At 39.8% G+C, this 47,213-nt stretch carries 46 protein-coding genes, 3 tRNA genes, 1 rRNA gene and 2 other RNA genes; 14 read left to right on the top strand and 38 right to left on the bottom strand.

Features of this window, described 5'->3' with window-relative positions:
• The 6 genes from G3KMM_RS00755 to ftsA all read right to left on the bottom strand — a co-directional run.
• Positions 1–378, bottom strand: a 378-nt coding sequence (locus G3KMM_RS00755) for a class I tRNA ligase family protein (protein ID WP_164998457.1), incomplete at its 3' end; no start/stop codon positions are given.
• A complete protein-coding gene (locus tag G3KMM_RS00750) occupies positions 375–1,118 on the bottom strand; it encodes an HD domain-containing protein (protein WP_129604129.1) in 744 nt (247 codons plus the stop codon). The genes G3KMM_RS00755 and G3KMM_RS00750, both read right to left, overlap by 4 nt.
• A gap of 22 nt (positions 1,119–1,140) precedes the next feature.
• Positions 1,141–1,407 (bottom strand): hypothetical protein, encoded by a 267-nt coding sequence (locus G3KMM_RS00745; protein ID WP_129604127.1) that lies wholly within the window; start codon positions 1,405–1,407, stop codon positions 1,141–1,143.
• Positions 1,408–1,860 (bottom strand): ATP cone domain-containing protein, encoded by a 453-nt coding sequence (locus G3KMM_RS00740; protein ID WP_129604124.1) that lies wholly within the window; start codon positions 1,858–1,860, stop codon positions 1,408–1,410.
• Positions 1,861–1,966: 106 nt separating this feature from the next.
• Positions 1,967–3,172 (bottom strand): cell division protein FtsZ, encoded by a 1,206-nt coding sequence (gene ftsZ / locus G3KMM_RS00735; RefSeq protein ID WP_129604122.1) that lies wholly within the window; start codon positions 3,170–3,172, stop codon positions 1,967–1,969.
• 83 nt (positions 3,173–3,255) lie between these two features.
• Complete coding sequence (gene ftsA, locus G3KMM_RS00730) at positions 3,256–4,473, bottom strand: cell division protein FtsA (RefSeq protein WP_129604119.1); 1,218 nt, start codon at positions 4,471–4,473, stop codon at positions 3,256–3,258.
• A 57-nt stretch (positions 4,474–4,530) separates the two neighbouring features.
• On the opposite strand from ftsA, the gene map reads away from it, so the two are divergent.
• Positions 4,531–5,289, top strand: coding sequence for a type I methionyl aminopeptidase (gene map / locus G3KMM_RS00725; RefSeq protein ID WP_129604117.1), 759 nt, complete (start codon positions 4,531–4,533; stop codon positions 5,287–5,289).
• Between the two features lie 55 nt (positions 5,290–5,344).
• On the opposite strand, the gene G3KMM_RS00720 is transcribed toward map, so the two are convergent.
• The 5 genes from G3KMM_RS00720 to G3KMM_RS02895 are packed head-to-tail and all read right to left on the bottom strand — an operon-like array spanning position 5,345 to position 8,659.
• Positions 5,345–5,872 carry a nucleoside monophosphate kinase gene (locus tag G3KMM_RS00720; RefSeq protein WP_129604107.1) on the bottom strand — a complete coding sequence of 176 codons (528 nt, stop codon included), beginning with the start codon at positions 5,870–5,872 and terminating at the stop codon, positions 5,345–5,347.
• A gap of 27 nt (positions 5,873–5,899) precedes the next feature.
• Positions 5,900–6,448: an adenylate kinase family protein gene (locus G3KMM_RS00715; RefSeq protein WP_129604105.1), complete on the bottom strand. Its 549-nt coding sequence runs from the start codon at positions 6,446–6,448 to the stop codon at positions 5,900–5,902.
• A gap of 48 nt (positions 6,449–6,496) precedes the next feature.
• On the bottom strand, positions 6,497–6,715 hold the full coding sequence (locus tag G3KMM_RS00710) for a 30S ribosomal protein S21 (protein WP_129604103.1): 219 nt from the start codon (positions 6,713–6,715) through the stop codon (positions 6,497–6,499).
• A gap of 23 nt (positions 6,716–6,738) precedes the next feature.
• Positions 6,739–8,349 carry a single-stranded-DNA-specific exonuclease RecJ gene (gene recJ / locus G3KMM_RS00705; RefSeq protein WP_129604100.1) on the bottom strand — a complete coding sequence of 537 codons (1,611 nt, stop codon included), beginning with the start codon at positions 8,347–8,349 and terminating at the stop codon, positions 6,739–6,741.
• A 55-nt stretch (positions 8,350–8,404) separates the two neighbouring features.
• The gene (locus G3KMM_RS02895; RefSeq protein WP_206660625.1) at positions 8,405–8,659 is read right to left on the bottom strand and encodes a helix-turn-helix domain-containing protein; all 255 of its coding nucleotides are present in this window, start codon (positions 8,657–8,659) and stop codon (positions 8,405–8,407) included.
• A gap of 166 nt (positions 8,660–8,825) precedes the next feature.
• Between G3KMM_RS02895 and priA the strand changes: the two genes are divergently transcribed.
• From priA to G3KMM_RS00685, 3 genes are all read left to right on the top strand, one after another.
• Entirely contained in the window at positions 8,826–10,787 is a 1,962-nt protein-coding gene (priA, locus tag G3KMM_RS00695) for a replication restart helicase PriA (protein ID WP_129604094.1), read from the top strand.
• A 363-nt stretch (positions 10,788–11,150) separates the two neighbouring features.
• The gene (def, locus tag G3KMM_RS00690; protein WP_129604091.1) at positions 11,151–11,723 is read left to right on the top strand and encodes a peptide deformylase; all 573 of its coding nucleotides are present in this window, start codon (positions 11,151–11,153) and stop codon (positions 11,721–11,723) included.
• Positions 11,716–12,516, top strand: coding sequence for a methionyl-tRNA formyltransferase (locus G3KMM_RS00685; RefSeq protein WP_129604088.1), 801 nt, complete (start codon positions 11,716–11,718; stop codon positions 12,514–12,516). The genes def and G3KMM_RS00685 overlap by 8 nt, the downstream gene beginning before the upstream one ends.
• Positions 12,517–12,544: 28 nt before the next feature.
• Here G3KMM_RS00685 and G3KMM_RS00680 read toward each other — a convergent pair whose 3' ends face one another.
• The 5 genes from G3KMM_RS00680 to sufC form a co-directional block, all read right to left on the bottom strand.
• Positions 12,545–13,117: a DUF5663 domain-containing protein gene (locus tag G3KMM_RS00680; protein ID WP_129604085.1), complete on the bottom strand. Its 573-nt coding sequence runs from the start codon at positions 13,115–13,117 to the stop codon at positions 12,545–12,547.
• Positions 13,118–13,178: 61 nt separating this feature from the next.
• Positions 13,179–13,586, bottom strand: coding sequence for a Fe-S cluster assembly sulfur transfer protein SufU (gene sufU / locus G3KMM_RS00675; protein ID WP_129604082.1), 408 nt, complete (start codon positions 13,584–13,586; stop codon positions 13,179–13,181).
• A gap of 5 nt (positions 13,587–13,591) precedes the next feature.
• Positions 13,592–14,779 (bottom strand): aminotransferase class V-fold PLP-dependent enzyme, encoded by a 1,188-nt coding sequence (locus tag G3KMM_RS00670; protein WP_129604079.1) that lies wholly within the window; start codon positions 14,777–14,779, stop codon positions 13,592–13,594.
• A 48-nt stretch (positions 14,780–14,827) separates the two neighbouring features.
• Entirely contained in the window at positions 14,828–16,210 is a 1,383-nt protein-coding gene (gene sufB / locus G3KMM_RS00665; RefSeq protein ID WP_129604076.1) for a Fe-S cluster assembly protein SufB, read from the bottom strand.
• A gap of 3 nt (positions 16,211–16,213) precedes the next feature.
• Positions 16,214–16,960 carry a Fe-S cluster assembly ATPase SufC gene (gene sufC, locus G3KMM_RS00660; protein WP_206660624.1) on the bottom strand — a complete coding sequence of 249 codons (747 nt, stop codon included), beginning with the start codon at positions 16,958–16,960 and terminating at the stop codon, positions 16,214–16,216.
• A 65-nt stretch (positions 16,961–17,025) separates the two neighbouring features.
• Here sufC and G3KMM_RS00655 point away from each other — a divergent pair.
• Positions 17,026–17,100, top strand: a tRNA-Asn gene (locus G3KMM_RS00655).
• Between the two features lie 157 nt (positions 17,101–17,257).
• On the opposite strand, the gene G3KMM_RS00650 is transcribed toward G3KMM_RS00655, so the two are convergent.
• Positions 17,258–18,022, bottom strand: a complete 765-nt coding sequence (locus G3KMM_RS00650) for a hypothetical protein (protein ID WP_129604070.1) — start codon at positions 18,020–18,022, stop codon at positions 17,258–17,260.
• A gap of 31 nt (positions 18,023–18,053) precedes the next feature.
• Entirely contained in the window at positions 18,054–18,764 is a 711-nt protein-coding gene (locus tag G3KMM_RS00645; protein WP_206660623.1) for a DUF1287 domain-containing protein, read from the bottom strand.
• A gap of 159 nt (positions 18,765–18,923) precedes the next feature.
• Here G3KMM_RS00645 and G3KMM_RS00640 point away from each other — a divergent pair, with 159 nt between their 5' ends.
• On the top strand, positions 18,924–19,601 hold the full coding sequence (locus G3KMM_RS00640; RefSeq protein WP_129604065.1) for a peroxiredoxin: 678 nt from the start codon (positions 18,924–18,926) through the stop codon (positions 19,599–19,601).
• 60 nt (positions 19,602–19,661) lie between these two features.
• On the opposite strand, the gene G3KMM_RS00635 is transcribed toward G3KMM_RS00640, so the two are convergent.
• Entirely contained in the window at positions 19,662–20,729 is a 1,068-nt protein-coding gene (locus tag G3KMM_RS00635; RefSeq protein ID WP_129604062.1) for a 30S ribosomal protein S1, read from the bottom strand.
• 186 nt (positions 20,730–20,915) lie between these two features.
• Here G3KMM_RS00635 and G3KMM_RS00630 point away from each other — a divergent pair, with 186 nt between their 5' ends.
• A complete protein-coding gene (locus G3KMM_RS00630; RefSeq protein WP_129604059.1) occupies positions 20,916–21,413 on the top strand; it encodes an autoantigen p27 domain-containing protein in 498 nt (165 codons plus the stop codon).
• On the opposite strand, the gene G3KMM_RS00625 is transcribed toward G3KMM_RS00630, so the two are convergent.
• Together G3KMM_RS00625 and G3KMM_RS00620 are read right to left on the bottom strand one after the other, a co-directional pair.
• Entirely contained in the window at positions 21,410–21,793 is a 384-nt protein-coding gene (locus tag G3KMM_RS00625) for a nucleoside triphosphate pyrophosphohydrolase family protein (RefSeq protein ID WP_206660622.1), read from the bottom strand. The genes G3KMM_RS00630 and G3KMM_RS00625 overlap by 4 nt on opposite strands.
• Before the next feature lie 139 nt (positions 21,794–21,932).
• A complete protein-coding gene (locus G3KMM_RS00620; protein ID WP_129604055.1) occupies positions 21,933–22,139 on the bottom strand; it encodes a con-10 family general stress protein in 207 nt (68 codons plus the stop codon).
• 219 nt (positions 22,140–22,358) lie between these two features.
• Between G3KMM_RS00620 and G3KMM_RS00615 the strand changes: the two genes are divergently transcribed.
• Positions 22,359–22,435: transfer RNA gene (locus G3KMM_RS00615), tRNA-Ala, on the top strand.
• A 217-nt stretch (positions 22,436–22,652) separates the two neighbouring features.
• Here the strand turns inward: G3KMM_RS00615 and G3KMM_RS00610 are convergent.
• A tRNA-Ile gene (locus G3KMM_RS00610) sits at positions 22,653–22,729 on the bottom strand.
• 82 nt (positions 22,730–22,811) lie between these two features.
• Between G3KMM_RS00610 and G3KMM_RS00605 the strand changes: the two genes are divergently transcribed.
• Positions 22,812–23,045, top strand: coding sequence for a hypothetical protein (locus G3KMM_RS00605; protein WP_129604053.1), 234 nt, complete (start codon positions 22,812–22,814; stop codon positions 23,043–23,045).
• A 51-nt stretch (positions 23,046–23,096) separates the two neighbouring features.
• Here the strand turns inward: G3KMM_RS00605 and G3KMM_RS00600 are convergent, their stop codons facing one another.
• From G3KMM_RS00600 to ssrA, 11 genes are all read right to left on the bottom strand, one after another.
• A complete protein-coding gene (locus tag G3KMM_RS00600) occupies positions 23,097–23,648 on the bottom strand; it encodes a TrmH family RNA methyltransferase (RefSeq protein WP_129604048.1) in 552 nt (183 codons plus the stop codon).
• 3 nt (positions 23,649–23,651) lie between these two features.
• Complete coding sequence (locus G3KMM_RS00595) at positions 23,652–24,623, bottom strand: calcium/sodium antiporter (protein WP_129604042.1); 972 nt, start codon at positions 24,621–24,623, stop codon at positions 23,652–23,654.
• Positions 24,624–24,677: 54 nt separating this feature from the next.
• A complete protein-coding gene (locus G3KMM_RS00590) occupies positions 24,678–25,358 on the bottom strand; it encodes a hypothetical protein (protein ID WP_129604036.1) in 681 nt (226 codons plus the stop codon).
• A 214-nt stretch (positions 25,359–25,572) separates the two neighbouring features.
• Positions 25,573–27,099: ribosomal RNA gene (locus tag G3KMM_RS00585) — 16S ribosomal RNA — on the bottom strand.
• 291 nt (positions 27,100–27,390) lie between these two features.
• Positions 27,391–27,843 carry a divergent PAP2 family protein gene (locus G3KMM_RS00580; RefSeq protein ID WP_129604031.1) on the bottom strand — a complete coding sequence of 151 codons (453 nt, stop codon included), beginning with the start codon at positions 27,841–27,843 and terminating at the stop codon, positions 27,391–27,393.
• A 197-nt stretch (positions 27,844–28,040) separates the two neighbouring features.
• Positions 28,041–29,591 (bottom strand): hypothetical protein, encoded by a 1,551-nt coding sequence (locus G3KMM_RS00575; RefSeq protein ID WP_129604027.1) that lies wholly within the window; start codon positions 29,589–29,591, stop codon positions 28,041–28,043.
• 247 nt (positions 29,592–29,838) lie between these two features.
• Positions 29,839–32,529 carry a DNA gyrase subunit A gene (gene gyrA, locus G3KMM_RS00570; RefSeq protein ID WP_241569014.1) on the bottom strand — a complete coding sequence of 897 codons (2,691 nt, stop codon included), beginning with the start codon at positions 32,527–32,529 and terminating at the stop codon, positions 29,839–29,841.
• 14 nt (positions 32,530–32,543) lie between these two features.
• Positions 32,544–34,532, bottom strand: coding sequence for a DNA gyrase/topoisomerase IV subunit B (locus G3KMM_RS00565; RefSeq protein WP_129604022.1), 1,989 nt, complete (start codon positions 34,530–34,532; stop codon positions 32,544–32,546).
• Between the two features lie 333 nt (positions 34,533–34,865).
• Positions 34,866–37,931, bottom strand: coding sequence for a type IV secretory system conjugative DNA transfer family protein (locus tag G3KMM_RS00560; RefSeq protein WP_129604017.1), 3,066 nt, complete (start codon positions 37,929–37,931; stop codon positions 34,866–34,868).
• Positions 37,932–37,939: 8 nt separating this feature from the next.
• Positions 37,940–38,446, bottom strand: coding sequence for a hypothetical protein (locus G3KMM_RS00555; protein ID WP_129604011.1), 507 nt, complete (start codon positions 38,444–38,446; stop codon positions 37,940–37,942).
• A 1,899-nt stretch (positions 38,447–40,345) separates the two neighbouring features.
• Positions 40,346–40,698, bottom strand: a transfer-messenger RNA (tmRNA) gene (gene ssrA, locus G3KMM_RS00550).
• A gap of 175 nt (positions 40,699–40,873) precedes the next feature.
• Between ssrA and G3KMM_RS00545 the strand changes: the two genes are divergently transcribed.
• The 5 genes from G3KMM_RS00545 to rpmB all read left to right on the top strand — a co-directional run bounded on the left by G3KMM_RS00545 (position 40,874) and on the right by rpmB (position 43,843).
• Complete coding sequence (locus tag G3KMM_RS00545) at positions 40,874–42,409, top strand: YifB family Mg chelatase-like AAA ATPase (RefSeq protein ID WP_129604006.1); 1,536 nt, start codon at positions 40,874–40,876, stop codon at positions 42,407–42,409.
• A gap of 87 nt (positions 42,410–42,496) precedes the next feature.
• Positions 42,497–43,018: a translation initiation factor IF-3 gene (gene infC / locus G3KMM_RS00540; protein ID WP_306760260.1), complete on the top strand. Its 522-nt coding sequence runs from the start codon at positions 42,497–42,499 to the stop codon at positions 43,016–43,018.
• 83 nt (positions 43,019–43,101) lie between these two features.
• Positions 43,102–43,296: a 50S ribosomal protein L35 gene (rpmI, locus tag G3KMM_RS00535; protein ID WP_129603999.1), complete on the top strand. Its 195-nt coding sequence runs from the start codon at positions 43,102–43,104 to the stop codon at positions 43,294–43,296.
• A gap of 2 nt (positions 43,297–43,298) precedes the next feature.
• Positions 43,299–43,652 carry a 50S ribosomal protein L20 gene (gene rplT, locus G3KMM_RS00530; protein ID WP_320410496.1) on the top strand — a complete coding sequence of 118 codons (354 nt, stop codon included), beginning with the start codon at positions 43,299–43,301 and terminating at the stop codon, positions 43,650–43,652.
• A complete protein-coding gene (rpmB, locus tag G3KMM_RS00525; RefSeq protein ID WP_129603995.1) occupies positions 43,652–43,843 on the top strand; it encodes a 50S ribosomal protein L28 in 192 nt (63 codons plus the stop codon). Before rplT ends, rpmB begins: the two co-directional genes overlap by 1 nt.
• A 36-nt stretch (positions 43,844–43,879) precedes the next feature.
• Here rpmB and rnpB read toward each other — a convergent pair.
• The 5 genes from rnpB to G3KMM_RS02780 all read right to left on the bottom strand — a co-directional run.
• Positions 43,880–44,292, bottom strand: an RNA gene (rnpB, locus tag G3KMM_RS00520) — RNase P RNA component class A.
• Positions 44,293–44,323: 31 nt separating this feature from the next.
• The gene (locus G3KMM_RS00515; RefSeq protein WP_206660620.1) at positions 44,324–45,199 is read right to left on the bottom strand and encodes a reverse transcriptase-like protein; all 876 of its coding nucleotides are present in this window, start codon (positions 45,197–45,199) and stop codon (positions 44,324–44,326) included.
• Positions 45,200–45,380: 181 nt separating this feature from the next.
• Complete coding sequence (locus G3KMM_RS00510) at positions 45,381–46,025, bottom strand: site-2 protease family protein (RefSeq protein WP_129603992.1); 645 nt, start codon at positions 46,023–46,025, stop codon at positions 45,381–45,383.
• Positions 46,026–46,271: 246 nt separating this feature from the next.
• Positions 46,272–46,724, bottom strand: a complete 453-nt coding sequence (locus G3KMM_RS00505) for an MBL fold metallo-hydrolase (RefSeq protein WP_129603990.1) — start codon at positions 46,722–46,724, stop codon at positions 46,272–46,274.
• A gap of 31 nt (positions 46,725–46,755) precedes the next feature.
• Positions 46,756–47,213 (bottom strand): hypothetical protein (locus tag G3KMM_RS02780; RefSeq protein ID WP_164998455.1); only part of this gene is annotated, 458 nt, incomplete at its 5' end.

Raw genomic sequence — 47,213 nt, 5'->3', positions numbered from 1 at the left:
AACCATCGACTCACGTGCCTTCGTAATATAGGTTGAAAGTGGCCACTTAGTACCAATCTCACGCCTATCAGTAATACCTAGTTGTTTCTCCACGAAGTTCTCTGCCGGTAAGCCATGACAATCCCATCCCCATCTTCGCTCAATCCTCTTACCACGCATTGTCCAAAAACGAGGCACAGCATCTTTTACGATTGAAGATAGTAAGGTGCCATGATGTGGCAAACCGGTGATGAATGGAGGCCCGTCATAAAACACATATCCATTATTAATATCTCGTTGCTCGATTGACTTTTCAAAAACTCGGTTCTTTTTCCAAAAGTCGACAATTGCCTTCTCGTATTCAATCGCTCTTCTTCTTGTGTTTGCTTGGTATTTCATAAACTCTCCTCCGTTTCATCTGTTACATTTTGTTTTTCTCTCATCATCCCGTTCGGTTCCATCATTGTCGTTCTAATAATTTCATCCCTGAACAGCTCATATATATTTATTCCAGCCTTTTTGTCAAAATACTGTTTTATTCTAAACAATTCTCTGAGATGATCACCTGCAGACCGAATTCCATGTCGAATTAATACGTCAGAAAAACGATCCGATATCGTCATCACCCCCATTGGATGTCCCATATTATCAGCTAGTTGAACCAAAAGATCTAAATCAGAAATCTCAGCCCCCTTCATATAGTCCTGCGTAAATTCTAAACTTTTTGAGTCCAGTTCTTCCCAAAACTCAGCCCGTTCTATCTGTTTGTATCCGTAATACGTATGAGTCATCGAGACCTGTGCTAGCTCCACCAGCCCCTCGTTCGTCAATAGGTTATATCCCAAAATTGGATGACGTAAGCCAACCTTTACTTCCACACATCGGCCAATATCATGCAGTAGTCCTGCGGAAAAAGCCATATCCGTCATTTCTTCACCACTCAGTTCCCTGCCTGTTTCCGGCCCTTCTCCTGTGACTTTCGTGAACCTCAATTTTGCTCCATTCTCCATCACTACTCTCGTAATTGATTCCGCTACTTTAGCTACGTTTAAAGAATGTTTTTCCCATGACAAAGAATACCCAGGCATCTCTTTTGCTTGCGCAAAAATTCTTAAGGCTTTCTCCCTGATTTCACTCATCCCCCTTATTATACAATATATTTTACACGCTGCGTAGCATATAAGACACTTGGTCAAACTGCGGTAGTGGTGAGCCACTCCATTTTTTTACGATTTCGCCACTCCCGCCCAGAATCAATAAACTCGGATATTGCATAATATCTCGAGTTGATGCAAAAATCTCCCCCTCAATTGTCTCCGGATCAATCAGTTCAACTTCCCGTCCAGTCTCACGCTGATATTCCACGCCCCACTCTTCAGCCTCTCTGAAATATTCTGAATGTGTTTTTACTACAATTACAATTCGCATTTAATCCTCACGTTTCTCTCTTTGTTCTCTAATAATTCTTTCAAATTCATCTAATGATTTAAATTGTAAAAATACACTAGCAAATCGAACGTAAGCTACTTCATTAATTTTAGCCAACACATCCAAGATCGCCTGTCCTATCTCTTTCGAATAGACCACATCACGCCCAAGAGAATACACCCTCTCCACCACCTTATTCACCACATCTTCAATTTCAAGTTCTGAGTTAAAAAATTTACCCACACTGCGATTTACTGCCTTATGCAGTTTATCACGATCAAAAGGCTCCCTATTCCCACTACGTTTCATCACCGCAAGTGGTGGCATTTCTATGCGCTCATAAGTTGTAAAGCGGTAGCCATCTGCCGTCACACGGCGACGACGAATCATTGAACCGTCAGGAGTCTCACGACTTTCAAGCACCTTACTATCACCAATCTTCACACCTATCATTTGCATTTTTACCTCCACCTTTTATCTAGATAATTCTTTCAATTACCCCTTAAGGAGCTCTGGTCCTCAAGATTATATATGGTCAGATTTCTCCGACCATATTTCACTATTTCTTACCGCGTAGTTTTGCTCTTAGAGAAGGCGGGACTTCTAAATCCTCTTCTTCATCCTGACGGCCAATTTTATCCCAAATATTTTCTTTTGGTGTTGCCGTAAATTCCTCTGCACTACTCTGCTCATTAGCTTCTGGTGCAAAACTTGGAGTAGACTCAATAATTTGCTGTTGGTTTCTTAGACTCTCTACTCTATTTAAAGCCTCATCCGTACGCTTCTTTTCTTCTTCTTCTGCGCGCTTACGACGATAAACATCTGAATCAAATCCAGTTGCTACTACTGTAATTACGATCTCATCCTGTAATTCTGGACGAATAGATGCACCGAAGATGATATTAGCATCTGGTGAAACAGCACCGGTAATTTCCTCTGCTGCTTCCTGGATTTCTGACATCGACATATCATATCCACCAGCTACTGAAAATAGTACGCCACGAGCACCATCGATTTTTACCTCAATTAGTGGTGATTCAATTGCCTGTTGAGCAGCTAACTTTGCCCTGTTCTCACCTGAAGCCCGACCGATACCCATTAATGCAGAACCAGCGTCTTTCATAATTGCCTTTACGTCAGCAAAGTCTAAGTTAATTAATGCATGTTCTGTAATTAATTCTGAAATCCCCTGAACACCTTGACGTAATACATCATCGGCAATCTTAAAAGTCTCGAGTAGTGGTGTTCTCGGATCAATTGTTTGCAATAAGCGATCATTTGGAATTGTAATCAGTGCATCTACCGCATCAGTCATCTCATTAATTGCCTTATCAGCATTACGCTTTCTCTGGGCGCCCTCGAAAGTAAATGGACGAGTCACCACACCAACGGTTAAAATACCCTGGTCTTTTGCTTCTTTAGCTACAATTGGACCAGCACCAGAGCCAGTACCACCACCAGCACCAAGGGTAATAAATACCATATCGGCGCCCTTCAAAGACTCTTTGATATTTTCACGGCTCTCCTCTGCAGCGGTTTGGCCTTTTTCAGGATCACCACCAGCACCCAAGCCTTTACCAATATGTACCTTCGTATCGGCATTTGAATAATGTAGTGCCTGAGCATCAGTATTGATTGCGATAAATTCTACACCAGAAAGTCCAACTTCTTTCATTCGATTAACTGCAGAACCACCGGCACCACCAACCCCCACGACTTTAATGCTTGCTTTTGTTTCCACCTCTGTTGGTTTAATTTCAGGCATCTTTTTTCCTCACTATCTAACAAATAACTACTTCTAGTTTATCACATTTTTCTCCCTAGTTAAGTAGTAATTTCTTAAATAATTTATTTTTTCTTGAAAATATTCAAAAACGAGAACAAACCACCTTCTTGAGTTTCATTGCTCACTTCACCAACCGTCAATTCATCATCATACATCATCAGAGCTAGTCCTAAAGCCGTCGTATATTTTGGATTCTCAACAAGATCAAATACCCCACCAAGTTTTTCCGTTGGTCTTCCTATCCTCACAGCCATACCAAGTAAATCTTTTACAAACTTATCTAAGTTTCGCATCATTGCACCACCGCCAACAATCACCAACCCCTCTGGTAATTTCTGCGCATAACCTGCCTGTTTCAAAATCTTTTCTACATGCTCAAAAATATCAATCAAACGTTCTCTTACAATCTGGTTCACCTCATCTTTTGTGAAGCTTACTGTTTCGTCGCCCACCTTTGTTACGATTGTTTTATCACTCTCTGGAAAATCAGCTGAAACATAGCGCAATTTAATTTCCTCTGCCACGCCTGGATTAATTGCAAGCCCAATAGCAAGATCATTCGTAATATTATTTGCACCTGCATTCAGAACCGCATAATGCTGCAAAAAACCATCCATAAAAACTGCTACACTTGTCGTAGAAGCCCCAAGATCCACTACCGCAACACCATTATCCTTTTGCTGTTCAGTTAGAACAACTCTTGCCGAAGCAACGGCTGTTGGCACAAGTTCTAGCGACTCAATCGAAACATTCTCAGTCAATTTTCGTAGATTTAAACAAGACGGCACTAGTGCTGAAACAACACTCGCTTGCATTTCTAACTTCATTGCATTCATTCCCAAAGGATCCCGAATGCCAGACTGACCATCCACAATATAATTCGTAGGAATCACTTTTAAGACTTCTCGATTATTTGGAATCACTCCCGCAAGTGACATCTCTTGAATTCGCTTCAAATCATTCGGCGAAATAGCCTCCCCACCCATAATTGAAATCATGCCTTGAGTTTGCACCGCGCCAACCTGTGAACCATTAATTGAGGTATAGGCAGACTTTAAAGATTTTCCGCTCGTCTGATCAATCATTACAATTGCTCTATTTAATGACTCAACCGGGCCAGCCAAATTTGTAATCACCCCCTTACTCATTCCACCATTATTTTTTACCTCAGAGTTAGCTATCACGGATATTTCACCTTGGTACTCAGAAAGCGCCACCGCACGAATGTACTGTGTTCCAACATCGATTCCTAACATAAAACGAGGTAACTGGTCATTCATATCCTTGGTATTATACCATAAACATTTTAAAAAATATATCGGTGTTATAATTTATCCATGGATATTCAAAAAATTACCGCCATGCGCGAGGGTGGCAAAATTTTAGGTACAATTCTCGCCGAGCTCCGAGATTATGTTGACGTTGGTATGACTAAACGTCAACTTGATACTTGGGTTCGTAAAAAAATCACAGAAGCCGGAGCCATAGTTTCCTATGATCAACTTCCCCAAAAATTCCCAGGCGCCATCTGTATCTCTGTTAACGATGAACTAGTTCATGGCGCCCCCAACAGCGATTACGCCCTCCAAGACGGCGACAAAGTTTCTTTTGACCTCGTAATTGGTTATAAAGGCTATCATACAGATGCAGCTTTTACTACCACAGTTGGCAAAGCCAGTCCTGCCGTCAAGCAAATGATTAAAACTACCGAAAAAAGCCTCTGGGCTGGCATTGCTACGGTTGCTCCAGGTACACATCTTGGCGATATTGGCTATGCCGTAGAAACCGTTTTACGTCGCGGACATCTAGGCGTTATCGAAAACTATGTTGGCCACTTTATTGGTAAATCCATGCATATGGAACCAGAAGTTCCAAACTTTGGTAAACGTGGTCGCGGTTACATACTCCAGCCGGGAGATACTCTATGTATCGAACCAATGTCGTCTCTTGGTAAACCATACAATCACGTTAGCCCAGAAAACGGCTGGGATGTCGTTCTTTCTGATGGCTCTATTGGCTGTCACTGTGAACATACTATTCTTGTTACCGAGACTGGCTTCGAGGTACTGACTTTACCAAACTGCCCTGAGGAATAAATATTTTCTCTACCAACAAAAAATCGGAAACATTTTTCCGATTTTTTTAATTAAATTAATTTTTCTGAACTAATTCCATAATACGCTGATTTACTTCTTTAATTGACCCCACGCCATCTACTTCATAAATCTGCACCCCCCGCGACTTCATCTCTGTTAAAAATGAATAACTTTTTTGTTCAAAGTAGGATATTTTCTGCTTCCAGACTTCGACATTATCATCCTCTCTTCCTCGCTCAGCCAACCTTATTAAGAGTTCTTCTTCTGGTACCTTTAGTAGCACCGCAAATTCTGTATGCGTAAAAACTCCTTTTTCCTCCAACATACCCACTTGTTCAACTGAACCTGGCTGACCATCAAAAATTACCTCACCCCCATCTTTGAATACAGCATTCATGTTCTCCCACAGAAGATCCACTAAGATATTTTCTGGAATCATCGTACCCTTACTCGTGTATTCATCGAATCGATGCGAATCACGAATTAACTGTCCCGCTGAAAGCCAGGTGCGACCCATCTTTTCCGCCAACATCCTCCCCTGTGTCGATTTCCCCGATCCGGCTGGTCCATAAATTAAAATCATAGTTCTCCTTTCTGAAAAAACGCCCCCTTAGGCGTTTCCCTTATTATTTAATTCACTAATTTCATTTCGTATCAAAGTAACGGTACGCTTATAAACTTCATCAACTTCACCTAGCCCATCAACAGTTAACAACTTTACTCCATTGCCTAACAAATACGCTACGATTTCATTACGGCTACGTTCGTAATCAGCTTGTCTTTCCTCAATAATTTCTGGTACATCCTGACTGCGTCCTCGCATCGATAGTCTACGCATCACCTCTTCAAACGGCACCGTCAACTCTACTATATAGTCAATCTTTAGGCCTCGTTCAATTATAATTTCTGCCTGACGTAATGTCCTTGGATACCCATCAATAATCGCATTTTCCGTCTCAGTTAACCTAGAGAATACTAATTCCGACACCATCTCATCATCAAATAATTGCGCAGTTTTTAGCCGGTCAATCACCCACTGTTCCTTGCTCTCTCGAAGAATTGCCCCGGACGAAATCCAAGGCCAATTTAAATCATTTGCTAATCTATTCCCAACTGTACTTTTGCCAGTTCCAGGACCCCCTAAAAATAATAGTTTCATACAAAAATAGTATAGCACAAAAAAGACCCCATTAAAGGGGCCTTCTCATTACTTTAAACCAAGTTTAATTCGTTCTGTTTTTTCAGCCTTACGAATCTCGCGTAGAATTGCTTTACGGCGACGTTCGCGTTTAGAAATTGGCTTTGAAAAACGAAGCTGTGATTTCGCAAGTGGCATAATTCCACTCTGTAACACCTTACGATTAAAGCGACGAATGATGTTTTCGTTTGCCTCTCCCTGGTCTTTTCTAGTTACTTTGATTGCCATATATCGGCATTATATCAGATACGCTACATTTTTTCAACAGAGCTTTCTTTAATCTGCAAAATTCTTCCTTCGACGCTTCTGTAATTCTGCCATTCATTCTCCACCAGATTAACCCACACATTTCGATTCTCCCCTTCCATAATTTCCATCCACTCCTCCGGAGCGTTAAAAGCCACTAGTTTTATCTCTTTCCCTAAGCCATCTTTCAAGGTCATTCTCATATGCTGCCCTTCAGCTCCCATTTTATTGATCCTCTCTACCTTCATATTTTTTAACAAAAATATCGGCTCCGGATTTCCCATCCCAAATGGCTCTAAGGCTCTAAGCTTTTCCATTAACGACAAATTTAATCCCCCCAATTCCTCAATTTCCAAATCTTCTTTCGCCTCTAAATATTTCTCTTGATCCTGCAACTTTAATCCTAGGTAGTAATTATTTACCAACTCGATAAACTTATCCAAACCATCTTTCGAAACTTTTAATCCACACGCCGCCGCATGACCACCACCACTGATAATCTGTTCCTTGCAGGCTTTTAGTGCCTCTGCCAGATTAAAATCACCAAACGAACGGCCTGAGCCCTTCAACACTCCTTCTTCCGTTTCCGCCAATACGAACGCCGGTTTGTGATATTTTTCCACCAATCTACCTGCAATAATCCCTAGCACTCCCTCATGCCATTTGCCAGTTACTACAATCACCGGATCCTTCACCTCTGGAATCTCCTCCATTGCCTGCCTTTGACTATTCCTACGATCCTGATTTAGTTGATTTAGCTTCATGGCTAACTCAAAGGCCTCTCGGTGGTTTTTAGACATTAAAAGTCTCAACGAAATCTCTGCCGATTCCATTCGACCTCCCGCATTTAACCTTGGGCCAATTTGAAATCCTATCGTTTCAGAACTAATTCTCTCCGCTCTCGCCACCTTTAAAAGCTCGATCAATCCTGGTCGTTTCGTCTTTTTCAGCACTTTCATACCAAAATAACTTAACATCCGATTTATCGGGTTAAGTGTCATTGAATCACAAAGTGTTCCCACTAACACTAGATCCAAAAACCATTTCTCTCTTCCTGCCTCAATATATCCAAGAGAAACCATTTTCTGCATCACTAAAAAAGCCACCCCGCAACCACAGAGCTCTCTTAATTCCGATTTCTCATTCCTCTTAGGATTAACCACCGCCACTGCCGACTTAGGTACCTCTTTCATAATTTCATGATGGTCCGTCACAATCACGTCCACCCCCATTGCAGACAGTTCTTCTATTACCTCCGAATTATTACTTCCACAATCCACCGTCACGATAAGACTCGCCCCCAGTTCTTTAGCCTTTTCCTTCACTCTTCCACCCATACCGTAACCATCAATAAAACGATCTGGCAACATCACCTCCACCCTTTCGACACCACTCATTTTAAGACAGTCAAACATTAAAGCACTTGCCGTTACTCCATCCACATCGTAGTCACCGTAGATTAATACTGTCTCTTTATTATTCACTGCTTGAATAATTCGCTCACTTGTCTTTTTAATATCTGGCAACTCATCCGCAAGTCCCAGCAAATATTTTGGATACAAAAAGTCTTCTGTAATACCCCGCTTTTTTATTAGCTGATCAAAAATATCATCCATGATATATCTTACCTATTCTTTTTTCACCCAAAATTGAATCTTTATTAAAATTATTCTACTGAATAGTTTTACTCTGCTTTGAGCTAGGAGCCATTTGTTTACTTTTTATCACGATTCCTTGCAATTCTTTTAAAATTGGAAATTGCTTATTTGTTTGGTAAATTGTTGTATTCCCCTTTTTTGTCACAATCAAGAAATTCCCTTTTTCAAGTCTTTTCAACTCTCTCTGAATATTTCCCGGATCTTCATGTATTAACTTCGACAACGCGCGCACATGCGTCTTAAAGTCTGGATACTTCGCAAAAACCACCAATATCTTTCGTCGGACCCGAGATGTAATGAATATATCCAACATATTTACCTCACTTTTGCTTCTTCTCCTTAGTATACCAAACAACAGTATTTCTCACAACAGCTGAAATATTCTCCCCTATCTCCCCGTCCCGCATACACTCCACTATGCTAAAATAACATCAATGTATTACCAGGTTATTCCTACCAAAATCTTTCGTCAGGATCTTCATGCTCTTGAGAGTTTATTGACATATTCTTTTCCCGAAGAGCTCAAACCTGGTCAAATCGTTCTTATCCCCTTAGGAAAGTCAATTATTCCCGGCATTATTCATCATTCTACCAATCCTCCTAAGGATCCGTCCTTCCAAATCAAACCAATTAGCTCAGTTCTACCCCTCCCCCCTCTCCCAAACCACCTCCTTCAAGCAGCAACTTGGCTCAGTCAATACTATCTCACTCCTCTACCTATCATTGCTAATCTACTTATTCCAAAAGGTATCACTAAGGACCGCCGTAAAAAATCTACTCGCCTAGCCCTAGAGAATAAAACAATATCAAAAACGATCCCACTAAATTCTTCACAAAAAACCGCGCTCACTGCCTTAAATAATCTAAAATCACATACCAAGCTCCTGCATGGCATTACTGGCTCTGGTAAAACCAATCTCTACCTCACGCTTGCGATGAATCAGTTTCAAAAACAGCAATCTAGTATTATTCTTGTCCCAGAAATTTCTCTCACCTCGCAGTTAGTTCAGCAATTTCAATTTTATTTTCCCAACTCAGTTATCACCATCCACTCTAAGCAAACTGAAGCGACTAGGCATCAAATTTGGCAATATATCGCAAAAAGTACCGATCCATTAATCATCATTGGTCCCCGCTCCGCTCTTTTTTCCCCAGTGAGTAATCTAGGCCTTATCATTATTGATGAAGCACACGATCCTGCTTATTATCAAGATAACCCCCCACGTTATTCGACCTTACGGCTCGCTAGCTTCATAGCGAACACTAAAAATATTGATTGCATCTACGGTACCGCCACTCCCCTTATTGAAGATTTTTATCTTGCACAAAAAAATCACGCCTACGTTTCACTCTTGCAGAAAGCCAAAGAGACCGCTATTACTCCTGATCTACACCTTATCGACCTGAGAGATTCCTCCTTCTTCTCTAAGAATCGATATTTTTCCGATCCCCTGATTAAAAATATTACTCAGAACCTTGAACAACATCAGCAAACTTTAATTTTTCATAATCGTCGTGGTTCCGCTCCGCTTACAATTTGTGATCAGTGCGGCTGGCAGGCGCTCTGTCCCAACTGCCTTTTGCCGCTCACTCTTCATAGCGATAAGTTTAAACTCACCTGTCACACTTGTGGATATGAAGAAGTCGTACCTAAGTCTTGTCCAGTCTGTCAACATTCCTCAATTATTCATAAAGGATTTGGCACCAAGCTTCTTGAGTCTGAACTTAAAAAACTCTTTAAGACCGCCCGTATCGCTCGTTTTGACGCCGACAATACCACAGGTAGCTCCTTAAATCATCTCTACACTGACATCAAATCCGGCGCCGTCGACATCCTAATTGGAACTCAGCTTCTCGCTAAGGGCCTTGATCTTCCAAAACTTGCTACCGTTGGTATCGTGCAAGCTGATGGCGGCCTTAGTCTTCCTGACTACTCTTCAGAGGAGCGTAGTTTTCATCTACTTACCCAAGTCATTGGACGTGTCGGCCGTGGACACCTTAGTGAAGCTTCTGTTTTTATCCAAACCTTCCAGCCAGACCACCCTATCATTCATTTCTCCATGCAAAATGATTATATCGGGGCCTATCAATATTTAATTAAAAAACGTCAACAAGCCCATTTCCCCCCTTATTACTATCTTGCCAAACTTTATATTACACAAAAAACCGAGCAAACCACCATCCGTAAAATCCGTGAATTATACTCCCTTCTTCGTCCCCTGAAAGGCATTTATCTATCTGCTCCTACTCCAGCCTTCCATGAATTCTCACCAAGTGGTCATACTTGGCAAATCATTCTAAAATCCCCTTCCCGTCAAAATATCCTCTCCGCCATTAAAACCGTACATACCTTCCCCAATTTAAAATACACACTCGATCCCCCTTCCCTCCTCTAAGAATAACTAAAGAATCATCAAAAAACTCTTCTTTCTACTAAGATAAAACCTAAGATGTGGAGGCGATTCAGAAACTATGATTTATTTTTTTAGGAGCTAAAACTACCTTGGTAGTTTTAAATTGAGAGATATTCCATTTCCTTCTTTAGAAAGAGTTAAAAACTTTTTCTAAAACTCCCCTCCACATCTCAGGTTAAGTCATTAGAAAACATTCTAGTGACTTCTCGTCTCGTATCTCTAATTTCTAGTCTCTCTACCTAGAGTGTAAAACTATTTTTTATTTTTACAACCATAGCCACTTTATTTTCTTTTCTATCTCTTCTTATGCTTTATAAAACCCTTAAAAAATATTATAATATCCCTATGAAAATTATTACTGTCCCTGATCCACGCTTAAGACAACCCTCTACAAAAGTTAATCGCATTACTGATGAAACAAAAGAAATTGTTGATCAAATGATTAAAGCTAGCCTTGAATGGGAAAAACAACATCCCCACGAGCTTTCTGCCGCCATGGCTGCTCCTCAGCTTGGCATCAATAAACGTATCATTATTATTCGCGACGACCTTGATGATAAAAATAACGCCAGCTTCACTGCCCTTATCGACCCTGAAGTTATTAAGGCAAGTGGTAAAATTACTAGCGACTACGAAGGCTGTCTCTCTGTACCTTTTATCTATGGACTTGTCCCTCGCGCTTCAAAACTTCGTATTAAAGCTAAGCTCATTGATGGTACCGAAGTACGCATTAAAGCTGACGACAATCTTGCTCGCACCCTTGCCCACGAAATCGACCATCTCGATGGCGTTCTCTTTATCGATCACATTAAAGACGAAGAGAAAGCCTTCTTTGAACTAGACAAAGACGGCGACCTTAAGCCACTTGATTACGATAAGCGTATCAAAAATAACCCTGAGTTATTCCCCGATGACTAAAATTATCTTTTTTGGCAACGGCCCTCTTGCCGATATCGCCAAATCACTTATTGAGCAACATCCCGATTTCCAAATTATTTTTCATGCCAAGACTAAACAGGACCTCGAGAAAGTAAAAACCCTAAAAGCCTCTGATCCCGCCATCTTTGGCATTCTTGCTAGCTTTGGCGTTTTGATTAAAGCTGACGTACTTGATCTCTTTGAACCTTATGGCATCCTCAATATCCACCCTTCCCTTCTTCCAGCTTATCGTGGCGCCTCCCCCATTGAGTCAGCCATCTTGAATGGCGATCAGGATTTTTCAGTTTCAATCATGAAATTAGTCAAAGCCATGGACGCTGGCCCAATTTACTATCAAGAGACTCTTACCTCTGATCAATTCTCTCCACAGCCTTCAAAGTCCGAAATTTATACCAAATTATCCACTCATGCCACAAATTGGTTGCTTAGTCACCTAAATAACCTTCCGACTCCAGTCCCACAAGATGATCAAAGTGCCACCTATACCACCAAGTTTGACACCTCTATGTCTACTCTTGACCCTCAGAAACCCGCCAGCAACTTGCTTAATCAAATACGCGCGTTTCAAGGTTTTCCTAAAAGTAAATTAATGCTTGGTAATCAAGAATGCATTATTCTCGAAGCACACCTCGACACAAATTCCCCCGAAGACCAACATGCTAAAATCAAAGTGGCCTGTAAGGACCAAAATCTTATTATCGATCGCCTGCAGCCTGCTGGGCGTAAACCAATGGACGCCACATCCTTCTATAATGGCTATCTAAAAAAATAAAGTCTATCTTCTAGACTTTATTTTTCTTCTATCCCCAATTCTGCGCTGGTTGCTGAATATTAGACATTGGCTGCTGCATCGTTGGTTGTGCGACTGGTTGCATTGGTGCTGATGGCTGTATTGGCGCTGAATTTTGTGGATTATATCGCGCCACGACCTCTTCTTCTGTCCCAGACGTCTGTCGTACCATCTCCATTATTTCATCATGCGCCTTAATGATTTCTTGTTTAAATTCAGACTCAATATCCTGTGCTACTCTTGCATAATCTGGACGATTCAATTGAATCCATTTTACGCTTAAATACTCACCTAAAATCTCCAGCGTACCCTCAGTTGTGTTATATTTTTGCAATAATTTTTTATATATATCATCCTGCCTATAATCGCCGAGCTTTGTTAAAAACTTAATCATCGTATTGCGATCTTTCTGCATAATACCGTCAAACTCCTCAAGCTGCTCGGGAGTCATCCCCTCACTCATCTTTTCGCCCACTCGATTCTCAAGTTCACCCTGGATTTCAGTTATAAATGCAGTTCTCTGTGGTTCGGGTAAATTCTGCAAACCCACTTCCGCCAGGAACCTATCATCCACCTTTATCATTTATTCCTCCTAAACTATTTTCCATTATAATTCGCAATGGGTTTAAACACAAGCGTTTAATTTATTTATTTAAAAATACCTGCCACGCGAGCTCCGCGCACTTTGCTCTTGCCGGCATTCGACCAACAATCTTTAAAGCAATCGCATCCCCCATCTGTTTTTCTCCCCCACAAGACTCAAATTCTTCCTCATCTAAAATCATCGTCCTAAATAATCGACTCATTTTCTTTGCCTCCTCAAGCGTCTTCCCCTTCACTGATTCAATCATTAAATCCGCTGACGCTAATGCAATCGCACACCCCACCCCCTCAAACTTCCCCTCCGTAATAATTCCATCCTCGAGTTTTAACTGAACAATTATTTTATCACCACAGCTAGCATTCTTTAATTCCTTAGCAATATCCGCCCCCTCAATGCTCCCTCGATTCTTTGGGTATAAATTATGCTCTAATAAAATTTCATCATACATCAAAACTATAAACCCATTTCACTTCTAACTTTTTTTAATATTGAGGTTAAATATTTTAACTCATTTTTAGTATTATAAAACATCAAGCTTACTCTTACTGCTGGCCCAATTTTCTTCTCCGTCAAAAACGGCTCGGCGCAGTGCCAACCTGCACGCACCATCACTCCGTAATTGCTTAGGATCTGCGCTGTATCATGCGCATGTACCCCCTTAATATTTAATAAAACAATACCATTTTTAGCATAATACATCTCCGCATCTTCTATTTCCCCTATTTGTTCCTTTAAAAACGAAGTTAGCTCTTCTACTACACCAAACAGCTTATTATCTTTATTGTGCTCTTGCCAAAAATCAATCGCTGCAGAAAGACCAGCCACCCCTCCCATATTTATCGTTCCTCCCTCAAATTTCTGCGGTCCAAAAGCAAACTCACTTTTTATTGCACCATTCTGGCACTCCACCCCCTCCACCATTTCTCCACCATAATTAAGCGGGGTTATTTTTTCCATCCATTCTCGCCTCATATACAAAATACCGACCCCCATCGGTGCACCCATTTTGTGTCCAGAAAACACTAAAAAGTCCACGTCCATCTTCTTTACGTCGATACGCCTATGCGCCACCAACTGCGCCGCATCCACCAGGATTGCACCGCCATAGCCTGATTCTCGCAGCTCTCTTATCAACTCATTTTGTTCTTCTCCACTCACATTACTTAGACCGGTTAATGCTACTATTTTCACCGCCTCTTTGCCCCTTTTAAATTCCCCCAAAATATCCTCAGTCACCACCACTTGTTTACCGTATCGTTCTGTAAAAGGCAAAATATTACTATGATGAGAGTCTAAACTAACTAGAATCTTATCTTTTTCCCCTATAACTTCCCGCACTCCATTCGCAATCAAATTAATCCCCTCGGTTGCATTTTTGATAAACACAACCTCATCTGGATCCGCACCAATATACTTCGCCACCTTTATTCTTGTTTGATTTAATACTTCTGTAGACTGTTCACTTAATTTATACAGACCTCTTAATGGATTTGCATTTTGAGTTTTGTAATACTCCACTTCCCTTTCTATCACTTGATTAGGCCTCTGCATCGTTGCCGCACTATCTAAATACACAAACGGTAACACTGGATCGATTAATGCCGGTGCCTCTTCAAAAATCGCAAATTCTTCTCTTAACATCTCTTCCTCTCCCTTTTAACTCGCCCTTAATACTTAATCCCTAAGGAATTAGGCCGTCCCTTCCATTTCCATTCTGATTAGATTATTCATTTCCATCGCATACTCAATCGGCAACTCTTTTGAAACATCACCTGTAAATCCTCGTACGATTAAAGCCCTAGCTTCATCTTCACTAATCCCCCTTGTTTGTAGATAATACACCGCCTCATCTGAGATCTTACCAACACTTGCCTCATGTGATACCTCCGCTTCATTGCATTCCACTTTTACTTCTGGAATCGCATTAGAAACCGATCGATTATCCAAAATCAACGATTTACAGTCAGTATATGACCTTGCGCGCAAAGCCTTTTTTGTTATTTTAGCTAAAGTACGCGTCATCGACACGCCCCCACCGCTACTCAATGACTTAGCATTTATCATCGAATACGTATCTTCCGCCAAGTGAACAACTTTTGCACCCGTATCAAGCACCTGCCCCTCGCCCGCAAATGACACCCCTGTATATTCCATTCTTGAACGCGCCCCCGCCAATACACCCATTGGATAGAGCATCGATACTTTAGACCCAAACGACCCAGTTACCCACTCAATCACCCCATCTTCTTCAACATACGCCCGTTTAGTGTTCAAGTTGAACACATTTTTTGACCAGCTCTCCACGGTTGAAAATTTTAGCCTGCTATTTTTCTTTATATAAAGCTCCACGCTTCCCGCATGCAAATTCGACACCGTATATTTTGGTGCCGAACACCCCTCAATAAAATGTAGGTCCGAGTCTTCATCCACCACGATCAAAGTATGTTCAAACTGCCCCGCTCCCGGCGCGTTTAATCGATAATAACTTTGGATAGGAATCTCCACGCTTACTCTTTTTGGAATATAAATAAAAGAACCTCCGCTCCACACCGCCGCATGCAAGGCCGCAAATTTATGATCCTTTTCCGAAATCAACTTCATGAAGTGCTCTCTTACAATTCCCCCTACATCCACCCCATATCTTGCAATCACTTCTTCCTTCTTCTTCTTTGTCAATTGAATTGCCTCCTCCATAGGTAGGTAAATCACGCCCTTCTTAGCAATCCTCTCTTTGAGATTATGGTAAATCACCTCGGAGTCATATTGTGCGCCTACACCCGCCAAATGCTCCTGCTCCGCTTCTGGAATCCCCAACTTATCAAACGTTTCTTTTATTTTCTTTGGTACTTCATCCCAGCTCGAAACCATTTCATTACCAGTTTCCACATACATCAAAATATCATCTAGAGCCAGCTCAGAAATATCTGGCGCCCATTTTGGCATCGTTAGCTTATTCCAGTATTCAAGACCTTTTAGTCTTAGTTCTAGTAACCACTCTGGCTCTTGTTTCTTTTTTGACAAGGCCAAAATATATTCAGAAGTTATACCTTTTTTATTTAATTCCTTTTTCATTTTTTATAAAATCCCCTCAAAACCATTTTTCTCAATCGATTCAAGCAATTCCGTAGTCCCAGTTTTTACAATCTGCCCAGACTTTAAGATACATACTCTATCCACTTTTAAACTTCTCAAGATACGCATATTATGCGTAACTATCAGTAGTGTCGTTTTGCTTTCCTCCTGCAACTCACTTAATAGTTCCGAAATTAAGTCTGCCGCGTCAACATCTAATCCCGAATCGATCTCATCTAAGATGAGCAATTTTGGTTTCAATACTAAAGCCTGTAAAACTTCGTTCTTTTTCTTTTCGCCACCAGAAAACTTGTAATTAATTTCTCTCTCTGCAAAGAAAATATTTGTTTTTAATTTCTTACAAACTATTGAAATCTGTTCACGTATTTTATCTAGACTTAAATTCTCCCCCCTCGCATTAAGCGCCGCTCGAATCACATTTGTCGTCGAAATCCCGGGGGCCTCCACCGGATTCTGCATCGTCATCATCATTCCTAGTTTCGCCCTCTCATCTACTTTCATATTAGTGATGTTTTCACCTAAAAACCTAATTTCCCCCTCTGGGATTTTTAATTTTGGATCACCCATCATCGCCGCACCAAGAGTCGATTTTCCAGCCCCATTTGGCCCCAAAATCACCACAGTCTCACCCTGTGCTACTTCCAGGCTCAAATTTTCAATAATCTTTTTTGATTTCTCCCCCTCGCCAGCCAATACTGTAATATTCTTAACACTCAACATTTTATCCATTATAACATTTTCTAACCCAGGCCCTTGCATTCCACTAATTTATGCGCTATAATTCCTCCATAGATTCCCCTGTAGCTCAATGGTGGAGCAAGAAGCTGTTAACTTCGAGGTTGTCAGTTCGAGCCTGACCGGGGGAGCCAATTTGAATTTTAGAGCAATTTATCAAGCTCATAAACGGTCCTAACAGAGATGGGAGGACCGTTTTTTATTAATCATTAAGATCAGAAAGTAAGAAATTTAAAGACTTGTTGGTTCACCGTGAAGACTCTTTGACCAAAAAAGATCTCTTCGGAGTTCTTAACGATTGAATTTTTCTACCTCTTCTGCTCCAAACCTCATAAGTTCGTCAAAATCTCCATTTCTCCTATAAAAATCAACCAACTTGTCTCTTAATTCCTGATACTCAGGGTAACTACAATCAGGTAAAGTAATTATCGGCTTCCAAGATTCGTCAAGAAGAGCCGGCAAAGATTCCTTCAGTACATAATAATCATCTTCTGATAACTTTGCAACTGGTGATTCTGGATTCTGACGATAATAGAAATCTGTTTGAAAATGCATTAATTCATGCAAAATCCCGTCAAGTGGCATTCCCCATAATTCATCATCAATTTTTGCATACGTATAAATTACCCCTTCTTCATAGTAAACGATCATTGCCGGGAAAGTTGTAATCAAAAATAATAAGTCTGCTTTTGAGCAAGTCGCACTCTTATCAATTTTAGCAATTTCGATTGCACGATTTTTTGCACATTTTTTTACAGCTAATTTATGTCCAGCAACTTTCTCTAACTTCTTCACTGCTAATTCAAAATTTTGCTCCAATTGCTCTCTCATGATTCTTTCGAATTTTTTTGGTGGCATAGAAATTTTTTTATTACGTTTACTAATAAATGTAATTAAAATTTCCTTAGCTTGCGAAAAGTTCAATCCAATAATTTTCTTAGCAATCTCCAAGTCATCTTCATCTTTTAATTTATTAATCTGATGAAAAAGATTAATTGCACTATACCAATTATATGCATCCTGTATCTCATCATAAATAATTTCATATGTTGCCATACTTTCATTATAATAAAAAACGACACACTTTTTAGCTTATCCTAAAATGTCCCACAATATCTGTTCGATATTCCAGCACATCCTCCTCATAAAAAAGCCCGCCATTATGAATAATGAAAGGTATCCCCCTCAAATTTCTTTTATCTGATACCACTCCAATATGCGTCTTAAATACAATAATATCTCCACCCTGCCACTCTTTTACATCTGTTAAATCCGTCGTTAGAGATTTCGCATTACGCTCAAAAAATATTCTTAAATTATTTACTCGACGAAAATCAATATTTTTATCTACAATATCAACTTGATACAATCTTTTATTCATTTTAATGTCAGCATCCACCAATTCCCTCAAATCATACCCCGCGCCTTTCATACCAACTGCAATCACATCCGTGCATACACCAAACTCATCATCTGAATATCCCGTCCTATAATATTTGCTTTTATATTTTGGCTTTGTCGCAATATACCTTCTCACACTCTGCAAGAAGTCTGTTTGGTCATCAATACCATCCCCATCTTTATCAACTAGACTTTTATAAGTCTCGATCCCAAAATCCGCATTAATATATTGTCGATGTGGTATTACATTAAACATATATAATACCCATGCTACCCCGAATAATATTAAAAAACCAAACCCAAAAAATAGGATTTTCCTCCATCTTCTTAAACTACTACACCTACCACTCTTATCTTTTTCTTTATTATTGCCCATTTTTTCCTTTTCTAGCCTCATTCTATCACATTCCTCTTCCTACAATTTGTTTCTATGTTACAATAGAAATGGTCGCATATGACCTTGGAATTGATTAACTGTGTTTTAATAACACAACTTTGATAAAAATTAGGGGTCTTCCCGACCAAAAATACACAAACCTTAACAAGGAGATTTTTTATGAACGATAATGAAATTCAGCATATCCCTCTTATTGGTGAAATGCTACCAACTATGCAAGTACAAACCACTCATGGTCCTAAAACCATCCCTGGCGACTACGCTGGCAAATGGCTTGTTCTTTTTAGCCACCCAGCTGACTTCACTCCAGTCTGTACTACCGAATTCGTTTCCTTCCAGAAGAATTATGATAAATTCCGCGAGATGAATACTGAACTTCTCGGTCTTTCCGTTGACCAGGTCTTCTCCCACATTAAGTGGACTGAGTGGATCAAGGAGCACTTCGATACTGAAATCGAGTTCCCAATCATTGCCGACACTGGCTTAGTTTCCGGCAAACTTGGTTTTATCCATCCAGGTAAAAACCATGACACCAACACTGTCCGTGCCGTCTTCGTCATTGACCCAGAAGGCAAAGTTCGCGCTATTCTTTACTACCCACAAGAGCTTGGTCGCAACATGGACGAGATCTTACGTATGGTTAAAGGCTTACAGACTTCAGAAGAACACAAAGTTGCTCTTCCTGCCAACTGGCCAAACAATGAACTCTTTGGTGCTGACGTCATCATTCCACCAGCCAAGGATGTTGCAACTATTAAAGAACGCCTAGCTGCTGCTAAAGCCGGTGAATTCGCTTGCGAAGACTGGTGGCTCTGCCACAAACCATTGAATAAATAATTTATTCAACAACAAAAAGAACCCCCAAAACAGGGGTTCTTTTTTAGGTTCTTTCGCTAATTATTTAGCTACTGAAAGTGAAATCTTGCGACCTTCACGATCAATGTCGAGTACCTTGAAGCTCTTACGCTCGTTAAGAGTAAAGATCTTTTCAGGATCAACATCGTTACCTTCACCAAGTTCAGAAACATGAACCAAAGCTTCAACGGCTGGTGAAATCTGTACAAATGCACCGAATGGTGTGATGCGAGTTACAGTTCCCTCAACCTTTGAACCCTTCTTTAAGTTCTCGACTTCTGAAAGCCATGGATCAGCAACAAGTTGCTTCATGGAAAGGCTTAGACGTTCTTTATCGATAGCAATAATTTTTGCCTCAATTTCATCGCCAACTTTTACATAGTCTGATGGATTATTTACACGTTCCCAAGAGATCTCAGAAATATGAATCAAACCTTCAATGCCTTCAACATTAACAAAGACACCAAAATCAACTACGCCAGTTACTACGCCCTTAATTACATCACCAACGTGAAGTTCAGCAAAACGAGCAGCAAGACCATCTTTCACAGCTTCCTTCTCAGAGAAGATAAGCTTATTGTCTTTCTTGTTAGCGTCAAGGATTCTTACCTTAATGCCCTTGCCAACAAGAGAGTTAAGACGTTGCAAAATTTCATCCTTGTCTGCTGAACCAACACGTGGATAATGCTCTGCAGAAAGTTGTGAAACTGGCAAGAAACCACGAATTCCTTCGTATTCAACCAGAAGACCACCACGGTTAGCATCAAATGGAGTAACCTCCACGATTTCCGCAGCATCCATCTTAGCCTGGATCTCATCCCAGCCCTTATCCTTCACTGCCTTACGAAGTGAAAGCAGTACAGTACCGTCTTCCATTTCTGGATCGATTACTGAAGCAGAAACTTCCTGACCAACCTCAAGGTTACGTGCAAATGAAGCTTCACGGCGTGGTACTAAACCTACACCCTGCGCACCAAGATCAATTAAGATCTCGTGCTTCTTTACTGAAAGTACTACACCAGAGACAGTATCTCCAGCAACTACTTTTTTGATCGAATCACTAGCAGAAGCTAACAATTCATCCATTGTGATTTTTTTGGCATCAGCCATTACTTATATTTTCCTTTCTTCAGGCCCGTTCAACTAAATCGAAAATTATTTTATTCTTTCTCCCCAGTTGAACGAACCCGAATCTACTTCTTAATATATCAAATCCACCTCTGTTTGTAAAGTTAAGCACCACTAAACATTCCTCTTATCCTTTTTCTTTTTCCCACACCCTCCTATAATCATTTTATGATCCCAAAAATCGACAATCTTTCACCCCAAAAAACGTCCAGCCATTCAAATTTGCCGATCTATATTCAATTTATACAAGAAGTAGAAAAAGAGTACTCAAACTTCGTTTTTAAACCCAGTAATCGTTTCCGCTTTCGTCCCCCGAAAACTATTTACTATGAACTACCCTCTCCCAGATCACGTAATCTCTCTCCCTATTTTCTCCAACTGCTTCACGAACTAGGACATGCCGTATCGCACCACCATAATTACTCCCTATCTGTTGACCGCCTTAAAATCGAAACCGAGGCTTGGGTTTCCGCACATCGTATTTTTAAATCTCATTCGAATTGGCCTAAAAAATACCATTTTGATTTTGATCAAGATTTCGCCGAAACTCAACTTGACACTTATCGTCATTGGCTACATAAAAAAGCCACCTGTAAGAAGTGCGGATTAACAATGTTTCAAGACAAAAAACAACAATGGATTTGTCCACATTGCGATCTCTATTAACGGTTATCACCACTTCCGTGGATCTTATTCCTTTCGAAGCGATCTTGTAATTTTTCAATATTCATTTTAGCTACTTTCTCAAATTCTACTCCAAGATATTTTGAAACCATCGCTAAGTACCATAAGACATCCCCCAGTTCCTTTGCTAACTCCACTCTCTTTTCGTCAGAAACTTCTCCATTATTATCTCTAATAAGCTTCTTGATTTTATCACAAGCCTCTCCAGACTCCCCAGCCAACCCTAATACTTTCTCCAACATCCCTAAATGACTAACTTTTGCACCCTCTCTCACAAAGACCTCATACGAAAACGTATCGAACTTACCTGCTTTTTCCTGATATTCATTAAAATTCATCTTCACCTCCTTTTTATTCATCATAACATAAATATCTTTTAATCACCGCTTAAAAATATCACCACCTAAATAAACTCTAGTCTCGTCTTTATTCCATAAACCGAACAACTCAAAAAAACAAAATCCCCTCTTGCGAGGGGTTTGTTATTTCTAGGTGGATATTTTACTCAGTTGTCTTTTTTGCAGGGCCACGTCGTGAAATACGACCGCCTTTAGCACCAGCAATCTTAGCAAGTGCAGGGTTTGCAGCAAAGCCACCAGTACAGCCTAAACGGCCACCCTTCTGTCCAATCTTTGCGTAAAAATCTTTACCGTATTTCTCACGGTTTGTTGCAGCAGCTTTTAGGCCACCTTGCTTTGTTCCAGCCATTATTCCTTCTTTCTGCCCACCAGAAAAATATTAATTTTATTCCTCCCCCTCTATCCCGCGAAGTGTCATACTCAACTTATCCGCACCCCTTGGTCTATGTTCTGTATTATATAATAACCACAGCTTTTTGTCAATATGCTAAAGTTAAAAAACATTGTATAATATATTATTCCTAGTTTTATTGACAACCTTCTAGTTCTTTGTTACTATATTTCTACTGGGGTAATAGCTCAGCTGATTAGAGCGCTGCCTTTGCAAGGCAGAGGTCCAGGGTTTGAATCCCTGTTACTCCACCATTTCCTGATTAATAATCAGCCATGGGGTATTTAGCGTCCCCCCGCTAAATACTCCACCAAAAAATTAGACCGTTTCGGTCTTTTTTTATGCTTTCTTCCCCTCTTTTACTATCTATAAATTAGTTTCAATATACTCTCTCAATGTATAAAAAACAGTCATCTGTTCTACGTCTAAAAATTAAAGCAACAAAAAAATCGCTCTCGCGATCCATTGCTGTGGTGGGGATATGTGGACTTGAACCACAGACCTCGTCATTATCAGTGACGCGCTCTAACCAGCTGAGCTATATCCCCAATACCTCTCCATTCTACCCTATCTATTCAGAAAAATCAATATCAAACCTAGATTAGTTTTACATTGTGTTATAATTTACCCATGCAATGGAATTTTAGTTTTGGTTGGATGCTCATCGGCCTCATAATTACCACTCTCAGCGGTCTTGTCGTCGCTAAATATCAAGTTATTTCCGACAATATGCTTAGTGGTGTCTCTTCTTATGATCGTGTAAAGTTTTGGGGCCTTATTGGCGTTGGATTAGGCCTTGCTGTCACCGCAAACCTACACACCTTCTTCCTTACCATCCTCGTTAGTCTTTTATTCAAAAGGTAACTAATCCTTACCAACAAATAAGATACTCATCAAATCGACGAGTATTTTATTTTATAGAACCTGCTGCCTAACCCACTCATACATAGCTACCCCAGCCGCTACCCCCACATTCAAAGATCTTGTTGATCCCAGCGATTCTATATAACGAACATCATCAGCTTTTTCTAATAATTCACTACTAATGCCATTCCCTTCACTTCCAAAAACTAAAGTAGTTTCTTGAACAAATTTTTTATCATGTATAGGCTTAGCGCGTTCAGTATTATTCTCAATTGCCACCACATCTCTGTGTCGCCTCCTCTGATCATCCATGAAGTCTTTCACTTCCGACCAGTATTTAATCGTCAAATACTTGTCTGTACACATTGCACCGCGCCTATTATATTTCTTCTTTCCAATAATGTGTACAGCCTGAACATTAAAGTTATTCGCCGATCGAACAATTGTCCCTACATTAAAATCATGGTCCACATTCTCAATCGCAATTTCTAAGCTCACCCGTTTCTCGTCTAAATTGTTTTTCACCGCCTCATTAGACAACCCCTTAAATTCATCTCTTAGGTTTCGAGTATCAAGCGTCGGATCAAGCTCAAAATCTTCCATTTCCTATGCAAAACTCCCCATCATCACATATCCATAATATGCTGCAAACATTAGTAAAAAGATAATTCCCTTCTTGTATCCAATTCTTCCACCATGTCTAGCAAAGAAGAATAATACTACGGCTGATATGATTAAGGCAATAATATCAATATATGAGAATGCACCACCCCCTACTCCACCAAAAATTGCCACCGGAAGGCCCGCTACAATACCAATATTGAAGATATTTGATCCGACAATATTACCGATTGCAATATCATACTCACCTTTCTTTGTAGCAATTACTGAAGTTACTAGCTCAGGCAGCGAGGTGCCAAGTGCCACAATAGTGAGTGAAATAATCCTTTGACTCACGCCAAATGTTGCCGCAATTTCCGAAGCCCCTTTAACTACAAAATCACTACCAAGAACAATACCAAAAAGCCCAATTACGATCATCAAGAGTGCCTTCACCAACTTAACTGGCTTTTCGTCCTTATTCTCTTCTTCATTAGTATCTTTTTTACGAGCCATCCCAATCAAATAGTAGATAAAAATACAGAAGAATAACAACAATACAATACCATCTTGACGTGTAAATACATTCTCAGCTAAGCCAAAGATTTTATCTGATAGAAGCGCTGCAAATGCTAACGTAATTAAGACTAGTACTGGAATCTCCTTCTTTACGGTTGCCGTATTTACTCTCAAGGTTCCTACCAAAGAGGATATTCCTAGAATTAATAAGATATTAAGTATATTACTACCTACTACATTCCCCAAAAGAATATCACCCTTCCCCGATAAAATAGATTGGATACTCACTGCAAACTCCGGCGCACTCGTTCCGAAAGAAACAATCGTTAATCCAATCAGCATCTTTGGTACACGAAATTTTCTAGCCGTATCACTAGCCCCATCCACAAAAATATCCGCCCCTTTAATTAGAAAGACAAAGCCTATAAGCAGCAATGCCAGGTTGATCAAAAGACCCATTTTATTTTTTATTCTCCCTTTAAACTCTTACTATTTTACCACAAGAAAATTAGATTAGTCCAACCATCTCTTTTTTAAGTCCGCTTGCATACTCTTTGCAATTCTTGGCAGATACTTCAAAATAGCTTGATTAAGCGGTAGGTCATATTTTCTGAATTCATCATCCTCAAACTTCTCGCTATGTGCATAGTAGCGATTACGCGCCATCCTTTTCCGACGCTTTTCACTTTTCATATAAGATACATCTCCAGACGTCTTAATATATTCTAGAACCGCCGTCTCCGGATATCCAAGCAATTTTCCCACACGAAGATTTGCCTCATTCCACTCGTTTCTATCTTTTTCAGCCACTACCCCGTCTTCAGTTAAATCAGTCACCACTAAGTAGTTTTTCTTTAATTGATCGCATAAACTATCATCGATCGAAATATAAATAAATTCATCCCCCTCATACAAAGAGTCTGCCATCCTTTTATTATTTTTATGAACAGCAAACTTACTGACATTGCCAATAGTTATTTTTATTCCAAGCTCTTCTAAAATATTTTTTAGAGTGCCGCCATCAAGTAGCATCCGACCGTCTTCCATCACATCGTTTACAAGTAATGCAGCAGGCTTAATTCCAATCAAAACCCCAAGAATACTAGCCGCCTCTGAAATAACTAGCTCTATATTTTCTTCCCCATAAAACTCTAATAAAAAATCTTCTAGCTCTAGCAGCTTTTTCTCTATCATACAAACAGTATATCATACACAGAAAATCAAAAAACCCCCCTTACGGAGGTTCTCCTTAACAACTCAGTTGTGCAATTCATCGAAAGTAACAGTAAGCTGTAAATCGTATCTTACTTACGTAAGCTATATTGTGTTCTAAGCTTAATTAACACAATTACGACCGACCTAGATACATTAAATATTACTACTTAATGCTCATCAAATCCTTCTCTAGAAAGGAGGTAATCCATCGACACGTTCTCGTACCGATGCCTTGTTACGACTTAACCCCAATCATCTCCCCCACCTTAGGCCGCCGAGGCGGACTTCGGGTGTTGGTGACTCTCATGGTTTGACGGGCGGTGTGTACAAGACCCGGGAACGTATTCACCGCAACATGCTGATCTGCGATTACTAGCGATTCCGACTTCAAGAAGGCGAGTTTCAGCCTTCTATCCGAACTGGGACTGGCTTTGGTGCGATTTGCTTCACATCACTGCTTCGCTTCGCATTGTACCAGCCATTGTAGCGCGATTCTAGCCCAAGGCGTAAGGGAAATACTGACCTGACATCATCCCCTCCTTCCTCCCCGTTACCGGGGCAGTCCTACCAGAAAAATACAACTGGTTGCAAGGGTTGCGCTCGTTGATGGACTTAACCAAACATCTCACGACACGAGCTGACGACGGCCATGCATCACCTGTCTCGATGTTCCCGAAGGCACAGTTCTCTTTCGAGAGCCTACATCGGATGTCAAGCCTTGGTAAGGTTTATCGTTTACCATCGAATTAAAGATCACGCTCCACCGCTTGTGCGGGTCCCCGTCAATTCCTTTATGTTTTAATCTTGCGATCGTACTACACAGGTGGGATACTTAACGCGTTAGCTTCGCAACTCCGGGGGTCGATACCCAAAACTGCTAGTATCCATCGTTTACGGCGTAGACTACCGGGGTATCTAATCCCGTTTGCTCCCTACGCTTTCGTGCCTTAGTGTCAGAACTGTCCCAGTAACCTGCCTACGCTATCGGTGTTCCTTCTAATATCTACGGATTTCACTCCTACACTAGAAATTCCAGTTACCCATAACAGTCTCGAGCTAGATAGTTTAGATAATAGTCTGAATGGTTGAGCCACCAGATTTCACTATCTACTTACCTTGCCACCTACGCAACTCTTTACACCCAGTCACTCCGGATAATGCTCGGATCCTACGTATGACCGCGGCTGCTGGCACGTAGTTAGCCGATCCTTATTCATAAGTTACCATCATATTTCTCGCTTATAAAAGCAGTTTACAACCCGAAGGCCTTCGTCCTGCACGCGGCATTGCTCCATCAGGCTTTCGCCCATTGTGAAAGATTCCCTACTGCTGCCTCCCGTAGGAGTCTGGGCCGTGTCTCAGTCCCAGTCTGGATGATCATCCTCTCAAACCATCTAACGATCGTCGACTTGGTGAGCCTTTACCTCACCAACTATCTAATCGTACGCAAGCCATTCCCAAAGCGCATAAATGCTTTAATCCAAAGATCACATGCGGTATTAGCTAATCTTTCGACTAGTTATCCCTCACTTTGGGGTATGTTCTCACGCGTTACTCAGCCGTCCGCCGCTCGTCATCAGCTTCACAGTTCCCTCGAATCTTACCACTCGCATAAAGCCAAGTGTGTCAAGAGAACGGTGAAGCCATGCTACCGCTCGACTTGCATGTATTAGGCATGCCGCCAGCATTCATCCTGAGCCAGGATCAAACTCTCCATTAAAGGTCAAAAGACCTTGAATATTAAATTTGAAAACTCAAATAAAAATAAAACTGACGATGAAAGAAATGGATTTCGTATGATTATAAAAATCACACATATTTACCATTTCAAATTGCACAACTGAATTGTTAAATTTCATTTTCCAAAAGCACAGAGTTATCTTATCTATCTCGCAGCATTTGTATGCTCTAATAATAGATTACTTAAACCAAACTGTCAATACATTTCTCGGACTTTTTTTATATTTTTTTAACTTTTCTTTCTTTTTACCTTTAAAGCCCTCATTTTAGCCTATAAACAGAAGATTTTAATCATCGTTGCAATTGAAATTCCCAATATAAATCCCACCGCAGCCTCTGCCATCGTATGCCCCTCAACCACACGAAGCTTCTTAATTTTACTTCCCTCTGCTTTATTCTTGTCCGCAATTAATTTATTCAACACTTCCCCATGTTCTCCAACCGAATGTCTTACATTGATTGCATCATATATAATAATCAAGGTATTACATACTGCAAGCGCAAAAATTGTCGAAGTAAAACCACTAACATAACCTATCGTCATCGTCACTGCTGTAAAACTTGCTGTATGTCCAGACGGCATACCCCCAGATTTCACCATATAATATATAACATCCTGAAATGTTGTTCTGCCCCGCTTCTTAATAATAAAGAAAATTAACTTCAAAATCTGAGCAACAAACCAACCTAAGATAAATGCCAAAAAAACATAAAGGCTTTCCATAAGCCTATTCTATCACATATTTTCTTCTGAACCAAAATTATAGCCATCATCACTGACGGCTATAATTCTCTATAAAGATTATAGGTGTAATACCTATAGCAGGATATAGAATCTTTTAAGGTGCACTTCTTCTCAATTCACCGACGATATGTTGAGAGATTTTTGCTATGAAGAGAGAGCTATCGCCGGCTATCGTTCTAGTTTGAAATAGATTTCTTTTTTGAACGAATTGAGAAGAAGATCTTATGAAGTATGGCACCTAAGACTGTGCCTCCGATAAACCAAGCCCACCATAATGAGATTCCAGTATTTTCCTTTTTAATTTCACCTAATTTTGGTACCTCATTCAGGCTGTTATCATTATTATTACCTAATTCTTTACTCTGATCCTTATCATCCTGAGATATAGTGCCCGCCTCGTTTTCTACCTCTATCTCAGTTTTCGTATCATTTTCTGTATCAGAATTATTTCCATCTTCAGTGTTCTTCTCCGCAGCTAACACCGACACATTGTTTCTCTTTCTATCTTTTATGTAATCTGTATTTTTTACTTCCCCAAGATTAGTTTGTGGTTTTTCTACCACCACATCATGATGCTCATTTACTTTATCTTCTTTATTTATTTCTTCCTTATTCTTAGCTCCCCCTTCCTCTTTTTTCTTCTCAGCTAATTCACCGGCCTTATTTTTAGGCTCCCCTTCTGTCTTTTTATCCGTTTTCTCAGATTCTTTTGAATCTCCTGAATTTTCCTTTTTTGTAGTTTCATCTTGTTTTTCAGGCTTCTTTGATTCCTCAGATATTTTCTTCTCGTCAGGAACTTTTGGAGTATCAGGTTTCTTTGACCCCTCAGGCTCCTTCTTCCCATTAGGGTTCTTTGGAGTATCAGGCTTTTTTGGCTCTTCTGGACGTGTTTCATTTTCCTTCTTTTCAGTGACCGCATCACTATTCAGATAGCCATCCTCTGCTTTTAACTTCATCCCTTCTTGATATTTCCTTGGAGCATCATGCACTGCATATCTCACATTCCACGATGTCTTTGTCGTATCAAAACTTTTAACTCTACAGTCTTTTCCAGGGTACCATTCCCCCATGCAGTCATCTTTAAAGAGAACACGACCATTGTAATATTGACCATCATCTAACTGCACCATAAACACAACATCATTTGACCATTCATAAAATAGATCGAAGGTTGGTTTAATCCAAAAGTAACGTTCGCCTGTATCATGACGATCTTTAATCTCTTCATAATCGAATTTACTGGCTAATAATTTTGTCGTCCATTCGTCATCAAATTTATTCGCCTCATATAAACCAGCATTATCAATTGCAAAGCCATACCATCTAACCGATGCAAATCCAATTCTCTTAATCTTATGCTGGCCTAGCCATTTCTTACTAATTGAAAACTCAATCTGGCTATTTGTTCTATCAATTCGATCAAGACTTACCGCAAGTTTCCCGTCTACAAAAGGCACTGGCAAGTGAATATGTCCGTCGTATTTTGGTGGTAATGATTTTAGAGGTTCAATCTCCCAATTTCCTTCTGGCACATTTGGATGTTCTTGATTTGGCACATTTGCATTCATTGACAGCATTTTATTCGTCGCCATTGTCGGTACACTAAAATTCATTGCCATTACCGCGCTTGTCGCCACCGTTAATAGCCCCGCACCAATATAATTTCTCCTTATTACACCAGCTGTCGCCGTGGCGCCTTTTTTGGTATTTCTGATGTGTTCATTCATTTTCTTTACCTCACTTAGATTTCTTTTGCCCACACCTTAACACGGAGTCCTCAAAATACGCAAACATTACCATTTTATTTTTTTATTTTACAGGGGTAAAATCTTCATTTTTTCACTTTGTCATAAGCAAGATATTTTAATGCATAAGCAAGATATCTATACTTTTTTCACGCCAATACCTCCAATGAATTACATAAAAAATACCCCGTTTCCGGAGTATTTTTTAAATATTTAGAGATTAATATTTCTACTCTTCTTCCTCAGATTCCTCTTCTTTATCTTCTGGCAAGACAATCCCAAGCGATGCAACCGTATCGTCATCTGCAAGTCGCATAATTCTGACTCCTTGAGTTGCGCGACCTAATACCGGAATATCTTTAACTGCTACACGAATTGCCTGACCCAAACTAGACATCATAATTACTTCTGAAGCTTCTGGATCTAAGGTGTGTACTGCCACAATTGGACCAGTCTTCTCCGTTACGGAAGCCACCTTAATTCCGACACCGCCACGCTTATGCGTTGGGAAGTTAGAAACTAGTGTTGCTTTTCCGTAACCGTTAGCTGACACTGCAATTAGAGTCTGCTTTGGATCCGTTACTACGTCCATTCCCACTACTTCATCTTTTGGCCTCAACCTAATACCACGCACCCCCATTGCTGAACGGCCCATCGCCCTTACATCTTCCTCATTAAAGCGGATTGCTTGACCGGCTGAAGTTGAAATAATAATATCATTCTTCCCCGTTGTTGCCTTCACCCACTTCAATTCATCTCCTGGATCCAACTTAATCGTAATCAAACCATTTGAACGTACGTTCATATAATTCTTTGTTTCAGTCTTTTTGATCGTACCTTTTTTGGTTGCCATAAAGAGATAGCCCGTCTCAGGATCGATTCCATCACTATGCTTAATAATCTCCGTAATTTTCTCGTCTGGATGCATATTAAGTAGGTTCACCGCTGCAGTCCCCTTCGCAGTCAACGAAGCCTGCGGCACTTCATAGGCCTTCATTTTGAAGATTCGTCCCTGTGAAGTAAAGAAATACAAGAAATCATGTGAATTAGCCGTAATAATCTGCGAAATCACATCTTCTTCTTTCGTAGTCATACCTCGTTTACCTTTTCCACCCCTGTTCTGACGATGGAAATCGGTCTGTGACACACGTTTAATGTAGTTCTCTGCTGTCAAGAGAACGACACTCTCCTCTTCAGGAATCAGTTCTTCTTCTGAGAACTTACCAAGCTCATGATTAAACACCTTACTGCGACGTTTATCGCCATACTTCTCTTTCATGGCCAACAGCTCATCTTTAACTACAGCAAGCACCTTTGCTTCATCGGCAAGAATTTCTTCATATTTTGCAATCATTGCCATTAATTCTTGGAGTTCAGCTTCAATTTTATCTCGTTCAAGTCCTTGTAAGCGGCGAAGTTGCATTGCCAAAATAGCTGCAGCCTGAATTTCAGACAAACCAAAACGTTCCATCAAGCGTTTATCCGCATCATCATAAGATTCACGAATAGTTTTAATCACTTCGTCAATGTTATCTAGAGCAATCTTTAAACCTTCGAGGATGTGAGCACGCTCTTTTGCTTTCCTTAGATCATACTCCATACGGCGACGAATCACCTTCTGGCGATGCTTAATAAATTCCGCCAAAATTTCCTTCAATCCCATAATACGAGGCTGGATACCATTAACTAACGCCAAAACATTATAATGGAAAGTCGTCTGCAAATCAGTCATCTTATATAACTGATTCAAAATCTTCTTTGGATAAGCATCCTTTTTTAGTTCTACTACTACTCGAATCTTACCTCGTGCCGATTCATCCCTAGCGTCAGCAATATGAGTCATTTTTTTATCCAATACTAATTGACGAACTTTCTCGATAAAAGATTCCTTACTCATACCATATGGCACTTCAGTGATTACAATATTAAAGCGACCATTTTTACGCTCTTCAATATCCGCAATCGCCCGGATAGTCACGGAACCTTTACCTGTTGCATAAGCCTGCTTCATTGGCGCTCCACCATAAACCTCAGCACCTGTTGGAAAATCAGGACCTTTTACATGCTTCAATAAATCATCGAGCGTTGCATCAGGATTGTCGATTAACGACACGGTAGCGTCTACAACTTCCCCAAGGTTATGTGGTGGAATATTTGTAGCCATACCGACCGCAATACCCATCTGGCCATTAAGTAGAATATTTGGCAGCGCTGCAGGAAGTACTACTGGTTCTTTCTCTGTACCGTCGAAGTTATCACGAAAATCAACCGTCTCTTTTTCAATATCAGACAATAGCTCCGCTCCCACCTTATCCATCCGTGCCTCTGTATAACGGGAAGCCGCTGGATCATCACCATCCATCGAACCAAAGTTACCCTGCCCCTCCACTAGGGTATAACGCATCTTCCATGGCTGCGCCAAGTTTACCATAGCATCATAAATTGACGAATCACCGTGTGGGTGGTACTTACCCATCACCTCACCAACGATACGTGCAGATTTTACTGTAGCATGTGGAGCCTTCCAGCCATTTTTATACATCGCATAAAGAATACGACGATGTACTGGCTTCAAACCATCCCTCACATCTGGCAGTGCACGGTCAATAATTACTGACATCGAGTAACGCAGGAAGGAGTCTTCCATCACATTCTCAACCGTCAATTCCTCTACGCCGTCCTCAGCTCGCCTTGCCGTTAAACCACCAACATGAACATCTTCTTCTGTTTCACCAGCTTCCGTTTCTTCAGTCTCATCTACTTCATTCTCGTCAGCCTCAAGTCTCTTCTCTTTCAAGTCTGGGGTTTTACCCATAGTCTCATCTACACCTTTATCGTCAGTCGCATCTGGCACACCGCCAACCTTACTCACTTTTTCATTGTCTAGATTCTCTGGATTGTTTTTATTCTCTTTCATCATCATTCCTTTCTAGACTAGAAGTCCAAATCATCAATTTTAACAGTTGAAGCTCGTGACTGAATAAAGTTTTTACGAAGTTCCACCTCCTGACCCATCAGTTTCGTAAAGATTGCATCTGCCTTTTCCGCATCTTCAATATTCACTCTCACCAAAACACGATTATCTGGATTCATTGTCGTATCCCAAAGCTGTTGGGCATTCATTTCACCAAGACCCTTAAAACGCTGCTGTGCAGTATATCCAGCCTGTTTGAATCTCTCATCTTCAGGGTTAATCTTTAAGCCCTCTTTCTTTCGCTCCTCAATTCTTGCGGCAATCTTTGCTTCCAACGCCTCTTCATCATAGATATAATCGATCTTCCTATTTGAACCCGTACCCTTAATTAAGCCAAATAGTGGTGGCTTCGCAAGATAAACATGTCCACCCTTTACCACTTCTGGCATATAGCGGAAGAAGAAAGTAAGAAGTAAGGTTGAAATATGTGCACCATCAACATCGGCATCGGTCATAAAAACAATCTTGTAGTAGCGAAGACCCGATAGATCAAACTGATCCCCAATTCCTACTCCTAAAGCCTTAATTAGAGATACCAGCTCTGCATTTGCATACATTTTATCCAATCTAGCACGTTCGGTATTCAACACCTTACCACGTAGCGGCAAAATTGCTTGAATCTTTGAATTACGACCTTCTTTTGCTGAACCAGCCGCCGAGTTACCCTCGACAATAAATAATTCACATTCTGTACGATCTCTTGATGAACAATCCGCTAGCTTTGAAGGCAAGTTTAATCCTTCAAACGCACCCTTACGAATTACGTTATCGCGTGCTGCCCTCGCTGCTTTTCGTGCACGAGCTGCCAAAGTTGCCTTCCCCACAATCTTCTTCGCAATTGCTGGGTTCTCTTCAAGGTAATAGCCAAAATATTCTGACATTACCTTATCCACATAACCACGTACTTCTGGGTTACCTAACTTATTTTTAGTCTGGCCTTCAAACTCTGGATTTGGAATTTTTACAGAGATTACCGCCGTCAAACCTTCCTTAATATCATCGCCAGTTAGATTATCCTCTTTTTCCTTTAACAGATTATTACGTCTTGCATAGTCATTAATTGTACGATTTAGAGCCGTCCTAAAACCAACCACATGTGTTCCACCTTCTGGGGTCAACACGTTATTTGCGAATGGCTTCATAGTTTCCGCATAGGTGTCGTTATATTGCACTGCAATCTCCACCTCTGCATCCTCAATCTGCTTATCAACATAAAAAATATCGTCAGAAAGCACTTCCTTACTTTCATTCAAACGCTTTACGTAACTCTTGATACCGCCTTCAAAATAGAAAGTTTCTCTTTCTCCGGTTCTCTCATCAAATACAGAAATTAAAATTCCCTTAGTTAAGTATGCCTGATGTCTTGCATAATGCGCCACCCAATCATAATCAAAAGTAGTTGTCTCTTTAAAAATTGTTGGATCGGGGTAAAAAGTAATACAGGTACCTTGCTTATCAGTCTTCTTTGAGGTATCAAGCTGCATAATTGGCTTACCTGTTTCAAATTCAATATGATGAACTTTTTTATCTCGGTAAACTTCCGCAATCATCTTGGTTGAAAGAGCATTCACCACCGATGAACCAACACCGTGCAAACCTGATGAAACCTTATATCCACCGCCACCAAATTTACCACCAGCATGCAGAACAGTTAACACTGTCTCAAGTGTTGACTTATGTGTTTTTGGATGAATATCTACTGGAATACCACGTCCGTTATCCTCAACCCTCACACCACCATCACTCTGCAATGTAATCAATACCTTAGTCGCAAAACCTGCGATCGCCTCATCAATTGAGTTATCTGCAATTTCTTTTACTAAGTGATGTAAACCATCGTATCCGGTCGACCCAATATACATACCTGGACGTACACGAACCGGCTCTAGACCTTCTAGAACCTGGATTTCGGAACTATCGTATTCCTCAATTTTTTGTTTTTCAGCCATCAAACAAATACCTCATTAAGTTTTTTATGCTGATACCAAAGACTCGCTGTAAAATTCGATCCTCTCTTGATAAAAAGTCAAACTCAAGATTAAACTAAATCGTTCACCTCACTCGATATCTGTCTCCAGTTTACTCTTTCCTCTTCAAGCTGTCAAGATAAACACCCCGTTTAACGCATTCTAAGGGCCTCTAAGGGCATTTTGTTTCTCATCCTGATATCAATCATATGCATTAAAGTTTTATTGCTTCCAGCTTCCCTAAATAGCCTGAACACATTTTTTATCAAAAATTATCCTATAAAATTCCGACATACTTAGCCCCCGAATTCTAACTTACCTCAGATTTATTACGTCCCCAGAGCTCATCTGCCCGAAATCAGGTCGTTCTGACTCAATCTTCGTATTCTTTGTAATCTCTTCCTGTTTTACTGGTGTTTTTTTCGGTTCTTCACTTGCTAGCCAATCAAGATCATTATCCTTAGATTCTTGACTCAACTTCGCCAGTTCTGCATCAATCTCTTCAAGTGACAACTCTTTAGCAGGTGTCTCATTCGCCTGCTGAATTATTCTAGCCGCCTCTGGTGAACCTGGTATCGCCTGACTTGCTGGCACCTTCGCTACCCCCAAATCTATTCCCTGTCCACTATTTTTTTCACCAATCATTGACATAAAACCACCCCCCTCATTCTTAGGTACCTCTTTTACAGGCTTCTCTCCTTCGTTCTTAATATTTAGTCGCTCATCAATTTCTTTATCTACCTCTGCACCAGGACGACCGTACTTCTTTGCCGAGTACTCACGCAAAGATTCGAATACCTTGCGATCCTCCTTCCCCATTGGTGCTGGTAAATTCATTGTAAACGGCGCCGACGGCATACCATTCATCAAAACAGTTGTAATTGCATGATGATTTGGCTGCTTATGAAGATCTTCCGCTTTAAACACAGGTGTAAACACTTTTTCCAGCATTTCCGCATCCGTCACACCCACGCGTCCTGCCACAATCGTACCAACGTTACCAAGCACACCTTCACGAATCTTATCGGTCAGCTGTGTCATAAACTGGTTCGCAACAATCAAATTAAGTCGGAATTTCCTTGCCTCTGAAAGAATCGATTCAAAAGATTCTGTTGAAAAGTTCTGAAACTCATCGACAAATAAACAAAAATCTTTACGATCATGTTCCGGCGTATCTACGCGCGACATTGCCGCCGTCTGAAATTTCATCACAAAGATCATACCAAGCAGCTTCGAGTTTAATTCGCCAAGCTTACCTTTAGAAAGATTCACTAGTAAAATCTTCTGCTGATCCATAATCTCACGGATATTAAAGCCTGACTTGATCTGACCCAGTACTCGCTTCATCATTGTATTCTGCTTAAATGGACTCCACTTAGAAGCAAACCACGTAATCACTTCACCCGCATCATTTGATTTTTGTGAAGCTGGAAATTCTTTTGTCCAGTAATCAAACAAATCACGGTCAGTTACATATTTTAATTTATCAATCACTAAATCTTTATTAATGAATGGACTCGGGATATCCAAGAATGTAGCGCCCTTAGGATCACTCATCAAAAGCAGCGCCGCATTTCTAAACATCTGCTCACCACGTGGACCAAAAATACCAGTATGTCCAGGATCATAAAGAGAATACAACATATTGATACCCTCTTGTACAATAAAGTCCTTTTCCTCTGGAGTTTTTGCCTCCAGCATATTCATACCAATTGGGAACTCCATATCTGACGGATCAAAGTAAATCACGTCATCAATGCGATCCTCTGGCACCATTGATAGTAGTTCTTCCGTTACATCACCGTGCGGATCAATAAAACAAAAACCCTTACCTTCAACCATATCCTGATAGGCGATATTCTTCAAAAACACCGACTTACCCATACCTGAAGCACCAATTACGTACATATGTCGCCTGCGGTCATTTACACTTAATTTAATCTCTTTAATTGCACCGCGATATTCATTTCGCCCAATCAACACACCATCGGTAATCAAGGACGCTGGTCCATCAACCTGTTTCGTCATCTGTCTTTCAACGCCACTTGACGGAATCGATGCCTGTGAAGGCAAATGAAAAATCGTCGCCAATTCTTGTGTATTTAGTACAATTTTTTTATTCGATACTGGGAAAAACCTAAAAATATAATCAGTAATTAATTGATCAACTTTCTTACTCAAATCATATTTAAAACCATTTGAATTTGGTGAATCGAATTGCGAAAAAGCTGCCACTACACCCCCGACCAACCCCTCACTTCGAGCTTTTGATTTTGAATGCGCCACAATTCTAATTAAACATTCAAATGCAGGAAATTTTGCCTTAGTGTCAATCGCCTGAATTTCTTCTTGCTTCTTTTGTGATAATTCAGAATTGTGTTCATCCTTATCTTTTTTGTGTTCATCAGGAACTTCAAATGGCGCCCTAATTATATCCGTTAATAAATAAAGTATTCGGATTGGCAAATTAGATCCCTTACCACTGAAACCTTTTTTTCCAGATTTAATATTTTTGATCTTTGTTTCTGCATTTTTAGACCAACTAGAATCTAGTGGTCTAAACATCACCTGAAGCCCCAGCCCCTCACCAATTCGAACTTTGGAAAAGGCGTTTAGTAGAGCCAGTTGTGCATCCCACTTCATTTCCTGAAATGTCAAAATTGGATACTCAACTTCTTTCTTCATCACTAGCTCGCCCCCAGATACAAAATTTTCAGCATTATACTGATTTCCCGTATTCTCACTATTATCCATACCGTCTCTGCTGAAAATATTCTCGACTTCCGTCTCTTCCAATCTAGCTGTTGGATAAGAAGTCAAAATTGCCTGCTTCACCGTTTCAGTTAAAACCGCCGGCACCACAGCATAATATTTTACAAACCCATCCACCGCCACGATTTCAAAGGAAAAATATTTTTGTCCATACACGTGAGTCTTCATTCCAGCCTTTTTCAAAGTAGATGAAATAATCGTATACATAATCGTGGCTTGAGAAATCGCCTCATCATTTACATCACGCTCATCCCTACCCCCACCCTGGATATCGTCAGTTGATGGCGGTAAGTGAATTAACATCGGAATCATTTTTAGAGCACGCTCAAACTCTTTCGCCTTACGTTTTTGTTTTAACATTCTAATAACTACAAAAATCGCCGCTATAATTATTAGACCAAAAATCGCAATTCCAACAAAAATACTACTATCAATTCTAGTACTCATATTATTTTTTGACTGCGAAGCGGTTCCTTGCCCAACCTGCTGGTTCTGACTTTGAGTGCTAGCAGCACTTGGCGAATCAATCACCTGACTATTTGATTCCTGCTCCACAGGTTGTTGATTGCCACCCCTAATCAAATTTTCTAATCTGTTACCACCGTTCATTATTCTGCCTACTCATTTCCCTGACCAAGTACTCTTCCATAACGATCAAGCAAAAGCTTGGCTGCTAATTCACGCTTTTTTCGGTATTTCTCGTTCGGATCCTTAATCTTCATAGCTTCACTAACCGCCTTTATAAATTCCGGCTCCAATCCGTCCATATCTTTTGCTTTAGGTAAATCTGTTCCTACGATTTTTCCTTCATCATCAAAAGTCATATTGCCCACTGTCACTACTTCCCCCAGTGGCGCCTGCGGGGTCTCCTCTGATGATAGAAAACCAGTAGCAGTCAATCCGGCATTTCCCATCATATTAGCATTCTCATAAGCATTTGGTGGGCCTTGATTTACAAGATTCATATTATTTGGTAACTGTTCGACGCGCTGCTCAATACCCGCCTCCATTGACTCCTGGTTCATTAATGGATCAAGGTTGTGCCTATTAGGATTATACTGTGGTGCCTCAAAATTATTCCACTGTCCCATCATCTGCCCTGGCCCAACGTTACCATTATCCATACCTCCATTTTACCATATCCACTTTAATTTAATGTATTATTTTTACTCAACATCTTTATGAATTAATTATTTTATTCAATCACAAACGTTACACTAATTTCACCCCTGTAAATATTAAAAAAACAAAGCATAAAGGAAAACATTACAACATAAAAAAATAACCCTTACGGGTCTAATTTTCACTAATTTTAGTAAACAAAAATACATTAACAGCTACTAGTAGAATTGGGCCTAACACCAATATTATTAAATTCCTCACACCCGAAGCAATTAAAACCAATACCGTAATTGGTAAGATCGCAATAATACCCGCATTAATGTAATCTTTCTTAATCATTACATTTCTTGCAAAAAAAATCTTTACAAAAAATTTCATAAAGAAAGTAACAATCCCAAAAGACAGAAAATAAACCAAAACAAAGAAAAACAATATTCCTAATGGTCCTATATTTGCCGGCGACGTCAAAAACAATATTGCTAAAATAATCGACAATACGACTAGTGATAAAATCAAAATTAATCGATTAATCATAACCATATTATACGTCATTTTAAAAACTTAAAGAACATAATCCTATATAAGAATCATCTACTCTTATTCCCTGATTCTCATCATTCTAAAAATGAACTCGAGTAAGTCTTATTAATAAAACTTATTTTATCTTTTTTCCAAAACACCTCATCTAGCCAAGCTAGATCCTATAATGTACTCTCCCCTGGAATCTAGGTGGGTGGTTATCCGGCGCTAAAACATAAATAAATACCGCAACCATCTCCACCTAGACTGTTTGACCGCTCCACGTATAGTGGGGCATCCGTCTTTAGCTCTCCCCTCATAGCTTTTTAAAATATCTCTACATTAAGCATGTTTAGATATCTTTAAAACCAACCTTTTAATTTACATTTAGATTCTCACAATCTTTTTATTTGTTGATTTTTTATGTTTGTCTTTCGACACTCTTATACTAACATAAGCTTCATTTTAAATCAATACAAAATACCCTATTTATACATGTATTTACTACAACAGTAATTAAAAATATAAAATTCTTACCTATAAATGAATATATTAACTCATTTTGTATAATTGTAATAATCACAACAAAAATTCTAAATTTTATGTAATGATGTAACTTTTACTGTAAATAATTACAACAAACACATGTAATTTACATATATTATTTTTACAACAAGAGCAAAAACGCATAGCTCTCGCTGCGTCTTTTTTCTCCTATCATTCAAAAAACCTTTTAGTCAGCAACAAGTCATCATATTTCTAATAAACAAAATACAAAGAAACTTATGTTTATTTTTTTATTTAAAATCGTCATTCTACCACGTACAACTAGGAATCTTTCTGTACCATAATCAACCCTCTTCTTAATATAGATTCTTTGGGATTTCTTTACTAAAAATAAAAAAGAAAAAGACCACGGCCTCAAAAAGCACTACAAGCACCCTCTTGTGCTTTTTATTTTCAGAAATAAACACTCAATAATATTAATACTAAGGCCGTAAAGTTTTCTACTTATCAAAAACATTAATCTTTGTCATTGATACAGCCATCCTTATTTATCCAGATTTATATATTTTAATAAAAAGCCTCAAGCAACTTGAGACTCGTGTATTCATATCATAAAAAAAAGAAAAGTCGGCCAAACTGCGAGGAATGCCGAACTTTTCTTATAGAGTGTGGAGTTTTTTGGCTATATTGTTTGTTTTTGGCTTTGAATAATTTTTTTATTCAAAAGCTACCTCTATATTACCTCTCTATTTCGCTTATGTCAACAACTTTTTGAATAAAATATTTATGAATTTTAGCTTCTTTTCCACACCCCATTTTTACCTCCCTCTGTAAACAAAAAGAGCACCAGAGGTGCCTTTTAAACTAATCTTTTATGGTGGAGCTGCCGGATACTGCCTCCGGGTCCGAAAAATCTCCATGATATCATTCTACATGCATAGTTCTTTGTTTCATCTCGGTTATTTCTAGAAGCTGCAATAGAACAAAACTTCTAGAACCCATGATTTATTTTTCTAGGCAACTTGCATCACTTAGTTACCCCTATTCTCTTCTTTATAACAATTTAGATCTTCCGAGAAACTATATCTAAACCGGCCTATAAAAAATTAGGCGTAAACAGGTGCGTAAAGCACGTGCTTTGAAGTTGTTTCTTCACTTATTCAATACTTACGGTATCAATCGTCATGCCTGATATCTGTTAATAATCCGTCTAAGCTTTGTCAGCCCCAACTAATTCCGATTCTAACATATTCCCCGTTTTTCTTCAATTTTATATCATAAGCAAGATATCAATCATAAGCAAGATATCATTTTACCCCAGTTGTTTTATTTTTTAACCATCTTTTTTATTCAAAAAGTGCATATTCTTCGACTTTCCTCACCTACCTCGTTATATTAAAAATATGATTACAAAAGTATATTCAGCTATTCCCTACGGCTACAATGGTAAAATCATCGAAGTTGAAGCTAGTTTTGTCAAAGGCCTACCGGTATTCAATCTCGTTGGTATGGCCGACAAAACTATCTTTGAATCAAGGGATCGCGTCCGTAACGCCATACAAAATTCTGATCTTACATTTCCACTTCAAAAAGTCACTGTCAATCTCGCTCCCGCCAACCTAACCAAAACTGGGTCCACCCTCGACCTACCAATTGCCATCGCCATTCTTGCTGGCAGCAAGCAGCTGACTCCACTTAATATAATGCATAAATTCTTTGTCGGTGAACTTTCTTTAAGTGGCGATCTTCGACCCGTCTTTGGTATTATCAATATTGTTGAAGCTGCCAGGGATGCTGGTTTCACCGAGATCTATCTTCCTAGCGAAAATTTAAACTCCGCTGCCATCGTAGACAATATTAAGCTTTTTCCAGTTCAAAACCTACGTCAACTATTTCTTCATCTCAAGGGCCAAACGCTTATAACTCCAGTTACTTCCCAGAATTATCAACCAGCCCACTCATCAACAACTATGAAATTCGACACGACACTTGATCAAGTTTATGGCCTGAATTTTGCCAAACGCGCCCTCACACTTGCCTTAGCAGGCCATCACAATATACTTTTTAGTGGTCCTCCGGGTAGTGGCAAAACCCTACTTGCCAAAACTATTCCAGCTCTTCTTCCTCGCCCCAGCACCCATGAGCTTCTCGAAATTACCAAACTAAAAGAACTCTCTAAGGCTCTCAATATCGTAGATTCTCGTCCATTCCGCTCACCTCATCACAGTAGCTCTACTTGCTCCATTATAGGTGGTGGTAACCCCATCATACCAGGAGAAATCTCCCTCGCACATCACGGCGTCCTCTTTCTTGATGAACTACCTGAATTTTCCCGTCAAGTCATAGAGGCCTTGCGCCAACCACTCGAAGATCATCAAATTACAATCGCCAGAACCAAAGAAAAGGTCACCTATCCCGCAAATTTCATCCTGGTCGCCACCATGAATCCCTGCCCTTGCGGTTTTTATGGTAGTCAAATCAAACATTGCACCTGTACTCCAAACGAAATTCAGCGCTATCAAAAGAAGATTAGTGGTCCAATTCTAGATCGCATCGATATTAAAGTTAACGTTCCATATTTAGGAAATCAAAAAATTCTCGATCAGTTCAATCTGGCCACTCTCAGCTCTACCCACGAACAACCCCTAACCCACCATGTTATTAAAAATTGTATACAAGAGGCATTAGAGCATCAAAAATTCCGCTATCAAACAGATCAGCTCTTTAATGGAACACTTTCTTCTTCGCAGATTACAAAATTTATTCATCTTAAAGACCCCGAAAAAAAGCACCTTGAGCAAGCCTCCAGCAAACTTCAACTATCCGCCCGTGCCTTGCTTAAAATCATTCGTCTTTCACGCACTATTGCCGATCTTGATCACTCAAACGATATTAAGATTCAACACCTATCGGAAGCCATTAGTTTTAACCAGCCATAACCAGGCCGCAAGCTTAGCCTAACCCCTTGATAATCTCAGTTATTCTTGATATAATTCTACCTATTAAGGTTAAAAGAAAGGACTACCATTAGTATCAAAAATTCACGTACAAAAATCAATGGAGAAATCCGTTACGAATCTGTGCGAGTTATTGGAACTAATGGAGAGCAACTTGGCATTATGTCAAGCCGCGAAGCTCAGCTCCTCGCAAGAGAAAATGGCGTTGATCTAGTTGAAATTGCTGGAAACGCAAATCCTCCTGTTGTCAGAATCATCGACTGGGGCAAATTTCAATACCAGAAGATGAAAGAAGAAGCCAAGAATCGTAAAAAAGCTCGTGAAAAACAATCCGAACTAAAGCAAATGAAGATTGGCCTCAAAATCAGTGACAATGACCTCAATATTAAAATCCGCAAAATTAAAAGCTTCCTCGATGATGGCGATCATTGTAAAATCATGATCACTTTCCGAGGTCGTGAGCTCGCTCACAAAGAGCTTGGTAGCACTCTACTTGATCGTATTTTAGCTGAATTAGCTGAAGTAGCCATCGTTGAAGGAAAACCACAATTTGCTGGACGCAACTTATCAGTCGGAGTTCGGAAGAAGTAATTTCCTACTTCCACGGTTCCCTGATCGCTCCTTAGCTCAGCTAGCCTGAGTACAAATATTAACTATAACTAAAAGGAAAACCTATGCCTAAATTAAAGACCCATAAAGGCACCGCAAAGCGTATTAAGATTTCCGGTACTGGAAAATTAATCCGTGAACGCGCCTTTGGTAACCATATCCTTGCTAAGAAGTCCAAAGCAAGAAAACGCAATATGAAAACTGCTGGTGCAGTCGAAGGTAAAATTGCAAAAAACATTAAGAGTGCATTAGGAGTTTAATCATGAGAATTAAAAGAGGTGTCGCTGCACGCGCAAAACACAAAAAAATCCTAGCTGCCGCTAAAGGTATGCAACATTATCGTACACGAAGTTTCCGTCTTGCCAAACAAGGCGTCATCAAGGCTCTTCGCTACGCTTACCGTGACCGCCGTAATCGCAAACGCGATCTACGTGCTCTCTGGATTACTCGCATCAACAACGCATCCCGCGAGCTTGGTCTAAGTTATTCTCAGCTTATCAATCTTATGAAGAAACAGAACATCACTGTTGACCGCAAAATCCTTGCCGAGCTTGCCGTTAATCAACCTTCTGCCTTCAAAGCTATTGTCGAAAAAGCTAAACAGGAGAATAAGTAATGGCTATTTGTGAAATCACCGGTAAAGGCAAGATGTACGGACATAATGTTTCGTTCTCACAGCATAAAACCCGTAAAGTATTTAAACCAAATATTCAAAAGAAAACCCTCATCATCGATGGTAAAAAGATTCGTCTAAACGTTAGCGCTGCCGCTATTCGTACCCTCAAGAAAAAAGGTTTTCTTAAATAATTAGAAAACAAAAAAATAGGCCCACAAAGGGTCTATTTTTTAAGTCTTTACTAAGCCGGGTTCTGTAACTTATGTTCTATCGATCCCCTATCACAAGATAACCATAACGGGGGGATATTAGATAAGCCGACAGTCATCTATCTAGACATCTTGTTGCCAAAATGTTCAAGCGGTGAGCGTGCATCCTCGAACAAAGGTTCTCTAGCACTCCTTGCAGCCAGTAGGGTTTACCATCGCCTATGTCACCATAGTACGCCGTGAGCTCTTACCTCACACTTTTCACCCTTGCCCGAAGGCGGTATTGTCTCTGTGGCACTTTCCCTATTTTTAAGTTTTTTGATGTATCACTACACTTCTAAACGATCAAACGGTCGCCGTTAACGACTACTGCGTTCTATGCTGCCCGGACTTTCCTCTTGGCTATACCAAGCGACTGTCTTGCGGACTCTTGAATATCCTATCATAAATTGCATCTAAAAGCTAGGATCCAAAGTGTCGATCTATCGCCTTATTCGCTTCGCTATCTGCTATTATATTTCGCTCTCTCTTTACATGCGTAAATGCCACTGTGTCAAAACTTTGAATAAGTCTATTAATATCATTATAGATTGGCAGGATATCATTATTCTTAACTTGATATATTCCATTCATTTGATTCACCATCATTAAATTATCCGATACAAAGCGCACCGTCCTAAAGCCAAGTTCAATTGCCTGTTCACATCCTTCTTTAAGAGCATAATATTCTGCCACCCTAGAAGTCGCAAATCCAATAAACTCCCCACCCCTTTTAAGCTCCTGGCCCTCCTCACTATATACCACGTATCCGATTCCCGATGGCCCAGGATTTCCCCTTGAAGCTCCATCCGTGTAAATAATTGGCCCATTAGCAGCACCCCGAAGCCCCACCGTAACTTCTCCATTCTGCCTGTTACCTGTTTTTCCAAGTTCAATTCCAAGTACTGTAGCTGAGGCCTCCTCGAAACTTAAGTTAGAAAAGATATCATCATTGAATCCTAAAAATTTATACGATGAATATTTATCACTCAGTTCAATCTTATTAGCTTCATTATCCTCAACGTCAATATCATATATAATATATAAACTATATATTTTTGAGGCATCTTCATACTCCGTAAATGTGATTACGTCTCTAATCTTCATTTTCTTAACAGTCAGTGATAAATCCTCATCTACCAACCTCGCTATCGCCTCTTCTGGCTGCTCCCCCACTCGAATCTTGCAAACCGGCAACTCCCAGACAGTAGATATATCCGCACGTCCCTTATTCTTCTTTAACACCAAAAAATGATCCGCTTTCCGAATCATTCCAGCTATTCTAATTTTCTGCTTCATATCCACTCATATCTTGAAAAATCATAAACCCTAGTGACCTGTTTTTCCCTGTAATAAATACAGGTGGGTAGAATCTTATGCGTATCTCCACGGAGATAACACCGCGAAACCCCTGAAACATGACTATTCAGGAAAATCATGCCGCCACTAGGGTAATTTAATTATAGCATACCTTATTTATTTATTTTACCCCCACAATAAAATAAAAGAATTTCAGTATAGAGACCATTATACTTGAAGTAAAAATCGACAAAGAATTTCCAAATACATACACTAAAATCAAAACCATGAAAACCCCCATGCCCTTTTCAATCCTATCAAATAAATCTCTAATAAAGTCAGGCGCCAAAGCATAGGCAATCCTCGAACCATCGAGTGGTGGAATTGGTAATAAATTAAAAATCATAAAACCCAAATTAGCTAAAACTAACTGTTTAAAGAATAATCCTATATATCCACCGGCCACCAAGCCGCCACTTAGATAGCCGATTAAAAACCCAACAAGAGCAATCAAGAAATTTACAAAAGGTCCAGAAAACGCAACTAACGCCATCCCCCATTCACCTCCTTTAAGTCTTTTCTGCGCTACAGGAACAGGCTTGGCTCCTCCAAAAATCGGCCCACCGCTAATAAATAGCAGTAGCGGCACAATTATCGACATCACCGGATCAATATGTGAAAATGGATTTAACGACAATCGCCCTTCTTCTTTTGCGGTATTATCCCCAAGAAAATACGCAGTATAAGCATGGGCCATCTCATGTAGGACCATTGAAAATAAAATAATAATAAATACGATGATAATCGCAAAAATATCAAAATTCATATCAAAATTATAGCATATTAATTAACCATCATATTTTTCAACAATACAATTTTATTTAGATTACTGAACACATTTTTTACTCAGTATCATTTTTGATGATTTTCTATCCAAAAATTGCATACAAAAACCTATTATTCTGAATACATTTTTTAAGTAAATTCACTTTCATAGTAACTTTTAAAAAAGAGCCCTTTATCTTTTGAGCTCTTTTTTTAAATTCATCCCCCTCACTATCTTTTACTAATCTTAATTTAAAGCAATTACTTCTTGTATCGCAGGAAGATCCTCTATCTTTTTAATCTTAATTTTCTTCTCCACTCTACTTGAAAGCTTTAATTCAGTCACCATACCGTCAATATTACCCGTAGCTACAATTATTTTAGGATTAATATCCTTAATCGCCTTCACTGAACTCGTACATAGAATATCAGAAATACCTAACTCATCCAAGTTCTCATCAAAATCACCAATAATACCGATATGAACTCCGCCTACTTCTACGTCATAAATTGTTTTAGTATGTTTAGCCACACTAATACCTCTAATTGTTGCCTCTCCAATCTCAAACTCACCAGGACCTGCGATTTCCCCTACAGCTAGATCAGCCATAATCACCCCATTAACAAAATCAATCGTCACCGTCTTTGTCGCAGTTTTAATTGTAATTTCATTTGGATTCTTACTCTCAATTTCAAACATCTGTCACTCCTTCCTCTTTTTCCAAATTATTTTAACGTCTATTCAATATTCCATCTGGATCAATTTTTTCCAATATCGACATCTCCAAGACTTCCGAAACGAACCTATCCTTCACATTTAAACGATACTGAAAATCATCACGAGACATGATTACGTAATTCAAAGGTTTCCCCTCTTTCTTCTCAACAACCTCAGCCCAATGCGTCAGCTTCTTCGTTTTATCATCCCCAACTATCAATAAATCAACACCCTCTTGGCCAGGTAGTCGGTTAGTAACAATTAAACAGTCCAAGTAATTCTTAACTGAACGCACATATTCTTCCCAAACGTTTGGCTTCACCGTCACGTCAACCACCACATCAGCACGTGTAGAAAACAGCATAACTAGTGGCTTTGAGAAGGGATGCTTCGTATTTGCTGAATAATAAACCTTGTTATCATAGGTTTCGTTTTTAATAATCCCTATTCCTTCAAGATTTAACAACTCTC

Source organism: Candidatus Nanosyncoccus nanoralicus, assembly GCF_004138405.1.
Taxonomy (GTDB): Bacteria; Patescibacteriota; Saccharimonadia; order Saccharimonadales; family Saccharimonadaceae; genus Nanosyncoccus; species Nanosyncoccus nanoralicus.
The sequence above is the reverse complement of the archived record's forward strand: the minus strand, read 5'-3'. Positions and strand labels throughout refer to the sequence as shown.

Coding starts and splice junctions, on each gene's coding strand:
- G3KMM_RS00750 (WP_129604129.1), bottom strand. CDS start 1,118: ATGAGTGAAATCAGGGAGAAAGCCTTAAGAATTTTTGCGCAAGCAAAA.
- G3KMM_RS00745 (WP_129604127.1), bottom strand. CDS start 1,407: ATGCGAATTGTAATTGTAGTAAAAACACATTCAGAATATTTCAGAGAG.
- G3KMM_RS00740 (WP_129604124.1), bottom strand. CDS start 1,860: ATGATAGGTGTGAAGATTGGTGATAGTAAGGTGCTTGAAAGTCGTGAG.
- ftsZ (WP_129604122.1), bottom strand. CDS start 3,172: ATGCCTGAAATTAAACCAACAGAGGTGGAAACAAAAGCAAGCATTAAA.
- ftsA (WP_129604119.1), bottom strand. CDS start 4,473: ATGAATGACCAGTTACCTCGTTTTATGTTAGGAATCGATGTTGGAACA.
- map (WP_129604117.1), top strand. CDS start 4,531: ATGGATATTCAAAAAATTACCGCCATGCGCGAGGGTGGCAAAATTTTA.
- G3KMM_RS00720 (WP_129604107.1), bottom strand. CDS start 5,872: ATGATTTTAATTTATGGACCAGCCGGATCGGGGAAATCGACACAGGGG.
- G3KMM_RS00715 (WP_129604105.1), bottom strand. CDS start 6,448: ATGAAACTATTATTTTTAGGGGGTCCTGGAACTGGCAAAAGTACAGTT.
- G3KMM_RS00710 (WP_129604103.1), bottom strand. CDS start 6,715: ATGGCAATCAAAGTAACTAGAAAAGACCAGGGAGAGGCAAACGAAAAC.
- recJ (WP_129604100.1), bottom strand. CDS start 8,349: ATGGATGATATTTTTGATCAGCTAATAAAAAAGCGGGGTATTACAGAA.
- priA (WP_129604094.1), top strand. CDS start 8,826: ATGTATTACCAGGTTATTCCTACCAAAATCTTTCGTCAGGATCTTCAT.
- def (WP_129604091.1), top strand. CDS start 11,151: ATGAAAATTATTACTGTCCCTGATCCACGCTTAAGACAACCCTCTACA.
- G3KMM_RS00685 (WP_129604088.1), top strand. CDS start 11,716: ATGACTAAAATTATCTTTTTTGGCAACGGCCCTCTTGCCGATATCGCC.
- G3KMM_RS00680 (WP_129604085.1), bottom strand. CDS start 13,117: ATGATAAAGGTGGATGATAGGTTCCTGGCGGAAGTGGGTTTGCAGAAT.
- sufU (WP_129604082.1), bottom strand. CDS start 13,586: ATGTATGATGAAATTTTATTAGAGCATAATTTATACCCAAAGAATCGA.
- G3KMM_RS00670 (WP_129604079.1), bottom strand. CDS start 14,779: ATGTTAAGAGAAGAATTTGCGATTTTTGAAGAGGCACCGGCATTAATC.
- sufB (WP_129604076.1), bottom strand. CDS start 16,210: ATGAAAAAGGAATTAAATAAAAAAGGTATAACTTCTGAATATATTTTG.
- sufC (WP_206660624.1), bottom strand. CDS start 16,960: ATGGATAAAATGTTGAGTGTTAAGAATATTACAGTATTGGCTGGCGAG.
- G3KMM_RS00650 (WP_129604070.1), bottom strand. CDS start 18,022: ATGGCAACATATGAAATTATTTATGATGAGATACAGGATGCATATAAT.
- G3KMM_RS00645 (WP_206660623.1), bottom strand. CDS start 18,764: ATGAGGCTAGAAAAGGAAAAAATGGGCAATAATAAAGAAAAAGATAAG.
- G3KMM_RS00640 (WP_129604065.1), top strand. CDS start 18,924: ATGAACGATAATGAAATTCAGCATATCCCTCTTATTGGTGAAATGCTA.
- G3KMM_RS00635 (WP_129604062.1), bottom strand. CDS start 20,729: ATGGCTGATGCCAAAAAAATCACAATGGATGAATTGTTAGCTTCTGCT.
- G3KMM_RS00630 (WP_129604059.1), top strand. CDS start 20,916: ATGATCCCAAAAATCGACAATCTTTCACCCCAAAAAACGTCCAGCCAT.
- G3KMM_RS00625 (WP_206660622.1), bottom strand. CDS start 21,793: ATGATGAATAAAAAGGAGGTGAAGATGAATTTTAATGAATATCAGGAA.
- G3KMM_RS00620 (WP_129604055.1), bottom strand. CDS start 22,139: ATGGCTGGAACAAAGCAAGGTGGCCTAAAAGCTGCTGCAACAAACCGT.
- G3KMM_RS00605 (WP_129604053.1), top strand. CDS start 22,812: ATGCAATGGAATTTTAGTTTTGGTTGGATGCTCATCGGCCTCATAATT.
- G3KMM_RS00600 (WP_129604048.1), bottom strand. CDS start 23,648: ATGGAAGATTTTGAGCTTGATCCGACGCTTGATACTCGAAACCTAAGA.
- G3KMM_RS00595 (WP_129604042.1), bottom strand. CDS start 24,623: ATGGGTCTTTTGATCAACCTGGCATTGCTGCTTATAGGCTTTGTCTTT.
- G3KMM_RS00590 (WP_129604036.1), bottom strand. CDS start 25,358: ATGATAGAGAAAAAGCTGCTAGAGCTAGAAGATTTTTTATTAGAGTTT.
- G3KMM_RS00580 (WP_129604031.1), bottom strand. CDS start 27,843: ATGGAAAGCCTTTATGTTTTTTTGGCATTTATCTTAGGTTGGTTTGTT.
- G3KMM_RS00575 (WP_129604027.1), bottom strand. CDS start 29,591: ATGAATGAACACATCAGAAATACCAAAAAAGGCGCCACGGCGACAGCT.
- gyrA (WP_241569014.1), bottom strand. CDS start 32,529: ATGATGAAAGAGAATAAAAACAATCCAGAGAATCTAGACAATGAAAAA.
- G3KMM_RS00565 (WP_129604022.1), bottom strand. CDS start 34,532: ATGGCTGAAAAACAAAAAATTGAGGAATACGATAGTTCCGAAATCCAG.
- G3KMM_RS00560 (WP_129604017.1), bottom strand. CDS start 37,931: ATGAACGGTGGTAACAGATTAGAAAATTTGATTAGGGGTGGCAATCAA.
- G3KMM_RS00555 (WP_129604011.1), bottom strand. CDS start 38,446: ATGGATAATGGTAACGTTGGGCCAGGGCAGATGATGGGACAGTGGAAT.
- G3KMM_RS00545 (WP_129604006.1), top strand. CDS start 40,874: ATGATTACAAAAGTATATTCAGCTATTCCCTACGGCTACAATGGTAAA.
- rpmI (WP_129603999.1), top strand. CDS start 43,102: ATGCCTAAATTAAAGACCCATAAAGGCACCGCAAAGCGTATTAAGATT.
- rplT (WP_320410496.1), top strand. CDS start 43,299: ATGAGAATTAAAAGAGGTGTCGCTGCACGCGCAAAACACAAAAAAATC.
- rpmB (WP_129603995.1), top strand. CDS start 43,652: ATGGCTATTTGTGAAATCACCGGTAAAGGCAAGATGTACGGACATAAT.
- G3KMM_RS00515 (WP_206660620.1), bottom strand. CDS start 45,199: ATGAAGCAGAAAATTAGAATAGCTGGAATGATTCGGAAAGCGGATCAT.
- G3KMM_RS00510 (WP_129603992.1), bottom strand. CDS start 46,025: ATGAATTTTGATATTTTTGCGATTATCATCGTATTTATTATTATTTTA.
- G3KMM_RS00505 (WP_129603990.1), bottom strand. CDS start 46,724: ATGTTTGAAATTGAGAGTAAGAATCCAAATGAAATTACAATTAAAACT.